38 protein-coding genes and 8 pseudogenes (1 of these 46 only partly in view) are annotated in these 45,208 nt (G+C 68.2%); 22 read left to right on the forward strand and 24 right to left on the reverse strand.

Going from position 1 to position 45,208, the window contains the following annotated elements; genetic code table 11:
• From ACFWWR_RS02570 to ACFWWR_RS02590, 5 genes are all read right to left on the reverse strand, one after another.
• Positions 1-537, reverse strand: partial view of an MBL fold metallo-hydrolase gene (locus ACFWWR_RS02570; RefSeq protein ID WP_384301556.1) — the 5' portion only. 315 nt of this gene lie to the left of the window's left edge; 537 of the gene's 852 nt are visible here — the first part of the coding sequence; it begins with the start codon at positions 535-537; the stop codon falls past the left edge of the window.
• A gap of 637 nt (positions 538-1,174) precedes the next feature.
• Complete coding sequence (locus ACFWWR_RS02575) at positions 1,175-2,239, reverse strand: alkene reductase (RefSeq protein ID WP_383861633.1); 1,065 nt, start codon at positions 2,237-2,239, stop codon at positions 1,175-1,177.
• Between the two features lie 464 nt (positions 2,240-2,703).
• A complete protein-coding gene (locus tag ACFWWR_RS02580; RefSeq protein WP_384301558.1) occupies positions 2,704-3,309 on the reverse strand; it encodes a winged helix-turn-helix transcriptional regulator in 606 nt (201 codons plus the stop codon).
• A gap of 49 nt (positions 3,310-3,358) precedes the next feature.
• A complete protein-coding gene (locus ACFWWR_RS02585) occupies positions 3,359-3,916 on the reverse strand; it encodes an SRPBCC family protein (RefSeq protein WP_383861639.1) in 558 nt (185 codons plus the stop codon).
• A 133-nt stretch (positions 3,917-4,049) separates the two neighbouring features.
• Complete coding sequence (locus ACFWWR_RS02590) at positions 4,050-4,685, reverse strand: isochorismatase family cysteine hydrolase (protein WP_383861642.1); 636 nt, start codon at positions 4,683-4,685, stop codon at positions 4,050-4,052.
• Positions 4,686-4,902: 217 nt separating this feature from the next.
• Between ACFWWR_RS02590 and ACFWWR_RS02595 the strand changes: the two are divergent.
• Positions 4,903-5,055, forward strand: a pseudogene (locus ACFWWR_RS02595) (winged helix-turn-helix transcriptional regulator); the annotation flags it as partial.
• Positions 5,056-5,177: 122 nt separating this feature from the next.
• Here ACFWWR_RS02595 and ACFWWR_RS02600 read toward each other — a convergent pair.
• A pseudogene (locus ACFWWR_RS02600) lies at positions 5,178-5,299 on the reverse strand (winged helix-turn-helix transcriptional regulator); the annotation flags it as partial.
• A gap of 105 nt (positions 5,300-5,404) precedes the next feature.
• Between ACFWWR_RS02600 and ACFWWR_RS02605 the strand changes: the two are divergent.
• Positions 5,405-5,905 carry a PaaI family thioesterase gene (locus tag ACFWWR_RS02605; protein WP_384301560.1) on the forward strand — a complete coding sequence of 167 codons (501 nt, stop codon included), beginning with the start codon at positions 5,405-5,407 and terminating at the stop codon, positions 5,903-5,905.
• A gap of 281 nt (positions 5,906-6,186) precedes the next feature.
• Here the strand turns inward: ACFWWR_RS02605 and ACFWWR_RS02610 are convergent.
• The 3 genes and pseudogenes from ACFWWR_RS02610 to ACFWWR_RS02620 all read right to left on the reverse strand — a co-directional run.
• Positions 6,187-6,529: pseudogene (locus tag ACFWWR_RS02610) on the reverse strand (MFS transporter); the annotation flags it as partial.
• 139 nt (positions 6,530-6,668) lie between these two features.
• The gene (locus ACFWWR_RS02615) at positions 6,669-7,517 is read right to left on the reverse strand and encodes an alpha/beta fold hydrolase (protein ID WP_383861648.1); all 849 of its coding nucleotides are present in this window, start codon (positions 7,515-7,517) and stop codon (positions 6,669-6,671) included.
• Between the two features lie 660 nt (positions 7,518-8,177).
• Entirely contained in the window at positions 8,178-9,137 is a 960-nt protein-coding gene (locus tag ACFWWR_RS02620; RefSeq protein WP_383861651.1) for a GlxA family transcriptional regulator, read from the reverse strand.
• A gap of 192 nt (positions 9,138-9,329) precedes the next feature.
• On the opposite strand from ACFWWR_RS02620, the gene ACFWWR_RS02625 reads away from it, so the two are divergent.
• The 4 genes and pseudogenes from ACFWWR_RS02625 (at position 9,330) to ACFWWR_RS02640 (ending at position 13,552) form a co-directional block, all read left to right on the forward strand.
• Positions 9,330-10,241 carry a nuclear transport factor 2 family protein gene (locus tag ACFWWR_RS02625; RefSeq protein ID WP_384301596.1) on the forward strand — a complete coding sequence of 304 codons (912 nt, stop codon included), beginning with the start codon at positions 9,330-9,332 and terminating at the stop codon, positions 10,239-10,241.
• A 399-nt stretch (positions 10,242-10,640) separates the two neighbouring features.
• Positions 10,641-11,579: pseudogene (locus ACFWWR_RS02630) on the forward strand (NADP-dependent oxidoreductase); the annotation flags it as partial.
• A gap of 30 nt (positions 11,580-11,609) precedes the next feature.
• A pseudogene (locus ACFWWR_RS02635) lies at positions 11,610-12,368 on the forward strand (nuclear transport factor 2 family protein); the annotation flags it as partial.
• Positions 12,369-12,628: 260 nt separating this feature from the next.
• Complete coding sequence (locus ACFWWR_RS02640; protein ID WP_383861657.1) at positions 12,629-13,552, forward strand: class I adenylate-forming enzyme family protein; 924 nt, start codon at positions 12,629-12,631, stop codon at positions 13,550-13,552.
• Between the two features lie 221 nt (positions 13,553-13,773).
• On the opposite strand, the gene ACFWWR_RS02645 is transcribed toward ACFWWR_RS02640, so the two are convergent.
• Positions 13,774-14,628 carry an MBL fold metallo-hydrolase gene (locus tag ACFWWR_RS02645; RefSeq protein ID WP_383861660.1) on the reverse strand — a complete coding sequence of 285 codons (855 nt, stop codon included), beginning with the start codon at positions 14,626-14,628 and terminating at the stop codon, positions 13,774-13,776.
• Positions 14,629-14,934: 306 nt separating this feature from the next.
• On the opposite strand from ACFWWR_RS02645, the gene ACFWWR_RS02650 reads away from it, so the two are divergent.
• Entirely contained in the window at positions 14,935-15,561 is a 627-nt protein-coding gene (locus ACFWWR_RS02650) for a CGNR zinc finger domain-containing protein (protein WP_383861663.1), read from the forward strand.
• A 351-nt stretch (positions 15,562-15,912) separates the two neighbouring features.
• On the opposite strand, the gene ACFWWR_RS02655 is transcribed toward ACFWWR_RS02650, so the two are convergent.
• Positions 15,913-16,719 carry a DeoR/GlpR family DNA-binding transcription regulator gene (locus ACFWWR_RS02655; RefSeq protein WP_383861666.1) on the reverse strand — a complete coding sequence of 269 codons (807 nt, stop codon included), beginning with the start codon at positions 16,717-16,719 and terminating at the stop codon, positions 15,913-15,915.
• 308 nt (positions 16,720-17,027) lie between these two features.
• Between ACFWWR_RS02655 and ACFWWR_RS02660 the strand changes: the two genes are divergently transcribed.
• The 8 genes from ACFWWR_RS02660 (at position 17,028) to ACFWWR_RS02695 (ending at position 25,377) form a co-directional block, all read left to right on the forward strand.
• Positions 17,028-18,104, forward strand: a complete 1,077-nt coding sequence (locus ACFWWR_RS02660) for a sugar ABC transporter substrate-binding protein (RefSeq protein WP_383861669.1) — start codon at positions 17,028-17,030, stop codon at positions 18,102-18,104.
• 33 nt (positions 18,105-18,137) lie between these two features.
• Positions 18,138-18,965: an ATP-binding cassette domain-containing protein gene (locus ACFWWR_RS02665; protein ID WP_383861672.1), complete on the forward strand. Its 828-nt coding sequence runs from the start codon at positions 18,138-18,140 to the stop codon at positions 18,963-18,965.
• Between the two features lie 122 nt (positions 18,966-19,087).
• Positions 19,088-20,212, forward strand: a complete 1,125-nt coding sequence (locus ACFWWR_RS02670) for a sugar ABC transporter permease (RefSeq protein WP_383861742.1) — start codon at positions 19,088-19,090, stop codon at positions 20,210-20,212.
• 5 nt (positions 20,213-20,217) lie between these two features.
• A complete protein-coding gene (locus tag ACFWWR_RS02675) occupies positions 20,218-21,726 on the forward strand; it encodes an FGGY family carbohydrate kinase (RefSeq protein WP_384301562.1) in 1,509 nt (502 codons plus the stop codon).
• Entirely contained in the window at positions 21,723-23,210 is a 1,488-nt protein-coding gene (locus tag ACFWWR_RS02680) for an FGGY-family carbohydrate kinase (RefSeq protein ID WP_384301564.1), read from the forward strand. Before ACFWWR_RS02675 ends, ACFWWR_RS02680 begins: the two co-directional genes overlap by 4 nt.
• Entirely contained in the window at positions 23,207-23,830 is a 624-nt protein-coding gene (locus ACFWWR_RS02685) for a histidine phosphatase family protein (protein WP_383861681.1), read from the forward strand. The genes ACFWWR_RS02680 and ACFWWR_RS02685 overlap by 4 nt, the downstream gene beginning before the upstream one ends.
• Positions 23,827-24,861, forward strand: coding sequence for a 2-hydroxyacid dehydrogenase (locus tag ACFWWR_RS02690; protein ID WP_383861684.1), 1,035 nt, complete (start codon positions 23,827-23,829; stop codon positions 24,859-24,861). The genes ACFWWR_RS02685 and ACFWWR_RS02690 overlap by 4 nt, the downstream gene beginning before the upstream one ends.
• A gap of 177 nt (positions 24,862-25,038) precedes the next feature.
• Positions 25,039-25,377 carry a helix-turn-helix domain-containing protein gene (locus ACFWWR_RS02695; protein WP_383861687.1) on the forward strand — a complete coding sequence of 113 codons (339 nt, stop codon included), beginning with the start codon at positions 25,039-25,041 and terminating at the stop codon, positions 25,375-25,377.
• Positions 25,378-25,476: 99 nt separating this feature from the next.
• Here the strand turns inward: ACFWWR_RS02695 and ACFWWR_RS02700 are convergent, their stop codons facing one another.
• Together ACFWWR_RS02700 and ACFWWR_RS02705 are read right to left on the reverse strand one after the other, a co-directional pair.
• Positions 25,477-25,617, reverse strand: a complete 141-nt coding sequence (locus ACFWWR_RS02700; RefSeq protein WP_383861690.1) for a hypothetical protein — start codon at positions 25,615-25,617, stop codon at positions 25,477-25,479.
• 98 nt (positions 25,618-25,715) lie between these two features.
• Positions 25,716-26,300, reverse strand: a complete 585-nt coding sequence (locus tag ACFWWR_RS02705) for a TetR/AcrR family transcriptional regulator (protein WP_383861693.1) — start codon at positions 26,298-26,300, stop codon at positions 25,716-25,718.
• Between the two features lie 255 nt (positions 26,301-26,555).
• Here ACFWWR_RS02705 and ACFWWR_RS02710 point away from each other — a divergent pair, with 255 nt between their 5' ends.
• The 4 genes from ACFWWR_RS02710 (at position 26,556) to ACFWWR_RS02725 (ending at position 31,568) form a co-directional block, all read left to right on the forward strand.
• A complete protein-coding gene (locus tag ACFWWR_RS02710; RefSeq protein ID WP_266451056.1) occupies positions 26,556-27,080 on the forward strand; it encodes a 2Fe-2S iron-sulfur cluster-binding protein in 525 nt (174 codons plus the stop codon).
• Entirely contained in the window at positions 27,077-28,072 is a 996-nt protein-coding gene (locus ACFWWR_RS02715; RefSeq protein ID WP_384301566.1) for an FAD binding domain-containing protein, read from the forward strand. The genes ACFWWR_RS02710 and ACFWWR_RS02715 overlap by 4 nt, the downstream gene beginning before the upstream one ends.
• On the forward strand, positions 28,069-30,315 hold the full coding sequence (locus tag ACFWWR_RS02720; protein ID WP_384301568.1) for a xanthine dehydrogenase family protein molybdopterin-binding subunit: 2,247 nt from the start codon (positions 28,069-28,071) through the stop codon (positions 30,313-30,315). Before ACFWWR_RS02715 ends, ACFWWR_RS02720 begins: the two co-directional genes overlap by 4 nt.
• 98 nt (positions 30,316-30,413) lie before the next feature.
• On the forward strand, positions 30,414-31,568 hold the full coding sequence (locus tag ACFWWR_RS02725) for an XdhC family protein (protein ID WP_384301570.1): 1,155 nt from the start codon (positions 30,414-30,416) through the stop codon (positions 31,566-31,568).
• A gap of 528 nt (positions 31,569-32,096) precedes the next feature.
• Here ACFWWR_RS02725 and ACFWWR_RS02730 read toward each other — a convergent pair.
• Entirely contained in the window at positions 32,097-32,783 is a 687-nt protein-coding gene (locus ACFWWR_RS02730; protein ID WP_266451060.1) for an SDR family oxidoreductase, read from the reverse strand.
• 235 nt (positions 32,784-33,018) lie between these two features.
• Here ACFWWR_RS02730 and ACFWWR_RS02735 point away from each other — a divergent pair, with 235 nt between their 5' ends.
• Positions 33,019-33,156, forward strand: coding sequence for a hypothetical protein (locus tag ACFWWR_RS02735; protein ID WP_383861706.1), 138 nt, complete (start codon positions 33,019-33,021; stop codon positions 33,154-33,156).
• Positions 33,157-33,238: 82 nt separating this feature from the next.
• On the opposite strand, the gene ACFWWR_RS02740 is transcribed toward ACFWWR_RS02735, so the two are convergent.
• The 5 genes and pseudogenes from ACFWWR_RS02740 to ACFWWR_RS02760 all read right to left on the reverse strand — a co-directional run.
• Complete coding sequence (locus ACFWWR_RS02740) at positions 33,239-34,069, reverse strand: enoyl-CoA hydratase/isomerase family protein (RefSeq protein ID WP_383861710.1); 831 nt, start codon at positions 34,067-34,069, stop codon at positions 33,239-33,241.
• A gap of 128 nt (positions 34,070-34,197) precedes the next feature.
• Complete coding sequence (locus tag ACFWWR_RS02745) at positions 34,198-35,763, reverse strand: long-chain fatty acid--CoA ligase (protein ID WP_383861713.1); 1,566 nt, start codon at positions 35,761-35,763, stop codon at positions 34,198-34,200.
• An 88-nt stretch (positions 35,764-35,851) separates the two neighbouring features.
• A complete protein-coding gene (locus ACFWWR_RS02750) occupies positions 35,852-36,706 on the reverse strand; it encodes an alpha/beta fold hydrolase (protein ID WP_383861716.1) in 855 nt (284 codons plus the stop codon).
• A 95-nt stretch (positions 36,707-36,801) separates the two neighbouring features.
• Positions 36,802-37,617 (reverse strand): oxidoreductase, encoded by an 816-nt coding sequence (locus ACFWWR_RS02755; protein ID WP_383861719.1) that lies wholly within the window; start codon positions 37,615-37,617, stop codon positions 36,802-36,804.
• A gap of 282 nt (positions 37,618-37,899) precedes the next feature.
• Positions 37,900-38,356: pseudogene (locus ACFWWR_RS02760) on the reverse strand (transposase); the annotation flags it as partial.
• 330 nt (positions 38,357-38,686) lie between these two features.
• Here ACFWWR_RS02760 and ACFWWR_RS02765 point away from each other — a divergent pair.
• Both ACFWWR_RS02765 and ACFWWR_RS02770 read left to right on the forward strand, forming a co-directional pair.
• Positions 38,687-38,973: pseudogene (locus ACFWWR_RS02765) on the forward strand (Pycsar system effector family protein).
• Positions 38,974-38,996: 23 nt separating this feature from the next.
• Positions 38,997-39,794: a Crp/Fnr family transcriptional regulator gene (locus ACFWWR_RS02770; protein WP_384301572.1), complete on the forward strand. Its 798-nt coding sequence runs from the start codon at positions 38,997-38,999 to the stop codon at positions 39,792-39,794.
• A 244-nt stretch (positions 39,795-40,038) separates the two neighbouring features.
• On the opposite strand, the gene egtD is transcribed toward ACFWWR_RS02770, so the two are convergent.
• The 5 genes and pseudogenes from egtD to egtA all read right to left on the reverse strand — a co-directional run bounded on the left by egtD (position 40,039) and on the right by egtA (position 44,891).
• A complete protein-coding gene (egtD, locus tag ACFWWR_RS02775) occupies positions 40,039-41,010 on the reverse strand; it encodes an L-histidine N(alpha)-methyltransferase (RefSeq protein WP_383861745.1) in 972 nt (323 codons plus the stop codon).
• Positions 41,011-41,147: 137 nt separating this feature from the next.
• A pseudogene (locus ACFWWR_RS02780) lies at positions 41,148-41,423 on the reverse strand (L-histidine N(alpha)-methyltransferase); the annotation flags it as partial.
• On the reverse strand, positions 41,420-42,211 hold the full coding sequence (gene egtC / locus ACFWWR_RS02785) for an ergothioneine biosynthesis protein EgtC (RefSeq protein ID WP_383861724.1): 792 nt from the start codon (positions 42,209-42,211) through the stop codon (positions 41,420-41,422). The pseudogene ACFWWR_RS02780 and the gene egtC, both read right to left, overlap by 4 nt.
• On the reverse strand, positions 42,211-43,557 hold the full coding sequence (gene egtB / locus ACFWWR_RS02790; protein WP_384301574.1) for an ergothioneine biosynthesis protein EgtB: 1,347 nt from the start codon (positions 43,555-43,557) through the stop codon (positions 42,211-42,213). Before egtB ends, egtC begins: the two co-directional genes overlap by 1 nt.
• On the reverse strand, positions 43,554-44,891 hold the full coding sequence (gene egtA / locus ACFWWR_RS02795) for an ergothioneine biosynthesis glutamate--cysteine ligase EgtA (protein ID WP_383861730.1): 1,338 nt from the start codon (positions 44,889-44,891) through the stop codon (positions 43,554-43,556). Before egtA ends, egtB begins: the two co-directional genes overlap by 4 nt.
• Positions 44,892-45,208: the final 317 nt, after the last annotated feature.

Raw genomic sequence — 45,208 nt, forward strand, 5'->3', positions numbered from 1 at the left:
CACGATGGCAGCAGCCAGTTCGGGCACCCAGAGGTAGGACGACTCGCTCAGGTCGGACTGTCCCGCCGGTACGGCGATCAGCTCGTGGCCCTCGAGGTCGATGCGATGGTCGGCCAGCGGTTCGGGGACGATCACCTTCGAGCCGATCTCGTCGATGAAGAACGCGGCGTACGTCGCGCGATCACGACCGGTGGCCTTCTCCTCGGCGATGAAGCGAGCCGTCGCCTCGGTGGACACCACCTTCGCGTCGGGGAAACGCTCAAGCAGAGTCGCGGTGCCGAAATAGTGGTCGATGTGGCCGTGGGTGATGTAGATCGCGGTGAGCCGCTTGCCGGTCCGCTCGATCCAGTCGGCGAGCCTCTTGGAGTCCTCGATCGTGGGCACGGTGTCAACCAGGACGGCGTCATGCTCGCCCGCGATCAACGTGACCGAGGTGGGCGGCCACGTCCACCCGCCTTCGGGGGCGTCGACCGGCAGCGGGATCTTCAGGGGACGCGCTGGCGCGGTGAACGTGCTCAGGGTCAGTGCGGTGCTCATGCTGGGTTCTCCATCTCTATGGAAGAAATGGAAGAAGGTGCCTCGACAGGGCCCGGCGGGCGGTCGCTCCCGTGATACGGGATCGGCCTCCGGGCCTGTCTCATGGGCCGAGCCCGTCCCGACAGGTTGACCCGCGGGGCCGTCCTTCTTCGCATACGCCCCCAGTGACGGGGTGTCAGGTACAGGGTGGCGGCGTCTGGCCCGAACTGGTCAAGTTCGTGACGGGCCCGGGTGGTTCGTCGCCTGGAACGGCGTCCTTCCCCGCGCGTGCACTGGTCGCGCCCGACGTTACGGAGGCGGGGCTGGAAGCGGATCCGTCACCGTAGGGGTTACGGAGTTGCCGAAGGTCTGTGCACATGTGGTGCCGTTGGGTGACCCCGGGGGCTACTGGGGCTCGCTGCGCAACGCTGGGAAGACACCGCCGCCTACGGCACGGAGTCCCACCATGGAGATGACCCCAGGAGGCGCCGCAACCTGCTGCACGGCGCGCTGGCTGCCGACCTCACCGCTCCGGCGCTCGCGGCCCTCACCGCAGCCCGGACCGACGTAACGGGTACGGCTAGCACGGACACGTGGCACCTCCATGGGGCCAGTTGGCCATACCGCCTCACCAGGACCGGCATCACCAGGCCATTTGTCAGGCGGTGTGGGTGGGGTAGTCGGTGTAGCCGGCCGCGCCGCCGCCGTAGAAGGTGGCGGGGTCGGGGGTGTTCAGCGGCGCGCCGGCGCGTACGCGCTCGACCAGGTCGGGGTTGGCGAGTGCCATCGAGCCGACGGTGATGACGTCGGCGAGGCCGTCCTCGATGTCCTTGGCGCGGGTGGCGATGTCGGTGCCGGCCCGGTTGAGGATCAGTGTGGTCGGCCAGAGCTTGCGAAGAGTGTGGAGGAGTTCTTCGTCGCCGGCGCCGGTGTGCAGGTAGGCGAGGTTGAGGGGGGCGAGGGCGCGCAGGAGGTGCGGGTAGAGCTCGTGGGAGTCGCTCTCCGAGAGGTCGTTGAGGTTCAAAGGGTTGCCGGGGCCGATCCGGAAGCCGGTGCGGCCGGCGCCGATCTCGTCGGCCACGGCGGTGGCGACTTCGACGGCGAAGCGGATGCGGTTGTCGAGGGAGCCGCCGTACTGGTCGGTGCGCTGGTTGGCGCTGGGGAAGAGGAACTGGTGCACGAGGTAGCCGTTGGCGCCGTGGATTTCGACGCCGTCGGCGCCGGCCTCGATGGCGGCCGCGGCGGCGCGGCGGAAGTCGTCGACCGTGGCGGCGACCTCCTCGGTGGACAGCGCGCGCGGTACCGGCATCTCCTGGGGCCCGGACGCGGTGAACGTGGTGCCCGTCGGCTTGATCGCGGAGGGGGCGACCGGTTGCCGGTGGTGGGGGGTGTTGTCGGGGTGGGAGATCCGTCCGGCGTGCATGAGCTGGATGACGATGCGTCCGTCGGCCTTGTGTACGGCGTCGGTGACCTTGCGCCAGCCGGCGATGTGCTCGTCGGTGTAGATGCCCGGGGTCACCGGATAGCCCTGGCCGTCGGCGGAAGGCTGGGTGCCCTCCGTGATGATCAGCGCCTGCGAGGCGCGCTGGGCGTAGTACTCGGCGTTCAGTTCGGTCGGCACGCCGTCCGGGGTGGCCCTGCTGCGGGTCATGGGGGACATCGCCAGCCGGTGCGGCAGGGGGATGTCTCCGACGGTGGTCGGGTTCCACAGGGCGTTCAACATGAGTGTCTCCTCAAATCAAGGGTGAGAGAGGTCTGCCGGGATGGCGGGCTGCCGCGAGTGGCGCGTACGCGGTGACCGGCCGGACGGATCCGGTGAAAACTGCAATCGTGAAAGGCAAGCTGCGTGGAGGGGCGGTCAACGGGGCGGACGGGTTTGCCGCGCACATGACCGCCACCATGCGGTGCTGGGCGCCGGCTGTTTACACAAAGAGGGGGGAAGCCGAGCGCCTCGGTCGTCTACCACGCCGGAGGACGCATCGGTCCTGTGCAGCAGATGCAGCAGCGGCTGTGCCGTTGTCGCGAAGGGATTCCCACACGGAGGTCGGAGCTGCGGTCAGCCGCGGCAGCGATCGGCCGGGACCTGCTGCGACAGGTTCGGGACGAGCGCCTGACGCGCCTTCTGTCGGAACCCGCTTGCGGTTCGGAAGCGGGCGCACGAGCTCCTCGCCTTGCGAAACGGGGAGGTCAGGTTGGGCGGGTTTCGACAGCCCGGCTGGCGGCTGTGCTCCTGTCCTCGCGTTCCTGTGCGAAGGCCGCGCTGAGTTCACCCGTCACGTCGTTCATGGTGAACGGCTTGCCGCACCCTTCACACACGGTGCCGCTCAGGCCCACCTCGCGACCGCATGCCGTGTGGATCTGGCGGACGGCGACTTCTTCCCCGGGCTCTTTGCACCAGGTCTCGCCCCATGCACGTAGGGCGAGCAGCACCGGGGCGAAGGCTTCGCCCTTGTCGGTGAGGTGGTACTCGTAGCGGCGGGGCCTTTCGCTGTAGGCGCGGCGTTCGAGCATGCCATCAGCCTCCAGCCGCTTGAGACGGTTGGTCAGCATCTGCGGGGACGCCAGGGTCTGGGCCTGAAGAGAGTCGAAGCGGCGGTTGCCCATCGACAGCTCCCGCATGATCACCAGTGTCCAGCGGTCCCCGATCACCGCGCTCGAACGCGCGATGGGACACACCGTGCTCGTGATCTCCGACCAGCCGCCCACACCAACACCCTCCTCCTGAACTCGTTCCGCCCTCCCATCATCGCAGAGATCGAGCGAGTAGCTATGAAAAATCGAGTCGGTGATCATCCAGGGTCTGCCGCGCCAGGGGTGCTGGGCGTCGTGCCGGCGCAGCAGATCAGTTCGCGGCCAGCCTGGTGAGGGCCTTGCGTCCCATGCTGGCCGCATAGAGCGGAGTCTCACGCTGGTTGTGGGCGTGGGTCGCGGCCTGCTGTTGCGCGGCGGCGTCGTCAAAGCTCACGCCACCCTGAGCGAGAAGGTCCAGGAAGCCTTGGGTGGGGCGGACGGTCACGGTGTTGATGAAACGGCAGGTTTTGTCATCGATCGGCTCCACCCGCAGGTCCCAGGTGACGTGGGCTTTGGTCCAGACGCCTGCTGTCTGTGCATCGGACAGCGACACCATGTGGCAGTGGTGCGGCTCGTGCACCTCGGCCACGTAGTGCTGGATGACGAGGCTGCCACCGACGTTCTCCACATTGATGGACATCGGGCGCCCGTCATCCGTGGTGGTCCGGCCCGCAGCGATGTGTTCGCCCGGCGCGCAGCGCTGGTACTCCGCGTCGGGCAGGTTCAGCACCCAGTCCGCGATGTCGACCGTCTCGATCGGAGCATCGACCGTAGCCGTCACCTCTGACGCGGTCATCAGCAAGTTGTGTATCACCTGGTCGTTCGACATGATCTGGTCCTTTCTCAGCGCAACGCACTGCATGAGCAGCGAGTACGGGCGCTTCGCGTCACGGTTTCCCAACTGCGGCGTTCACCAGGCAGGGTGACGGCAAGTCAGGTCATCAGTAGTTCTGCGGTGAGCGTCAGGCTGCCTGCGTCCCCTTGAACGCGGTGACGATCTCGTCGGCGGTCACGATGGCGTGGGCGTAGGTCGGGCCGTTCAGTTCGTGGGCCGCGTGGAGCATTTCCCGGGTCCACGCGGCGGTCGCTCCGCGCACCAAGGTCACGTGGTACCCCAGCTCCATGGCGAAGCGGCTGGTCGACTCGATGCAGGTGTTGGCCAGCATGCCGATGCTCACGACATGGGTGATGCCGTGCTTCTTGAGTTGGAAGTCGAGATCGGTATTGGCGAATCCGCTCTGCGCCCAGTGCTCGAGGACGACGACTTCGCTCTCCTGGGGAGCGAAGTCCGGGTGCCATTCGCCGCCCCAGCTTCCCGCCTCGAATATCCGCGCTTCGTTGCCGCCGGCCTGGTCCCGGTTGAGGTAGTTCCAGTTCGCGTAGTTGCCCTCGCGCCAGCGACGGTGCGGGACGACGAAGACCTGGACGCCGGCTGCACGCGCCGCGGCCGTCACCGCGCGCAGGTTGTCGAGCAGACCGACCTCCGTGGCGACCTCTTCGACGTAGGGCCACATCTTCCCCCCTTCGGAGAGGAAGTCGTTGTAGGGGTCCACCAGGAGCAGCCCTGTATGCGCCGGTTCGTACTGCGTATCGGTCATGAGCAGTGCCTCCAGTAGCGCCAAGGAGTCCGTGCCTTGCGCGACGTAACGCTCGCTCGGCTGGTCCCCACAGTAGCTCAGAAAATCATAGTCAGTAACTCTCTTTTTCATATTTAGAGGAGAGGTGTTGGCATGGATGGCTGGTCGGGGATCACGAGCACGGTGTGTCTCATCGCGGGTTCGAGCGCTGTGATCGCAGACCCTGGCGTCCCCGCAGATGCTGACCAACCGTCTCAAGCGGCTGGAGGCTGATGGCATGCTCGAACGCCGCGCCTACAGCGAAAGGCCCCGCCGCTACGCGTACCACCTCACCGACAAGGGCGAAGCCTTCGCCCCGGTGCTGCTCGCCCTACGTGCATGGGGCGAGACCTGGTGCAAAGAGCCCGGGGAAGAAGTCGCCGTCCGCCAGATCCACACGGCATGCGGTCGCGAGGTGGGCCTGAGCGGCACCGTGTGTGAAGGGTGCGGCAAGCCGTTCACCACGAACGACGCGTCGTCGAAGCGGCGTACGCCGTTGACGGCGTCACGCAGGATCAGCACGTCCATTTCTCCCCGATCACGTCGAGCGTGCGCTGGACTGGGCAGTTCTCGGTGCTCGCCTCGAGCCACTCCATCCCGCCATCGCATGGGACCTGACTCAATGATTGACAGTCAGGTTTGCGGAAGCTAGCTTCACTTGGGAAAGTCAGCTGACAGTTCAGAGGGAAGGGCGCTGGACCGTGGGGCGAACGCGTACGTATCAATGGGAAGACCCCGAGGCACTGGCACAGGCCGCCGGGAGCATGGCCGGCATCGACTTTTTGCGCGAGTTGCGTGCGGGGCGACTGCCAGGCCCGCCCATCAACTACACCATCGACTTCGCCCTGGACGAGGTGGAGCCCGGCAGAGTGGTCTTCTCGTTGACGCCGGGGGAGGAGCACTACAACCCGATCGGCAGCGTTCACGGCGGCATCTTCGCCACCCTGCTCGACTCGGCGGCTAGTAGCGCTGTCCAGTCGACCCTCCCGCAGGGCATGGCGACCACCTCGCTCGACCTGACGGTGAAGTTCCTGCGACGGGTCACCGTGGACACCGGCCCGGTGCGAGCCATCGGCACGGTCATCAGTAAGGGCTGGCAAACCGCCCTCGCTCAGGCCCAGTTGGTCGACGCCGAGGACCGTCTCCTCGCCCACGCCACCAGCAGCTGCATGCTCTTCCCGGTACCTCCCTCTCAAGCGTGATCCTCGGCGGCGACCGGCGCCGACGAGAGTTCGGCCCGGCACCGATGTACCGATGTCTCCTCTCTCCTCCCTCTCATCGCTCCTCACTGTCGACGTACACAGAGCGATGCTTGTGCGGCGGCCAACTCCCTTGAACTCGGCGCAGAACGTCGGGGTACGAGGTGGTGCAGCTGCGGCGCACGTTGGCGGCGGCCCGTAACTCCTCGGGTGGCCGGGCCGTCGAGCGCCGCAGCCGTATTGAGGGGGCCGAAGCCGGTGGCCCTTCGGGCGCTGGGGCTCTTCGAGGCGTTGATGGCGCTGAAGGAGGGGTGACGGAACAGGCGCATCGGCAGCATCGGGTGCTTGGTGCACAGTTCCCAGGCGACGAAGGCGGCGAGCAGGAGGGCGCCGCCGACAGGCCGCCGAGTACCGGGGTGCTGGTTCAGCCCTTGGCATTGCCGCGGACCAGGGCGTAGACGATGCCGAACAGGCCGCCGCTGGCCAGCACGGTTCCAGTCAGGTCCAGGCTCGGGTGGGGCCGTGGCCCTCGTTCAGGCGCAGCAGGGCCAGAGGAATCAGGGCCAGGCTGATCGGGACGTTCACCCAGAAGATCCACTGCCAGGAGAAATGTTCGGTAAGCACGCCGCGGTTCTTGGACCGGGGGGCGCTCGGCGGTGATGATCGGCAGTCGGATCAGGCGGCACTTCGCACGGCCAGTAGGTGTCCCTGATCCGATGTCATCGGTCTGCCGCCCGAGTCGCGTGGCGACGTTTCGGTCGGCGTGTCAGCCGGCGAGGAAGTTGGCCACTTCGGTGGTGAAGGCCTTGACGTGTTGGAACAGGAAGGCGTGGCCGGCGTCGCTGTAAAGGACCAGGGTGGCCGAGTCGAGGTGCTGGACGGCGACGTAGGAGGCAAGGGCGGGGGCTATCACGTCGCGGACGCCGTTGGCGTACAGGACGGGCTGCTTGATGGCCTCCAGGTTCGCCTGTACCTGCTCGAACGGAACCGCCATGTACTTGGCGATGGCCTCGCGTTGACGCATCGCCGCCGTCTCGGACACCGCAGGGCCCCCGGCGGCCAGTCGTGTCGAGACCTTGGTGAGGTGCTCGACCCCGGCGGCGCGGCCCGCGTCGGTCTCGGGGAAGAACAGGTAGAGCATGTCGTCCGCGCCGGCGTCGGGCTTGGCCATGATGCCCTGCACCTTCTCCGGCAAGGGCTGCGCCCCGGGCACCCGGCCGGGACTGCTGCCCGCCACGACCAGTCTGCGGACGAGGTCGGGCCGCCGCAGCACCACGTGCTGGGCTACGAAGCCGCCCATGGACCATCCGACCAGATCGACCTGCGCCAGGCCGAGGGCCTCGATGAATTCGATGGCGCCGTCGGCGAATCCTTCGACGGAGTCGCGCGGTTCGCCGGGCGTGTAGCCGATCCCGACGTTGTCGAAGAGGATCACGTCGTGGTCGGCGGCCAGGAGATCCAGGAACTCCGGGTCCCAAGAGTCGATGGTCCCGCGGAAGCCGCTCACCAGGACCAGGGGGACGCCGCCCGGTGGCCCCATCCGCCGGTAGGTGAACGTCGCGGAAGCGCCTTCCACGGACAGGTCCTCGGCCTTGTCCGCCAGATAGGTACTCATGATGTTGTTCTCCTCTGTGCCCGATGTGCCTGTGAAATCTGGTCTGTTGGGGCGCGCGTCAGTCGGCTGTCTTTTTGGTTTGCGGATCTCGTGCCGAAGGCCCGGTTGTGGAAAGGCGGGGCGCCTCGTGCGGACGCGTGAGGCCCACGGGTCGACGGTCGGCGCGGTCACGGCTTGGGGGCCTGACGACGGTTGAGTGGTCCTCGGCGTCCTGCCGCGCCGCTGCCCTCGCGTCGATGGCGCGACGGCGCGGGCGTGGGGCACCGAGCATCGGCATCGACGGGGATGCCTTCGGCGGTGAGGGCGAGTGAGGCGCGCTGTGTGTGGTGGCCGATGTTCGCCTCGTCGGCAGGACTTCGGGGTGCCTACCTTGCGCCTTGATGCAGTCGGCAGTCGGTGTGATCAGCGTAGGGCTGAAGGCCGATTAGATTACGTGCGTAATATTAAATGGTCGATCCGTGGATGGCAAGTAGGCCGTCATTTCTGGGGTCCATCGTTGCCGTCGGCGGACTCAGTCCATCAACAAGAAGTGGCCGGGTAGCGGGGCTGTCGCCTTTGCGGCCTCGCGGCAGCGGGCTATGGCCAGGCATGTGTGCGGCGTGGGTTCAAGCGGTGCGCCGTTTCATCGCCGCGCTCGCGGATCGGCACGTGTAGTGGCGCTCAGTGCGTGGGGGACAGGGCGCCGCGGAAGGTGCGCCGGTAGGCGAGCGGTGAGACGCCGATGGCGGCATGCAGGTGCTCCCGTAGCGATGTGCCGCCGGCGAAGCCGACTTGGCCGGCGATCTCGTCCACCGGCAGATCGGTGGTCTCCAGGAGGTGCCGTGCCCGGTCGACGCGCTGCTGGATCAGCCAGCGTCCCGGGCTCATGCCCACCTCTTCGGTGAATCGGCGGGCAAAGGTGCGCAGGCTCATGTGGGAGTGCTCGGCGAGGTCCGTCAGAGTCATGGGCTCATGGAGGTTCTCCAGGGCCCACTGGCGGGCGGTGGCCGTTCCGCTGCCGGTGGCCTCGGGCACCGGGTGCTGGATGTACTGCGCCTGCCCTCCCTCACGCCACGGCGGGACGACACACATACGGGCCACCTGGTTGGCGACCGCACTGCCGTGATCCTTGCGGATGATGTGCAGGCAGACGTCGAGCCCGGAGGCGGCACCGGCCGAGGTCAGCACATCTCCGTCGTCGACGAAAAGGACGTCGGGGTCCAGTGCGACCTGGGGGAAGCTGGCGCGGAAGAGGTCCGCGACCACCCAGTGAGTGGTGGCCGGCCGACCTTCGAGGAGACCGGCTGCGGCGAGGACGAAGGCGCCGGAGCAGATCGATACGAGGCGGGTGCCCGGAGCCACGGATGCAAGCGCCTGGACCACGGCTTGCGGCACTTCCCGGGGCAGGGGGTTGGTCACGAAGGGCGGGATGACGACGGTGTCGGCGGTGCGCAGCACCTCAGGGCCGTGCTCGACGGCGATCGAGAAGTCGGAGTTGGTGCGGACCGGGCGGCCGTCGACGCTGCAGGTGAGGACCTCGTAGCGGCCGCCTGCGGCCCCGAAGACCCGGCTGGGAATGCCCAGTTCGAAGGGGTACACCCCGTCGATGGCCAGAACGACGACTCGGTGAGCAGATGTCATGGCGTGATCCCGTCGAAAGTTGGCATTCGTGCCATTGTAGCGTGCGGCGGCGGCAGCCAGGCTCGACACATGACCAACACCACCACCAGGCGGCCCGCTGATCAACCCGCCTACGGTCCCGCCGAGTTCGGAAAAGAGAGCCCCGTGAACACCACCGCATCCGCCCGCCGCCGTACCCTCGCCGCCGCACTCATGGCCGTCGCTCTTACCGGTGCCGCCGCCGTGCCCGCCGTTGCTTCCGCCGCCCCTCCGAAGGTTCCCGGCCACGGTCGAGCGGCGGAGACCCCCGGCGTCCGATATGGCGAGAGCGCCCGGCTCGACTACCAGAAGGCGGTCGCCGTCCAGGTCCTCAAGGGTGTGTTCGAACGAGGGGACATGACTGTCATTGACCGTTACGTGCGACCGGACTACATCCAGCACAACCCGCTGGCCCCCGATGGCGCCGAGACATTCAAGGCGTTCGGTGCCGCCTGGCGCCAGCAGTACCCGGAAACCGCGTTCAACGTCAAGCGGGTCATCTCCGAGGGTGACCTGGTGTTCGTGCACTCCAACGTCGTCCCGAGTCCTGGTACCCGCGGGATCGCCGAAGGCCACATCTTCCGTTTCCAGGGCGGGAAGATCGCCGAGCACTGGGACGTGCTGCAGGCTGTGCCGGCGACCACTGCCAACGGCAACGACATGTTCTCCACCATCAGCCGACCGCAGACCGAGGCTCCGGGTCCCGCGCGGCTCACCGCGTACAACAAGAAGCTGGTCACGGCATTCGTCGACCGGCTCCTGGTGAGGAAGGACCTGTCCGCCATTGACGCGTACGTGGGCTCCGAGTACCACCAGCACAGCCCGAATGTCCCCGACGGCGTGGCAGGTGTGAAGGCCGGGCTGGGCGCCTACTTCGCACAGTTCCCGCAGCTGAGCATCACTCCGAAGCGGGTCATCGCCGAGGGCGACCTGGTGGCCATCCACAGCCACTACGTCAACACGCCGGGCGAGCGCGGCCGGGCCATCGTGGACATCTTCCGGGTGCGGGGCGGAAAGATCGTCGAGCACTGGGATTCCACGCAGGAAGTGCCGGAGACCTCCGCCAACGACAACACCATGTTCTGATGACGACGTGCTCAGGGTTCCGGGGACTGGCGCCGGAACTCTGAGCACTGCTTTTCACGCGTCCGCTCCCTCCAGAAGCCCGATGGCTCAGATGATCAGGTGGGACCGAAGGCGGGACGTCGTCAGGCAAGGCGGGAGCCGGCCAGTCGACCTTGGAGTGCCAGCCCCACCAGTTCGCCTGCATGCACGTTCTGCCAGGCTCTTCAGTCATTGCCACCGCTTCCTCGTGGGCTGGTCAACCGGAAGTCGCCGAACGCGGCGAGCCTGGGTTGCGACCGACCCTATGGATCGACGACGTACGCCCTGGCAGGATCCCGTTGAAAGTTGGCATTCATGCCATGGCGCCTGAGGGTGGCGGGCGGCGACGCTGGACGCATGACGAATCCCGGTACCGCCACGATGCGCGCCATCCGCCAGGACTCCCACGGTTCCCCCGAGGTGCTCAAGGAGGTCGAACTGCCCCGGCCAGAACCGGGGTTGAGTGAGATCCTGATCGCCGTCCGTGCGGCCGGCGTCAACCCGACCGACTGGTGGAACCGGGCCCAGCCCATGACCGCCAGCGGGCTGCCCCTCATCCTGGGCTGGGACGTCTCCGGAGTCGTCGAGGCCGTCGGCACCGGCGTCACCCTGTTCAAGCCGGGCGACGAGGTCTTCGGCATGCTGCCCTACCCCCACGGCGTCGGCTCCCACGCCGAGTACGTGACCGGCCCCGCCCGCGCCTTCGTGCACAAGCCCGCCGATATCGACCACGTCCAAGCCGGCGCTCTGCCGCTCGCGGCCCTGACCGCCTATCAGGCCCTCGTCGACACCGCCGACGTCCAGCCCGGGCAGCGCGTCTTCATCCACGCGGCGGCCGGCGGCGTCGGCCATCTCGCCGTCCAGATCGCCAAGTCCCGCGGCGCGTACGTCATCGGCACCGCGAGTGCCGCCAAGCACGACTTTCTGCGGTCCCTGGGGGTGGACGAGGCCATCGACTACCACGCGGTCGACTTCACCGAGGCCGTAAAGGACGTCGACGTGGTCCTCGACTCGGTCTCGCTGGACACCGCGGCCCGCGCCCGCTCCCTCGCCGTGCTGCGTCCGGGCGGCACCCTCGTCTCGATCCTGCCGGTGCCCGTCGACCCCGATGAACTGGTCGGCATGGCCGAGCGGGGCATCCGCTACGAGGTCCTCCTCGTCGAGGCCGACCGCGTGGGCATGCGAGCCATCGCGGATCTCGTCGAAGCCGGTGCCCTGCGCGCGCATGTCGCGGCGACGTTCCCGCTCGCCGAGGCGGCCAAGGCCCACGCCCTCGGCGAGACCGGCCGCACCACCGGCAAGATCGTGCTGACCGTGGAAGGGACGGTGAAGACGCAGGTCGCCGCCCAAGTCCTCAGGACTGTGTTCGACGGGGGCGACACGACTGTCGTCGAGCGCCACGTGCGGCCGGACTACATCCAGCACAACCCTCTTGCCCCTGACGGCCCCGAGGCCATGAAGGCCTTCGGCGCCGGCATGCGAGAGCAGTTCCCGGACGCCACGTTCGACGTGCTGCGAGTCATCTCCGAGGGCGACCTGGTGCTCCTGCACTCCCGCGGCGTCCTGGTTCCCGGCACCCCCGGGATGGCCGTCTTTGACATCTTCCGCTTCCAGGACGGGAAGATCGCCGAGCACTGGGACATCCTCCAGGAGGTGCCGGAGGCCACGGCCAACGGCAACGACATGTTCTCGACCCTCTCCCGGCCGCAGGTCGAGGGGCCAGGGGAGCGGTGGTTCACCGCCTACAACAAGAAGCTGGTCACCGCGTTCGTCGACCAGCTCCTGGTCCGAAAGGACCTGACCGCCATCGACACCTACGTGGGCCCCGAGTACCACCAGCACAGCCCGAACTTCCCTGACGGCGTGGCCGGTGTGAAGGCCGGAGCGGGCGCGTACTTCGAGCAGTTCCCGCAGCTGACGATCACCCCGAAGCGGATCATCGCCGAGGGCGACCTGGTGGCCGTCCACAGCCACTACGTCGAGACCCCGGGCGAGCGCGGCCGGGCGGTCATCGACCTCTTCCGGGTCAGGGACGGAAAGATCGTCGAACACTGGGACGCCGTGCAGGACGTGCCGGAGACCGCCGCCAACGACAACACGATGTTCTGACGGCCTCAGGGGTCGTAGCGGTCGCGCTACGGCCCCTGGTCAGCGCCTGCAACTGATCTCCACCTCCAGTTCCTCAGTACACATCGCACGTGCCGTGCCGTGCCGTGCCGTTTCGGATACACGCGTCCGTCCTTGCAACGTCATTACACGCTGAACTGGTGCGCGACCAGACCGAGTTCCTCGTCCGCCGGCTGCACCCGGCGCCCGCCGTGCAGACTCCCTGACCGGATCGCATCACACCGAGACAGGTACGCCCTCTAATGAATTTCGCTTCCCTGCCCGACCGTCGCGCCGAGCTCGACCCCCATGGGGCCGCGGTCTCCGACGGGTACCGGTCCCTCACCAACACGCAACTGCTGAACCGGGTCCGCATGGCGGCGCGTCAGCTCCAGGACCTCGGGATCGGTCCCGGTGACGTCGTCGCCCTCCAGCTGACGAACCGCGTCGAGTTCGTGGTGCTGCTGTTCGCTGCCTGGCGGCTCGGCGCCAGCGTCACACCGGTCAACCCGAGCATGACCGACGTCGAAGTGGTCCGGCAGCTCCAGGACTCCGGTGCGCGCCTGCTGGTGGTCGAGGACGGTACGGCCGTGATGGCGCACGATGTCGCCGTGCTCGCGATCGGTGAACTGTACGAAGGAACAACGGAGCCGGATCAACCCCCGCTTCTGGACCCGGCCACGCTGGCCCTGCTCATCTACACCAGCGGTACGACCGGGGTGCCCAAGGGCGTGATGCTCGACCACGCCACCATCGACGCCATGGTGGAGATGGGGCGCCGGGCGCTGGAGGTCGGGCCGGCCGACCGGTGCCTGCTGATCCTGCCGCTCTTCCATGTCAACGGCATCGTGGTCAGCGTCCTTCTGCCGCTGCTCGTGGGCGCGAGCGTCGTCATCGCGGGCCGCTTCGATCCCCGCACCTTCTTCGACCTCGTCGAGCAGGAGCGCCCCACCTTCTTCAGCGCGTTCCCGACGATCTACAGCATGCTCGCGGCATTCCCGGACGACGTCCGGCCCGACACCTCGTCGCTGCGGTTCGCAGTCTGCGGCGCCGCACCCACCTCCGCCGAGGTGCTGACCCGGTTCGAGGCCCGGTACGGGTTCCCGCTGGTCGAGGGGTACGGCCTGTCCGAAGGAGGAATCTTTCAGAACCACAAGGACTTCGTCGCAAGGGCCCTCGAGTCCTGAGCTTGATCGGATGCCGTTGGAACGGCCTGACGTTCGTTGTACTGATGCCCGGCCCAGTGGCGTGAGGGGATCTCCGGCCGATCTGACGCGCCTCCGCAGTGTTTGGTAACTCCGACATCTACTGGTAAGGCCCAGCCAGTTGCCGCGTTTCACTACCGTGCCGTGAGCAGGGAAGACGCCGCCTGCCGCCTTCCCCGCCGTGCACAGGCCGGTGTTGGCGGTCAGTTGCCGAACAGTTGAAGGGCACTGAGCCAGATTGCCCACGGGTTCACACGCTCGGGATAGCGCTGCTTCATCGCGTCGAAGTATTCCGCGGGAGTCGTGGCCTGCTTGAGGACGACAGCGGCGACGTCGAGATAGCGCCGCGTTTCTTCAATGTCCGACGCTGGATTTCCGCGTTGGATGTCCTTGTGACTGGCCACCACGAACCGCGGCTTCAGGGCGGCGACCTTGTCGAGGGCCTGATGCCACGCGTCCACGCCGCCGTCTCGGCCTTCTCCGAGGTACTGGTGCACGTTGTTGTAGACGACATCACCGGCTATGACCAGGTCCAGTGAGGGGACGTGCAGCACGCTGGTGTCGTCGGTGTCGGAGTGGCCGACCTCGTGCGCGAGGAGCTCGTGCCCGTCGAGGAGCAGCCCGCCGGCGGGGAACACGGAACCCTGGACAGTCACCGGAGGCTCGGGAAGGACGTCGCCGAAGATGTTCCTGAGCGTGTCGGGAAACACCCCGCCAGGTGTCTCGCGGGTGATGCGGGCAAGCACTGCGTCGCTCGCGACAACCGTCACGTCCGGGAACCGGCGGAGCAGGTAATTCGTGGTCGCGAAGTGGTCGAAGTGAGCGTGGGTGAGGTAGATGTAGCGCAGAACCACATCGTGGCTTTCCACCCATTTGATGAGCGTGTCGGCCTGCTCGCGGGTGAGCGGCGGGTCGGTCAGCAGCGCCTCGTTCTTCCCGTAGATGAGCGCGTGGGACAGCGATGACCAGAGCGACGGCCCGTCGTCCGGTCGTGGTGGAGTCGCAACCGGCACCATGTCCGAGACGAAGACCTCATAGCGAAGATCGGTGCTGCTCATCGGGTTTCCGCCTGTCCGCCGGCCGCAGCGAGATTCTCCCGCCGCGGGACATGCTTTTGGTAGTCGGTGCCCGCGAAGTGCGTCGCGGCCGGGCCCTCGACCATGCCGCTCGCTGCGGATGCGGGCGCATTGTCCGTCCGCCGTAGGCCGGGGTTCCCTCTGTCCGGATAGGTGATCACAGTCGATCCTTTCCGTTGAAGTGACATAACCGTACGGTTTTTGCTTGCGTCATTACAAGGCTTGGGCGTTCGCAGCTTCACGTCACGTGCCCCGACGTGGCACATACAAAGCGTGTACGCTTCTGTCATGGAGAAAGGCGGGCAAGACGATGCAGACATCGGTGCCACGCATGCGGGCACCGACGGCAACGACCGGTTTGGCGTCGCGATGGCGCCTGGTGAGCTGCGGATCGTTCAGGACCTGCTGAACACCGCTTCCATCCCGAAGGCCGGTGGCGATGTTCCGGACCTTCTGGACGCGCCGGATACCGCGGCGCGGTGGCTGGGCGCCTACGGGATCGCGGGCGACAGCCCAGGCGTGGGCGATCTCCGGGCGCTGCGTGACGCCATACGGCGGTCGTTGGTCGACCGCGACCACGACCCGGATCACAACGAGGGCACCAGGCCGGCAGCCGTCGAATCAGCCGTCAGGGTTCGATTCGAAGCCGACGGGACCGTGAGATTCGTACCGGGCTCAGTGGGCATTCCCGCTCTCGGTCAACGGGTACTTCTGGCGATCTACGACGCCCAACTCGCCGGAACGTGGCGCCGCTTGAAGCTGTGCCGTAATCCGCTGTGTGCGGTGGCCTTCTGGGACAGCTCCCGCAACACCAGCGGTGTGTGGCACGACGTGCGCACCTGCGGCAACGCCGCCAACCTGCGGAAGTCGCGTGCGCGGCGCGGGCGACCGGGCCGGAACCTCCCGACAAGTTGACCGACTAGGAGCTCTCCGGCCGGATCATGGCTGGAGCCGTAAGCGGACCGACGCGGTGGTCACGGTGCCGTGGAAGACGTAAGCCTTGTTGTCGTAGCGTCTGTTGGCCGAGGGGGCGGCTTCGCATGGCCGCAGTCCGGCGCCGAGGTCGTCCGGGAGCCGACCGTGTGGCCCTACGGCGTTCGCGACTGCGCCGTCCATGATCCGCCGGCGACCTGACCCGCATCCAGGAGCTGCGCTGAGACGTCGGGAGTTCGCAGCCATGACCATGCACAGACGGCATCGTGACGGCACCCGCGCACGACGCCGGTGGCGGTCGCGGCCCGGTCCACGCCGCACGCGAGCCGGATTTCACCCCGTGTCGACAACGAGGACTTCCACACCGCTGGCCTGCAGTGTGTCGAGCTCTGACGCCGAGATGCCGGCGTCGACAATGACGAGGTCGAACGCGGTGACGGGTGCGAGCTGGTAAAGGCCGCGGCGTTGGAACTTGGTGTGGTCGACCAGAAGGATTTTGCGGTCGCAGGCTTCCATCAGGGCGCGCTTCACTCCCACCGTCTCCTGGGACTGGTGGTAGCAGTGGCCGCGGGTGATCGCGGTCGTCGAGGCGAACAGCGTGTCGGCACGCAGACTGTTGACCGCGTCGATGGTCCGGATGCCGAGGAATGCGTCGTAGGCGGGGTAGTACGCGCCGCCAAGTGAGATGAGCTCGATTCCCGGACTGCCGGCGAGAACCTGGATGACGGGTACGAAGTTGGTGATGACCGTCAGTGGTGCGCGCTGCGAGAGCAGTCCGGCGAGCGCGAGGGCGGTGGTGCTGTCGTCGACGATGAGGGACTGCCCGGGTTTGACTAGGCCAAGTGCGGCACGGGCGAGTGCGCTCTTCGCCGGCGCCATGGATTGGGTGCGGTGCCGTATGTCGCCGTGGAACGCCGTCGACGGTTGTGCGGTCGCCCCGCCGCGGACTTTCCTCAGCCACCCCTTGCCCTGCAGGTAGTCGAGATCCCGGCGGATGGTCATCGGTGTCACGCCCAGCTCGTCGGCGAGCCGCTCGATGCGGACGAAGCCTTCGTCGACGACGCGGCTCTTGATCCGCTCCCGCCTCTCGCGCGGCCCTCGCCCGCCCTCGCCGGTGGCCGGATCTTTGTCTTCCTCCATGAAGTCCCTCTGTTCCCTTTCTGTTAACAGAACACATACGCGTTGTGTCGTGCTTTCATCTCGTGCACTGCGCGCTCCACACCTGCGACGAGCGTGTTACAGCAGGGTTTGTGGCGCGCTCCCCGAGGGAGCATGGCATACCGATGTTCACCCACGCCAGGAGAACGAACAGCCATGCTGATCAAAGGATCAAACATCGGTGTTCAGTTCTCAGGATGTGTTGACACCCGCAGGAGCCACGCGTTTCTTGTGCGTTACGTCATTGCGGCCAACCGGCAGCTACACGTTCCTGGATCAAGGAGTCGAACATGAGAAACCTGGCCATTGGTGCTCTCGCCGGCATCCTCGCCCTGGGCGCTCTCACCGCATGCGCTCAGGAACCGAGTGGCGGGAACTCCGGGACCGCCAAGGCGGACGGAGAGTCGGGCAAGGTCGCGTTCCTCATGCCCGACCTGGCCTCCACCCGCTACGAGCAGTACGACGCTCCGCTGTTCAAGAAGCGTATGGCCGAGCTGTGCCCGGACTGCAGCGTGCTTTACCAGAACGCCAACGCCGACGCCTCGCTTCAGCAGCAGCAGGCGAACTCCGCGATGGCCCAAGGCGCCAAGGTGATCGTGATCGACCCGGTGGACTCGGCCGCGGCGGCCACGATCGTGCAGACGGCACAGTCCCAGGGCGTCAAGGTGATCGCCTACGACCGACCCATCCCCGACAAGCCCGCGGACTTCTATGTGTCGTTCGACAACGAGGCGATCGGCAAGGCCATCGCCCAGTCTCTGGTCGATCAGCTGAAGGAGACCAAGGCCACGGGCGGTGTGCTCCAGATCAACGGGTCCCCCACCGACGCTGCCGCCGCACTGATCAAGAAGGGCATCCACAGCGGACTCGACGGCAGCGGGTTCAAGCTGCTCGCCGAGTACGACACGCCGGGATGGGCGCCGGAGAAGGCCCAGCAGTGGGCGAGCGGGCAGATCTCCCAGTACCGCGGCAAGATCGCCGGCGTGGTGGCGGCCAACGACGGCACCGGCAGCGGAGCGATCGCGGCCTTCAAGGCCGCGGATGTGAAGGTTCCGCCGGTCACCGGCAACGACGCGGAGCTGGCAGCGATCCAGCGCATCATCGCGGGGGATCAGTACAACACCATCTCCAAGCCGATCAAGATCGTCGCCGAGGCGGCCGCAGACGTGGCCCACCAGTTGCTGCAGGGCAAGGAGCCCAAGGCGGACACCAAGCTGTTCAACACCCCGTCGCAGCTGTTCAAGCCGACCGTCGTGACACAGAAGAACCTCAAGGAGGTCATCTTCGGCTCCGATGCAGTGCTCAAGGCGAAGGACGTGTGCACCGCGCAGTACGCCGCCGACTGCGGACGCCTGGGCATCCAGTAGCGGTCTGAAGTCTCCGAGGGAAAGAGGGTCACGATGACAGGCACCGCGGTCACCGGTGCGGGCACGGACACCGTGTTGTCGCTGAGCGGAATCTGCAAGAACTTCGGTGCGGTCGCCGCGCTGACCGATATCGAGCTCGATGTCGCGGCCGGTGAGGTGGTCGCCGTCGTCGGGGACAACGGCGCCGGCAAGTCCACCCTGGTGAAGATCCTGTCCGGGGTGTACACCCCGGACGCGGGGGAGATCTTCGTACACGGCAAGAATGTGTCTCTCGGCTCACCGGCCCTTGCCCATGCGATGGGCATAGCCACCGTTTTCCAGGACCTCGCCCTGTGCGAGAACCTCGACGTCAAGGCGAACCTGTTCCTGGGCCAGGAACTTCGGCCCTGGATGCTGGACGACGTCGCCATGGAGAAGCGCTCCTGGGAGTTGCTGCGACAGTTGTCGGCGAAGATCCCCACACTCAGTGTCCCGGTGGCCGCCCTCTCGGGCGGCCAGCGGCAGACGGTCGCGATCGCCCGATCCCTGCTGAGCAATCCGAAGATCGTCCTGCTCGACGAGCCGACGGCCGCCCTGGGCGTCGCGCAAACGGCCGAGGTCCTCAACCTGGTCGAGCGGCTCAAGGGCAACGGACTCGGCGTGGTGATGATCAGCCACAACATGGAGGACGTCCGGGCGGTGGCCGACCGGGTCGCGGTGCTGAGGCTGGGCCGCAACAACGGTGTGTACGACGCCAAGGACGTCTCCTCCGAAGAGATCATCGCCGCGATCACCGGAGCGACCGACAACGTGGTCTCGCGGCGAGCCGCAGGCCGGCTGACTTCCCCCGAGGAAAAGCAGGAAGAGAAGGAAGAGCTGTGACCATCACCGAAGACTCGGTGGCAACGGCCGCCGACCTACAGGATGAGCGTCTTGTAACGCCGCAAGGCATCACCGACAGCATCAGGGCCACGATCCGCCGCGTTCGGGGCGGAGACCTGGGCATGCTGCCCGTCGTCGGCGGCATCGTGGTGATCTGGACGATCTTCCAGCTACTGAATCCGACGTTCCTGTCCAGCACCAACCTGGTGAACCTGTCCTTCGACATGGTCCCGGTGGGCGTCCTCGCGCTGGGAATCGTGTGCGTCCTGCTGGTCGGCCAGATCGACCTCTCCGTGGGATCGGTGAGCGGTGTGTCGGCCGCGATCACGGCCGTCGTCATGGTCAAGAACGAGCAGCCGATGTGGCTGGCGGTCCTCGCGGCCGTGGTCGGCGGCTGCCTGATCGGATGGCTCTACGGCCAGGTACTCAACCGTGTGGGCGTGCCCAGCTTCGTGGTCACCCTGGGCGGGCTGCTGGCGTTCCTCGGCGTACAACTGTGGCTGCTGCGCGGGCAGAACGCGATCAACCTCCCCTACGACTCCACCCTGGTGAAGTTCGCCCAACTGTGGTTCGTCCCCGCCTGGCTGGCCTACGCACTGGCGGTGGCGGCCGCGGGCGGATTCCTGGCCACCGGGTGGGTACGTGCCCGGACCCGCCGCAACGCCGGGCTGTCGTCCTCGTCGCCGCAGTGGCTGGTTATGCAGTCCCTTCTGCTGCTGGCCGGGCTGCTGCTCGCGGTCTTCTACCTGAACCGCACGCGCGGTGTCGCCTGGATGTTCGTCTTCTTCGTCGCGCTGGTGCTGGTGATGAACTACGTCCTGACCCGCACCAAGTTCGGACGATCGCTTTACGCGGTCGGCGGCAATGCCGAGGCGTCCCGCAGGGCCGGCATCAACGTGCGGCGGGTATACACCTCGGCGTTCGTCATGTGTTCCGCGCTGGCCGCGGTCGGCGGCATCCTGGCCGCCTCGCGACTGGCCGCGGCCAACCAGAGCACAGGTAGCGGAGACGTCAACCTCAACGCCATCGCCGCGGCGGTGATCGGCGGGACCAGCCTGTTCGGCGGCCGGGGCTCGGCCATCGCCGCCCTGCTCGGGGTCCTGGTCATCCAGTCGATCTCCAGCGGTCTGACTCTGCTGAACCTCGACTCCTCCTACCGGTTCATCATCACCGGCGTGGTCCTGCTCATCGCCGTCGGCCTGGACTCCGTCGCCCGGCGCTCGCGCCAGGCACACGGTCGGGGGTGAAGCAGGTGACTGCGATCGCCATCGACGCGGGCACCACCACCATCAAGGTGGTCGGATACGCCGACGACGGGAAGGAGCTGGCGGTCAGCCGGCGGCCGACCCAGGTGACGCGACCCCGGCCCGGGTGGGCCGAGCAGGACATGTCCGAGGTCTGGGCCGCGGTTGCCGCCGCCGTCCGGGAGGTCGTCGCCGCGCTTCCCGACGCACCCGACATGGTCGCCGTCACCGCACAGGGCGACGGCGCCTGGCTGGTCGACGGTCAGGGACGTCCCACCGGGCCCGCCGCACTGTGGAACGACGGACGGGCCACCGCCCAGATCACCGCATGGGAGCGCGACGGGGTGGCGCGGGAGGCGTTCCGGATCAGCGGGTCGCGAATGTCTACCGGGATGCCCCACGCCGTGCTGGCCTGGCTGCGCGAGAACGACCCCGACCGGGTGGCCCGATCGAGCCACCTGCTGACCTGCGGTGGCTGGCTTCACCTGAAGCTGACGGGGGAGGCCGCCGTCGACGAGTCGGACGCATCGGCGCCGTTCATGGACATCAGGCGGCGCGACTGGTCCGACCGGCTGTTCGAGCTCTACGGCCTTCAGTGGGCTCGGCGACTCCTGCCCGAGCTGCGCGACGACGACCACCGGGTCACCACGATCAGCACCTCGGCAGCCGTGGAGACCGGCCTGCCCGCAGGTATCCCGGTGGTGATGGCTCCGTACGACATCTGCGCGACCGCCATCGGCGCCGGCGCGGTGAGCGCCGGTCAGGCGTGCTGCATCCTCGGCACCACCTTGGCCACCGAGGTCATCACCGACACGGTGGTCACCGACGAGCCGGTGGGCATCACCGTGACGCTCGGGGTGCCCGGTCGCTATCTTCGCGCCTTCCCCACCATGAGCGGCGGCGATGTCCTGGACTGGGGCGCAGGGTTGCTCGGACTGACCTCGGTCACCGATCTGATGGCTCTGGCAGCACAGGGCAGACGCGATACAGCCGGGGTGCGGTTCATCCCCTACCTCTCCCCTGCCGGAGAGCGGGCCCCGTTCTTCGACACCGCGGCGCGCGGTTCCCTGTCCGGCCTGTCCCTGGAAGCCGGCCGCGAAGACATGGCCCGTGCGCTGGTGGAGGGAGTCACGATGACCATCCGCGACTGCCTGGCCGCGGCCCCGGGTTCCCCGGACAGACTGGCGCTCTGCGGCGGCGGCACCAGAAGCGACTTCTGGATGCGGATGATCGCCGATGTGACCGGCCTTCCCGTGACCATTCCCGCCTCCGCGGAAGTCGGGGCCCGCGGCGCCTGGCTGACCGGTCTGGTCGCCACCGGCCGCGAGCCGGACTTCCCGACCGCCGCCGCCCGGTATGTGGAGGTCGCCGCCACATACCAGCCCGATCCGAAGGCATTCGACAAGTTCAGCGACCGGTACACCGACTTCCTGCAGCTGCGGGAGCTGAACCAGCCGCTGTGGACACGCGACCGCGGGCAGACACTCCCGACCCCGACCGATGGAGTCGGCGCATGACCGCCATCGGAAGCGATGCGTGGCTGGGCATCGACCTGGGGACTCAGGGTGTACGCGTGGTCGTCGTCGCGTCCGACGGCACTGTGCTGGGCGAGGGCTCGTGCCCGCTGACCAGCCGCCGTGAGGACGATCGCCATGAGCAGCACCCCGAGCAGTGGTGGCGCGCCGTCCTCACGGCGATCGACCGGGCACGCGCGGCGGGTGCCGACCTGCGCCGGGTCCAGGGGGTGGCCGTCGACGCGACCTCCGGCACCATCACCATGCTGGACCGCCGTGGCCTCTGTGTGACACCAGCCCTGATGTACGACGACGGGCGCGCCGCCGCGGAGACGGAACAGGTCAACGCCGCCGGGGAGCAGCAGTGGGCCAAGGCCGGCTACCAGCGGATGCAGCGATCCTGGGCACTGCCCAAGCTCCGATGGCTGCTCGACCACTATCCCCACGCCGCTGAGAACGGCTGGCGACTGGCGCACCAGAACGACGTCGTCAACCGCAGGCTCGTCGGGCACGAGGTACCCACCGACACCAGCAACGCGCTCAAGACCGGCGCCGACGCCGCACAGGTGACCTGGCCCGAGCCCGTTCTCGACGCCTTGGAGATCCCCCGCGCGATGCTGCCCGACCTGGTGCTGCCCGGCACGGTCATCGGTCAAATCTGCGCCGCGGCCGCTGCCGAGACCGGGCTCAGCGAAGGCACCGCCGTCGTCGCCGGGATGACCGACGGCTGCGCGGCACAACTGGGCTCCGGCGCGACCGAGGTAGGAAGCTGGAACTCGGTCATGGGCACCACCCTGGTACTCAAGGGCGTCACCAAAGACCTCGTCCATGATCCGCACGGAGTCGTCTACTCCCACCGGTCGCCCTCCGGCAACTGGCTGCCCGGCGGGGCCTCCAGTGTGGGAGCCGGCCTGGTCGCACGAGAATTCGCGGACGCCGACCTGGACATGCTCACCCGCGAGGCCGCGGCACTGCTGCCCACCGACCTGTTGCGCTACCCGCTGGTCTCCCCAGGCGAACGGTTCCCCTTCGTCGCCGCGGACGCCCGCGCGTTCGGCAGCCGCGAGCCGGCCACCCGGGCCGAGTCCTTTGCCGCACTGCTGCAGGGCGCCGCCTACGTCGAACGGCTCTGCTTCGACTACCTGGACCTGCTCGGCGCCCCGACCGACGGAGCGATCGTCCTCACCGGCGGAGCCACCCGCAACCCCTTGTGGAACCAGTTGCGCGCCGACGTCCTGCAACGCCCGGTGAGCCTTCCGCGCAACGCACAACCCGCGCTCGGCATGGCGGTGCTGGCCGCATCGAGCCGTGACGCTCTGGACAGCGTCGCCGCCGCGATGGTGCGACTCGACCGGACCCTCGAACCACGCCGTTCAGAGAAAAACCCGCACGACGAGGGTTACTTCCGACTGCTCGATCTGCTTGTCCAACGCGGCTGGCTCCCCGGCGTCGTCGCGACCCACGCACGAGAAAGGACGGCACATTGAGCCTCCATGTCATCTTCGTCCGACACGGGGAGACCCTGTGGCACGCCGAGAACCGGTATGCCGGCAGCACCGACATCGCACTCACCGAGCGCGGCCACGCACAATCACGCGCGCTCGCGGACTGGGCGGAACAGGCGGACCTGACCGCGATCTTCGCCTCCCCACTCACGCGAGCGCAAGAAACCGCACGCGACAGCGCGGTGAGCACCGGGCTGCCAGTGAGCGTGGACGAACGGCTGCGCGAACTCGACTTCGGAATCGCCGAGGGCCTCACCCGCGCGGAGATGCAACAGCGGTTTCCCGACCACCTCGCAGCCTTCAAGACCGACCCGGTGACGAACCACTTCCCCAAGGGAGAGAACCCCCTGGCCGCCGGCGACCGCTATCTGGAGTTCCTCACCGACCTCCAGGCCGATCACCGCGAAGGCCGCGTCCTCGTCGTGGGCCACTCCACCGCGATCCGGCTCGTGCTCTGCCGTCTGCTCGGCCTGCCTCTGCGCGAGTACCGCCGGATCTTCCCGTTCCTGGCCAACTGCGCCCTGAACGAAGTCGTGCTCGACGACGGCGTGCCCTCGCTGCTGACACTGAACCGCCCCGTGACCCCAGGAGCACTCAAGTGACCACCATCCTCGCCGCCGGTGACCACTTCGTCCTCAACTCCCTGCTCATCGACAGGCTCCAACCGGCCGTACCCACCGCGACCTTCCGCGAACTCACCCTGCCCTGGCCGGTCGAGCCCTTCGGGGAAGTGGCCGAGGTACGGGAGGCATCGGGCACCGAGGAGCAGCTCATCGAGGCCCTCAGCGGAGTCGACATCTGCGTCACCCAGATGGCTCCGCTCACCGAACGGATCCTGGAAGCCTGCCCCGATCTGCGCCTGTTCTGCGTCAGCCGCGGCGGCCCCGTCAACGCCAACCTCGAAGCAGCCACCCGGCACGGCGTCGCGGTCTCCTTCGCCCCCGGGCGCAACGCCACCGCCACCGCCGAGCACACGGTCGCCCTCATGATGGCCGCGGCCCGACGCGTCCCCGCCACCCACGCGGACCTCGCCGCAGGCACCTGGCGAGGTGACTACTACATGTTCGACAAGGTCGGGCCGGAGCTCGAGGGCAGCACCGTCGGCATCGTGGGATATGGCGCCATCGGCTCCCGGGTCGCCCGCATCCTGCGCGGCTTCGGCGCCCACGTGCTCGTCGCCGACCCCTTTGTCCGTCCGGACGACGTGTCACCGGCCGAGGTCACCGACCTGGCAGACCTCATGCGGCGCTCCACGTTCGTCACCGTCCACGCTCGCGCGACTCCGGAAACCGAGGGCTTGATCTCCCGGCAGATGATCGACCTGATGCCGGCCGGCGGCGTGCTGGTCAACTGTGCCCGCGGGTCTCTCGTCGACTACGACGCCGTGTGCGACGCCCTGGACGCCGGAAAGCTCTTCGGCGCGGCCTTCGACGTCTTCCCCCGCGAGCCGATCCCCGCCAACTCACGCCTGCTGACGACCCCCAACATCGTCATGACGCCCCATTTGGCCGGCGCCAGCAAGCAGACCGCCTTCAACGCCGCCTCCATCGTGGCCTCGGAAGTAGAAAGATTCCTGCAAGGCCAGCCACTCGCACACTGCGCAAATCCAGACGTCCTCGCCCGACTTCACTGAGCTGCCTGGAAGCGGAGGCTGGCAGCGCGAAGTGCTGAAGTCCTCGGCGGTGAGTCCCGGAGTCGTCCGCTTGGCGGTGTTGGTGGTCTGCTTGCACTGCCCTGGTGGTTACTGACCTTTTTCGGCGTGGTGTCGTTGGGGGCTGACGATGCATGATCGTCGCGGTATGCCGGTTGTGTGAGATATCCGCAGGGTGGTGGGCTGACGCCTGAACGGCAGGCGTTTCGCGAGCGGATCCGGCTGGAGGCCGCGGAGCGATTTGCTGCCGGTGCCTCCAACGCCGAGGTGGCCAAGGACTTACGGGTGAGTGTTCGCTCGGTGCAGCGCTGGCGCCGGACCTGGCACGACGCCGGCACCGAGGGGCTGCGGTCTGCCGGGCCGAGGGCGACGAGGGTGATGAACCGGCGCTGGATTTCGTTGCAGGACAGCGGGACCCGGCCGTCGGAAACAGGTCGGCGCGCTGTTCGTCGACACGGACCACGGTCGGGAAGGCATGGGCGAGTATCGCCAAGGTGACCAGCGACTCCAGGAGGGCGCCCCGCGGACTGCGTGCTCATCGAGTCGTCCAGCGGCAGCGGTGGTGGGCGAGTTCAGCGGTGGCACGGTTGCGGCGAATCAGCAGGTGGCGGTGGTCTGGCACCGGGTCGGCAACTCGATGACCGCGCAGTCGTAGAACCTTTTGGTCACGGACTCGACGGCGTGGGCCTTGTCCGGCTGCTGTGCGCGTCGGCCGGGCGGCCCGTCGGTGCGAGGCATGGCGCACCCGGCCCTTCTGCCCTTGTGCCCGGGCACTGTCCACGATGGTACGGCTGGCGGCGGAGGGCAAGACGGGACGGGGCCGCAGGCCCGGCTGTTCAGCCGTGGGGTCCCATGCCGCGCAGGAACGTGTCGACGACGAGCGTGGCCAGTGCGTCGGCGTTCTGCCGGACCTGGTCCGGGTCGAGATCCGCGCCGCCTCCGTGCAGAGCCTCGTCGACGAGGGCGTAGTAGACCCGCCGGGCCCACATGAGGTCCGCTTCCGGGGCGAGGAGCCCTTCGCGCTGGGCCCGGGCGAGGAATTCCAGGGTGCCGGCGTTGATCTCGGACCAGATCACTGCGGTGAGGGGTGTGTCGGCGAGAGGGTGACCGAGGGTGAACCGCCAGACGCTCTTGATCCGCAGTGCGTTCGCCGTGGCGCGGTGCAGTGCCACGAGCGGTGGGGCGGTGTCCAGGTGGGCGTCCTCTATGGACTCCATGAGCTGCTGCTTCGCCGAGGCGGCGAGTGCTTCGATGAGGGCCTGGCGGTTGGCGAACCGCCGGTGCACGGTTGTTCTGGCCACGCCCGCCTGCTCGGCGATCTGCTCCATGGAGGCGCCGGGGTCTTCGGCGAGCACGTGCTCGGCCGCCTCCAGAATCGCGCGCACACTGCGCGCGGCATCGGCCCGCAGGGGTCGACCCATGCTTCTTCACTCCCGTTGTTGATTCGTGATGCACCGAAGACCATACGCCTGGCCTGCGGATTTACGATGATTTGCATCAGTGCTGTTGCATGGGAATGTAAAATCGAGACTTCGGAGATGCGGTAGCTGGTCAAAGTGCTACGTTCTTGTTTTACATTATGGACGTACTCTCGTGATTCGGTTCCCCGGTCGGCGGCGTCGCAGTCCGCGGAGCGGAGTCCCTCTTGTCCCGGCCTATGTGCCTGGTGGCCCCCCATGAGAACGAGCCCACGGGCGAACCGGAGGAATGACACGGTGGAGATCGAGCTGCGGATCAATGGATCCGCCCAACGGCTGGACGTCTCACCACAGGTGAGCCTGCTGGACGCGCTGCGCGAGTACCTGGGCCTGACGGGCACCAAGAAGGGCTGTGACCAGGGCGCATGCGGCGCCTGCACGGTGCTGGCCGACGGTCGGCGGATCAACGCCTGCCTCGCACTGGCGGTGCAGTACCAGGGCCGCGAGATCACGACCATCGAAGGGGTCGACCACCCGCTCCAGGAGGCGTTCGTCCGCACGGACGGATTCCAGTGCGGCTACTGCACGCCGGGCCAGATCTGTTCGGCGATCGGCATGCTCGCCGAGCACAAGGAGGGTGCGCCCAGCGCGGCGACCGAGCACCTCGCCGACACGGGCGGGGAGCTGGACGAGGCGGAGATCCGGGAGCGGATGAGCGGCAACCTGTGCCGCTGCGGCGCCTACAACGGCATCGTCTCGGCGATCAAGGAGGTCGCGAAGTGAAGTCGTTCTCCTACCTCAGTGCACCGGACACGGCCACGGCGCTGCATGCGATCACCGGCAGCGAAGGCGTGAAGTTCCTCGCGGGCGGGACGAACCTCGTCGACCTCATGCGGGAGGGCATCGAAGAGCCGGCGACGGTCGTGGACATCACCCGCCTGCCGATGACCGGGATCGAGGAACTTGCCGACGGCAGCCTCCGCGTCGGCGCCCTGGTGACCAACAGCCGGCTCGCGGCGGACCCCCTCATCCGGACCCGCTATCCGGTGCTGGCGCAGGCGGTCCTGCTGGGGGCGTCCGCCCAGTTGCGGAACATGGCGACGGTAGGAGGCAACCTGCTGCAGCGCACCCGTTGCATGTACTTCTACGACGAGGCGTCGGCGTGCAACAAGCGTGTGCCCGGCAGCGGTTGTGACGCGATCGGCGGGTTCTCCCGCGGCAGTGCGGTGCTGGGGGCGAGCGAGCACTGCGTCGCGACGCATCCCTCGGACATGGCGGTGGCGCTGGTGATGCTCGACGCGGTCGTCGAGGTGGAGAGCGTACGCGGCGTGCGGCGTATCCCGGTCGGCGAGTTCCACCGGCTGCCCGGCGACACGCCGCACATCGAGACGGTGCTGGCCGCCGACGAGCTGATCACGGCCGTCGAACTGCCTGCGGTGCCGGTCGCGACCCACTCGCGGTACCGCAAGGTCCGCGACCGCGCGTCCTACGCGTTCGCCCTCGTCTCCGTCGCCGCCGCGCTGGCCGTCGAGGACGGCGTGGTCACCGACGTCCGCCTCGCACTCGGCGGCGTCGCGACCAAGCCGTGGCGGGCACACATCGCGGAACAGCACCTGCTCGGCGCCGAAGCCACCGACGAGAGCTTCGCCCACGCCGCCGCCGCCGAACTCGCCCCCGCTCTGCCCCTGCCCGACAACGCCTTCAAGATTGACCTGGCCCAGCGGACGGTCGTGGCCGTGCTGCGGAAACTCAACGCCGAGCGGAGCGCATCGTGACCACACGCACCAGGACAGGCTCCGAGCCCGGCGCGGACACCTCCGTACCCGTCGGGGGCGCGGTCGGCCGGCCGGTGGACCGCCGGGACGGCCACGCGAAGGTGACCGGGGCGGTGCGGTTCTCCGCCGAGCACCACTACCCGAACCTCACGTACGCGACACTGGTCCATGCCACCGTCGCCCGTGGCACGATCACCGGCATCGACACGGCCGCGGCGGCCGCGGTGCCCGGCGTCGTGGCGGTCCTCACCCACCTCAACGCGCCAAGGATCAAACCACCTCGCAAACTCAACATCGTGCGGAACCTGGGACCCGACGTCTCGGGAACCGACGTCGACTACCTCAACACCGATCAGGTCGTCTGGGACGGCCAGCCGATCGCCGTCGTGGTCGCGGAGACCTCGGCCGCGGCGAACGAAGCCGCGTCGCTCGTCGAAGCGACCTACGACCGGCTGCCCGCGCGGGTGGACTTCGCCGCCGAGCAGAAGAACGCCACCCCGGCGAAGGGCGACCCCTTCTCCTTCGCCGGCCTGAAGAAGAAGGGCGACGCGGAGACGGCGCTGGCCGCTGCGGAGGTGTCGGTCGACCTGCGCTACACCACGCCCGGCCTGCAGCACAACGCGATCGAACCGCACGCGACGATCGCCGTCTGGGACGGTGACCACCTCACCGTGCACGACACCACCCAGTCCATCAACCAGACCGGCCACTACCTGGCCTGGCGGTTCGGTGTGCCGGCGTCCCACGTCCGTGTCCGTGCCGAGTTCCTGGGAGGCGGCTTCGGCGGGAAGTTCGCCGTCTGGCCCGGCACGGTCATCGCGGCGATGGCGGCCAAGGCTGTCGGACGGCCCGTGCGCCTGGCGCTGAGCCGCACGGCCGTCAGCCGCGCCACCGGTGGGCGCACCGCCTCGACCAACCGGATCGCACTCGGTGCGACCCGTGACGGCCGGCTCACCTCGCTGATCCAGGACAGCATCACCCGCACGGGCTCGGTCGGGGGCCTGCTCGAGGCGACCACCTCGCCGGCCCGGCACCTCTACGGTGCCGAGAACATGCTGACCCGGCAGAACCTCGTCCCGATGGATCTGGTGCCCAACACCTGGCTGCGCGCCCCTGGCGAGGCGATCGGCAGCTTCGTACTGGAATCGGCGCTGGACGAACTCGCCTACGAGCTGTCCATGGACCCGATCGACCTGCGGCTGCGCAACGAGCCCGCAACGGATCCGACGGATGGCAAGAAGTTCTCCCAGCGGATGCAGCGTGAAGCCTTCGAGAGGGGCGCCGAACGCTTCGGCTGGGCGGACCGCAACCCCGAACCCCGCTCCATGCGGGACGGCGAGTGGCTCGTCGGCATGGGCACGGCCACGGCCTACCACCCGACCCTGCGCCTGGTCGCCGACGTCAAGGTACGGCTGAGCGACGACGGCAGCGCGCTCGTGCAGTGCGGTTTCCACGAGATGGGCATGGGTGCCGCGACCGTACAGGCACAGATCGCCGCGGACGCGCTCGGCATCGCGTACGAGAAGGTCCGGGTCGAGTACGGCGATTCGGCCCTGCCGTCCGGACCGATGGCCGGCAACTCGAACCAGACGGCGACGGTGGCCACCAGCCTCCTCGCCGCGTGCGCCGAGCTGACCCGGAAGGTGAGTGCCCTGGCCCGGCGTACGGGCACGACCGGTCAGGAACCAGCGTCCGCCCTGCGCGCGGCGGGGCGCCCGTTCATCGAGGCCTCGGTCGGATCGGACACACGGTTGGGTGCGCTGGGCGGTCAGGGCCGCTTGCTGTCCAACTTCCTGAAGGACCAGCGCTGGTCCAAGGCCGCCCGTGGCGCGCAGTTCTGTGAGGTGCGGGTGAACGCCGACACCGGCGAACTGCGGATCTCGCGCTGGCTCGGCATGTTCGACGTCGGCCGGATCATCAACCCCAAGACCGCGGCCAGCCAGCTGCGCGGGGCTGTGGTCATGGGCATCGGCATGGCGATGTCGGAGCAGAGCCTGATCGACCCCCGCAACGGGCGCACCATGAGCGCCGGGCTCGACTCCTACTACGTGCCGGTGCACGCCGACATCCCCCCGATCGACGTCGACTGGCTCGACGAACCGGACAAGACGATGCCCCTGGGCATCATCGGGCTGGGCGAGGTCGGCATGACCGGCGTGGCGGCCGCGATCGCGAACGCCGTCTATCACGCGACCGGCAAGCGGATCCGGGACCTGCCGATCACGCTGGACAAGCTGCTCTGAGACGACGGCGGTCACGGGTCGTCGTCGTGCAGGGCCTTTCGGGTGCCACACGCACGACGACGGCCCGATCTGCGTACGACGACAAGAAAGAAACTCCCATGCTGGACATCGCGGACGAGCTGAGCCGGTGGCTCGAGGAAGGCCGGGACTTCGCCGTGGCCACGGTCGTGGCCGTCAGCGGCAGCGCACCGCGCGGGCCGGGCGCCGCGCTCGCCGTCGACGCCGACGGCACGGCCATCGGCTCGGTCTCCGGCGGCTGTGTCGAAGGCGCGGTCTACGACCTGTGCGCCCAGGCGCTCGCCGACGGCGTGGCGGTGCGCGAGCGGTTCGGGTACAGCGACGAGGACGCCTTCGCCGTGGGCCTGACCTGCGGCGGCGTCCTCGACATCCTGGTCACCCCCATAACCGCCGGCGGACCGGACAGGAAGACATTCCAGACGGCGCTGACGGCTGCCGCCCGGGGCGAGGCGGTGGCACTCGCCCGCGTGGTCCGTGGCCCGGCTTGGCTCCTCGGGCGGGCGCTGGCGGTCCGTCACGACGGATCCTACGAAGGTGAAGTCGGCGGACATCCCGACCTGGACAGCGCCGTCGTCGACGAAACCCGCTCGCTGCTGAACGCCGGCCGCACCGGCACCTTCGACATCGCGCAGGACGGATCCCACTGCGAACCGGACCTGACCCTGCTCGTCGAGTCGATCGTGCCGCCGCCGCGCATGCTCGTCTTCGGTGCCATCGACTTCGCCGCGGCGCTGGTGCGCGTGGGCAAGTTCCTCGGTTACCACGTCACGGTGTGCGATGCCCGGCCCGTCTTCGCCACCCGGTCACGCTTTCCCGAGGCCGACGACATCGTGGTCGACTGGCCGCACCGCTACCTGCACCGCGCCCGGACCGACGACCGCACGGTGGTGTGCGTCCTCACCCACGACGCCAAGTTCGACGTACCCCTCCTGGAGACGGCACTGCGGCTGCCGGCCGCCTACATCGGCGCGATGGGCTCACGCCGCACCCACGAAGACCGCGACCGCAGACTCCGCGAAACGGGCCTCACCGAAGCCGAACTGACGCGCCTGCACTCACCGATCGGCCTCGACCTCGGCGCCCGCACACCCGAGGAGACGGCCCTGTCCATCGCGGCTGAGATCGTCGCCGCCCGCCACGGCGGAACAGGCCTGCCCTTGAGCGACTCACACACACCGATCCACCACGACACTGACGGGCGCCGACCGGGACGATCGGGGCGAGTGGCCGCGTGACGCGACCGCCAGCCATCCGTCAGGACGACCGGGACAGGCGCTGTCACGTTGGCCGAGCGGGTGGGACGATCTCCGGGTTGAGCCGATGCTTGAGCACGGCGTGATCGTCTCCTACGAGACCGGCCGCCGCTGGTGTGTGAAGTTCGGGCAGCGGTACGCCGATTCGCTGCGGCAGTATCTGTGGCGGGCCGTCGACCCGGACGGGAAGGTCCTCGGCATCCTCGTGCAGAAGCGGCGGGAGAGGGCCGTGGGCAGGTGGTCTTCCGCCGCTTCTCTCCTTTACGCCGTGACGCCGGGCACGCGAGCAGGTGTCGCGGGCCCGGCCGGCTTGCGGAAGTGGAGGGAAGGGCGGGGGGAAACCGAGGAGCGGTACGGAGCGGTGGCCGGCTCTCGTCGGCATGTGAAACGGCCACGTAGGGAGGCCTTGGCGCCACACCACTCCGCCACGAAAGCCCCGATCACCGTCTCCGTTCTGGTCCGAAACCGGATGGGAGCTCTGTTCGTCCCGCTACCTTCCCGGATACGGCCTCATGCCGAGGCAGGTGCTGCGGCCAGGCCCTGCTTGACGTGCCGTGTGGTCTCATCGGCGAGGATTTCGGGCAGACCCTTCTCGATGCCCGCCAGGGCCTGGGCCGCGACGTCGGCGGGGTCGGCCTTCTGCTCGCCGGTGATGACGGCGGCCATGTCGGTGTCCATGTAGCCGACGTGCAGCGCCGATACGGTGATGCCGCGAGGCGCCAGCTCCTCCCGGGTCGCATTGGTCAGCGCCCATGCGGCTGACTTGGCCGCCGAATACGACCCGTGGTCGGCGACGTGCAGCCAGGAGAGCACGGACAGGACGTTCAGTATCGCGCCACCGCCGTTGTCCCCGATGACCGGGGCGAAGGCCCGAGTCACGGCGAGCGGGCCGAAGAAGTTCGTCTCCATCTCCAGTCGCACCGCGTCCTGGCCGCCGGCGATCAGAGGTGTGCCCGTGGAGATGCCGGCATTGTTCACCAGCAGTGTCGCGTCGGATGCGATACGGGCTGCGGCCCGGATCGACTCCTCGTCCGTCACGTCCAGACGGAGCGGGGTCACGCCCTCCAGATCGACAGTCTCCGGGCGGCGCGCCGCCGCGTACACCTTCGCGCCGCGCTCCAGGAGTTGGGCGGCCAGGTGGCGTCCGAGCCCGCGGTTGGCGCCGGTTACCACTGCGACGGCGTCCTTGAGTTCCATGTCTGCTCCCGGTTGTGGGGGTCGTGCGATCGGACCCGACTTTAGATTATGATCATAATCTAAAGTCGAGCATAGGTTGGATTCCAACTGGCATCAAACTGGGGAGGGTTGATGGGGCGCGTGTCACAGACGCAGGCCCAGGGGAACTCGAGCAGTGAGCCGGTCAATGCGACGCCGCCCAGCAGGCATTGATCGACACCTGCCTCTCCGTCGAGCACCGCGACATACCGACGGGGTGAGCGACTTCGCCGACTGGCTTGCCGCGGAGGACCGGGACGGCATCACCCGGCTCTGCACGGTGCTCGGCGCACTCGTCGCGGCCGCCGCCACGCCGGGCCGTGCGACCGCGGTCACCGGACCGAAGGCGCACTGACCGCCGCCCCCCGGCAGCGACGTCCCTCTGTCGGCGTGGCCGATCGCCACAGCACGGGACGTCGCAGCCGACGAGACATGGATCAGAGCGTCTGGTTGACCAGGCCGATGTACTCGCCGAGCCGGTACTCGACGTCGAGCCCCTTGTCGGCGGCTACTGCGCCGATTCCGGCCGCGCGCGAGAGGAACCCGGGCTGTGTCAGGGTGTTCCCGAACGCGGCGAAGGAGGCGACGAGATCGGCTTCCGGCGGCAGTGTCGCTCGGTTGACCTGGGACTTCGCGGTCGCCAGTGCCTGCCGGTCGAAGGAGGCGAGGCGGGCGGCCGTCGCGTCGACGAAGGCGTCGAGTTCGGCGTCGGGCAGGGTGCGGGTGACCCATCCCCAGCGCTCGGCCAGGTCGGCGTCGTAGTCGGCACCGCCGAGGATGGCCTCGAGCGCCCGGTCGCGGCCGATCAAACGGGGCAGTCGCTCGGCTCCGCCCCCGCCGGGGACAAGGCCGATGCCTACCTCGGGCTGGGAGAAGAACGCCTTCTCACGGCTGGCGTAGCGCAGGTCGCAGGCCAGGGCCAGTTCGTTGCCGCCGCCGCGGGTGCGGCCACGGATGGAGGCGATGCTGACGTACGGGGCCTTGCTCAGGCTCAGGACTATGTCGGTCCAGACCGGGTTGCCGCCCTCGTGTTCGGGTGCGGGGATTCCGGCGGCCTGGGAGGCGTCGAAGTGGTTGAGGAAGAAGTCGGGGACCTCACTGGTGAAGACGACGACCTGGAGGTCGGGGTCCTTCTCGAACCCCGTGACGATCTCGTGCAACCGGACGAGGGTCTCGGGAACCACCAGGTTCACAGGCGGGTTCGCGAACGTGATCTTGGCGATCTGCGGGGTCGTCCGCTCGAGGCGGACAGTGCTGGGCTGGCTCATGGGATGTTGCCGTTCTCTTGGTAGTGGTTGGGGTATGGGTGGCGGCGGCAGCCGTGTTCGTTCGGCAGCCGAGGCTGGGGTGAGGTGCTGAAGGCGTTGCGGGCGCACGCGTTGCGTGTCGCCCGGTGTCACTGCCGGGCGCCCTCGCGGGTCAGCTCGCGCTTGAGGATCTTGCCCGTGGCGGTCATGGGCAGGGTGTCCGCGAATTCGATGATGCGCGGATATTTGTGTGCTGCCATGGTCTGGCGGCACCAGGCGATGAGTTCGTCCTCCGTCAGCTCGGAGCCGGGCTTGAGGATGACGAACGCCTTGACTTCCTCTCCATGACGGGGATGCGGGACGCCGACCACAGCGGAGAGACTGACCGCGGGGTGGGTGAGCAGCACCTCTTCCAGCTCTCGCGGGTAGACGTTGAAGCCGCCGCGGATGATCATGTCCTTCTTGCGGTCGACGATGTAGAGGTAGCCGTCGGCGTCCCTGGTGCCGATGTCGCCGGTGCGCAACCAGCCCTGGGCGTCCAGTACCTCGGCGGTCGCTTCCGGACGGCCGAGGTAGCCCTTCATGACGTTGTGTCCGCGTACCCACAGCTCGCCGGGTGCGTCGACCGGGGCCTCGGTGCCGTCCTCGCGCACCACGCGCACCTGGACACCCCAGACCGGGAGACCGATCGAGCCGGGCTTGCGAGGCCGGTCCAGGTGGTTGAAGGTGGCCACCGGGCTGGTCTCCGACATGCCGAAGCCCTCCAGGACCGGGACGCCGAAACGCTCCTCGAACGCGGTCAGTACTTCGACGGGCAGCGCTGACCCGCCGGACACCGCGATCCGCAGAGTGTCGGCGATCTTCACGAGGTCGTGCCGGTCCGCATCCGGGTGGTTGAGCAGAGCCCAGTACATGGTGGGCACGCCTGCGAAGACGGTGATGTTCTCCCGTTCCATCAGGGCCAGGGTGTCCGCCGGAGTGAACCGGGGCAGCAGAACAAGCGTCGAGCCCACGGCAAAGCCGGCGTTCATCAGGACGCTCTGGCCGAAGCTGTGGAACAGCGGCAGGGTCACCAGCTGCACGTCGTGCGGCCGGGTGTCGAAAAGCCGGACGCACAGCAGGGCGTTGTGTACCAGGTTGCTGTGGGTCAGCTCGGCGCCCTTGGGCTGCCCGGTGGTACCGCTGGTGTACAGCACCACCGCCGTGTCCGTCTCCGCCGCCGGCTGCGTGGCCCACTCGTCCGAGTGGCCCTGGGTGAACTGGGCCAGCGTCTCTCCGGCCGTCGATCCGCTCGTCACCCCGGGATCCTCGGTGAGCAGGACGAAGGCTTCGCAGTCGGGTGTGGCCTCGAAGGCGGCCCGTCCGCGTTCGCCCATCGGCAATTCGGCGCCGCCCTCGAAGCAGAAATACGCCTTCGCCCGGGAGTCACGCAGGTGGTAGGCCACTTCCCGCTCGGTCAGGAGAGTGTTGAGCGGAACGACGGAGGCGCCCGCCTTGAGGATCCCGTAGTAGACCACCGGGAAGTACGGCAGGTTGGGACAGCTCAGTGCGATCCGGTCGCCGTCCCCGATGCCACGGGCCACCAAGGCGGCGGCCACGCGGTTCGCCGCCGCGTTGAGTTCCCCGTACGTCCACCGTTCCTTGCCCAGCACCAGCGCGGTGTGGTCGGGGCGTGCCCGCGCGGTGTCCTCCAGCAGGACAGCCAGGTTGAGCATGTGCGTACCTCCACGAGGTCACGTCTTCGGGACACACCCACTGGCCGGGGCGCGTGTTGGTGAGTGTCGACGCCCGTTTGCGGCGTCTTCAGGCAGCGAGGAAGTCGGCTACCTGCTTGGTGAAGGCCCTGGCGTGCTGGAAGAGGAACGCATGGCCCGCGTCGCTGTAGAGCACCAGGGTGGCGTTCTCGAGGTGCTGGACGGCGGCGAAGGAAGCGAAGGCCGGAAGCATCACGTCGTGGACACCGTTGGCGTACAGAACGGGCTGTTTGATGGTCTCCAGTTCGGCTGCCACCTGCTCGAAGGGAGTCTCCAGGAGTGCGCTGACCGCGGTGAACTGGCCGCCCGCCGCCGCGGCGGAGATGCCGGGAACGCCGGCGGCGAGCCGGGTGGAGACGTGGTCGAGGTGGCTGAGTCCGGAGGCACGGGCCGCGTCGGTCTCCGGGTAGAACAGGTAGAGCATGTCCTCCGTGTCGCCGCCGTCGGGCTTGGACATGATGCCCATGACCCTCTCGCTCATGGGCGGCGCGCCGGGCGCCCAGGCGGTCGGGCTGCTGCCCGCCACGATGAACTTGCGCACCAGCTCGGGACGGTGAAGGGCCACGCGCTGCGCCACAAAGCCGCCCAGCGACCAGCCGAGCAGGTCGACCTGGGCGAGCCCGAGGGCCTCGATGAACTCGATGACTCCCTCGGCGAAACCGTCGAGGGAGTCGCGCGCCTCGCCGGTGGTGTAGCCGACGCCGACGTTGTCGAAGACGATCACGTCGTGGTCGGCGGCCAGGTAGTCCAGGAACTCCGGGTCCCACCAGTCGATGGTTGCCCGGAAGCGGTGCAGCAGGACCAAGGGGACTCCGCCCTGCGGACCCATGCGCCGGTAGGTGAAGGTCGCGGAGGGCCCCTCCACCGTGAGGGTTTCGGCCTTGTCTGCCAGATATGTGCTCATGACGTCCTTCTCTTGCTGTCGGGGGTCTGAGGTCGTGCTGGTCGAGGAGCGCTGACGAGGCGGATGCCTCGTTGCTGGTGCATGCTCGGCGGGTGTCAGCCGGCCAGCTTGTTGATCTTGCGGATCTGCTGGTCGAAGGCCCGGGCGGGCAGGAGCCGACGTGCGGTGCTGATGCGTCGGGCGTTGGGGCCGGCGGCGTACCGCAGCTTCGCCTTGGAGTCGGTGGCCGCCGTGACGATCGCCTTGGCGACGACGTCGGGCGAGTCCCCGTCGTCGTTGAACGACACCGCCACCTGGTCGGCGACGCGCCGCCGCTCCGCGTAGAACTCCATCGGCACGTCGGGCGCCACGGCGTTCGCCTCGAAGGCGGTGTTGGTGCCGGCGGGCTGGACGAGCAGCACCCGCACGCCGTACTCGCGGACCTCGTGGTCCAGCGACTCGGAGTACCCCTCTACCGCGTGCTTGGAGGCCGCGTAGGCGGCCATGAAGGGCTGGGGGATGAAGCCGAGGATGGAGGAGACGTTGATGACGCGTCCGAAGCCCTGGGCGCGCATCTGTGGCAGGACGGCCTTGGTCATGCGCATCACACCGAAGACGTTGATGTCGAAGACGCGCTGGGCCTGGGCGACGGAGTTCTCCTCGTCGGCGCCCGAAGAGCCGATGCCTGCGTTGTTGACCAGGACGTCGATCCGCCCGTAGCGGTCGATCACCTCCGCGACCGCGGCGGTGACCGAATCGTTACTGGTCACATCCAGGCCGAGGAAGGTCACGCCGTCGCGGCGGGTGACTCCGGACGCCTTCCTGCTTGTGCCGATCACCTCGAAGCCCGCCGTGACGAGCGCCAGGGCGGTTGTCTTTCCGATGCCGGAGGACGCGCCCGTCACGAGGGCTACCGGCCGTGTTGTCGTCATGATCTCTCTCCTGGCTCATTGAAGTACGCTCGTAATCTCAAGAGGGAGCGTAACAGCCTTCCAGGCAATATGCATCAGTGGAGTTCCTTTTATTGAGAATCTTGCGATAGAGCTGGCACAGTTATCGCTAGGAGCGTGGGTCAGTAACAGGTGACTGGTCGGGTGGCCGTGAGCGGTGGGATCAGTCGCGGTCGTCCGGTCGGCGCCTGTGAGGCCGGGGTGGGGTTCTGCCCGTGAGGTGTGCGGCCTGGTCGGACCGTGACGGGGCTGGGGCCCGGCTGATCAGCCGACCATGGCGGCGAGTCCGGCGGTTCCGGCGTGTCGGAAGATCTTGCGGAGGTTGTGGCAGGCGGCCAGCAGGCGCCACTCGCCGCGGGCGCCGTCTTCGCCGCGTAGGAGGAGCTGGCGGCCGTTCTGGCAGGTCATGATCTGGCCGAAGACGGGTTCGACGATGGCCTTGCGGCGACTGTAAGCGGCCTTGCCGGGCTTGGTCCGCAGCTTGCGGGCCATCCGCTCCTTCAGGGTGGCGTTCGCTGGTATCCGTCCGCGCGGTGCGGGCGGGACCTGCTCGTCGTGTGCCAGGCGTCCGGTTGCCATGAACGTGTCGGTGCCGCAGACCAGTTGACGGTCCCTCGCGGCGTCGAGATTTGGCCTCGGAGCAGTATCCGGTGTCGACAAGCGCTTGCTTGGGGTGGCGGCCGGTGTTCCGGGCCGACTGGTCGAGCATGGTGGTGTAGTTCCTGCTGCGTACCCAGGGGTGTCCATTCTTAGCCCCAAGTGAGGTTTTCGGGAGAGCTGCACTGCCCATGCTTCTGCCCGGGCTGGCAGGTGGGTGCCCTGCCTGACAAAAGGGGGAAGGCTGATGGCGGTCGAGCCGACAGAGACTGCGTGGCGGATTCAGGCGGCTGTTGCCGATTTGACAGCCAAGGCTGATTCGAAGGCCTCGTTTGCACTGACCATGCAATCCACGGCCTTGGCTGTCTTCGGACTGCTTGCGAGCTCCCAACGGGCGGCGGGCGAACTCGACTCGGGCGCCTCACGGCTGCTGCTGTGGTGCGGAGTCTTACTCATGGTGGGCGGCGCCAGCTGCGCCGCCTGGGCCGTCTCGCCGAACCTCCGAAAGGAGCGGCGAGGGCCGGAACGTGACGACGATTTCCTGTACTTCGGGCATGTTCGGCACTGGAACCGGCGGCGCTCGAAGAGGTCCTCCGGAACAAAGATCCGTTGCCACCGCTGTCCCGGCAACTGGTGGTGATGAGCGAGATCGCCTGGACCAAGCACCGTCGCGTGCAGTGGTCGCTCACGCTGGCAGTTGCAGGCTGCACCGCCTTCGCTCTCGCGACCATAGTCGGCTGACCTACCAGGAAGACAGGACGCTGATGAACTTCTGCTCCCTGGTATCCGCCGACGTATGGCGCGACCTTGTGGAACGCGGGCGCCGGCGAACGTTCCGACGTGGATCCGTGCTGCTGCGAGAAGGGGAGTCGCCGGACTCCGTCATCGCACTGGTCGAAGGCCTGGTGAAGGTGACGCAGATCAATGAGTGCGGGGACGAACTGACGCTGACACTGCGCGGACCAGGCGAAGTGCTCGGGGAAATGGGCGCCTTACTCGGGCGACCACTCTCGGCCACCGTCACCGCGGTCCGCCCCTGTACCGGGTTTGTTCTGCCAGCCCACGCCTTCCGCGGCTACATAGAGCGCCGTAGCCTGGAGACGGTGGTGTACCAGCTGACCGTAGAACGGCTCAACACCCACGAACGCCTGCGAGACACCGCATGGAACAGCGTCGTACCGAACTGCAAGCGTTCCTGGCAGCCAACAAGCCCTGCACTACCAAGAGCAGGTAGTACCACGATGGCAGCCCCGACGCTGAGCGAAAGCGCGGTCCGAGCAGTCATTGAGACAGTACTCCGGGATGCCCGGGAGACCGGGCACCGTCCCACCATTGCTGCGGTAGAGCGGCACCTGGGCGTCACCCATGCCACCTTCTATCGCAACTTCAGCCACCTGATTTCCTGGTTCAAGCAGCAGGCCAAACCCACCGACGGCTCTGCCCCGGGCGAGGCTGAACTTGCGCACAAGAAATCACCACAGAGTGTCATTGCCGACCTTCGGCGGGAAACGTTCAACTCCGCCGCACTGTGGCGATCTACGCCGAAACCATCCGTCAATTGACCCTGAGCTACGAGGAGATCAGAACTCGGGTCGAAAGTCAGGCCGGGGTCACGGATATCTCGAGCCGTCGCACGTCTCGTGAGTAGAAGTATCTGATGGTGCAAGCCGTCGGATCCGTTCAGGCAGATGCGTGCCATGCTGGGTGGTAGCTCCTGGTACTCCAGGTCACGAATGGAGTACCAGAAGCCGCAGCGAAACGCGCTAACACCACATTCCGTGCCGTGTCATGGCAGCGCGAGTGAGTCTAGTGGGCAGTCGCGAGAATGACGGCGAAGCCTGCGTCGGAATCCGCCCAGAGCTGGTCGGTTTCCAGGCCCGCGGCGGCCATTTCTTCTCGCAGCTCATCCGCGGTGAACTTCGCGCTGCGTTCTGTGATCCATTCCTCTCCACGGTCGAAGTGCACCGTGAGACCGAGTCGCTCGATCGTCACGTCCTGATCGGCGAGGCTGCGCAGCCTCATCTCGATGTGTTGTTCGTCCCGGTTCCACACCGCCCGGTGCTCGAAGGCGTCGGGTTTGAAATTGGCGTCCAGTTCGCGGTTGAGGACGTATAGGAGATTCTTGTTGAAAGCGGCGGTGACGCCTTCGCTGTCGTCGTAGGCCGCAATCATCTCCTCCGTGTCCTTGACCAGGTCGGCTCCGATCAGAAGGAAGTCCTCGGGGCGCATGATGCTGCGGATTTCTCGCAGGAAGGGAACACGGACGGGCCGACGGAAGTTCCCCAGCGTACTGCCGATGAAGGCGATCAACCGAGGCGCGCCCGTCGGCAGCTCGGGTAGTACCAGAGGGGCCGTGAAATCCGCGCGAAGAGCATGGAGTACGAGCTGCGGATACTCCTGGACGAGTTGAGCGCTGGCTTGGTGCAGGGCGTCCTCGCTGACGTCGACGGGGACGTAGTGGAGGCCTGCCGGGTCGAGGGCTTCCAGGATCAACTTTGTCTTCGTGCTGCTGCCTGAGCCGAGTTCCACGAGGCTGCGGGCCTTGGTCCGCTCAGCGATGTCGCGGGCATGGAGCAGAAACAATCCGAGCTCCGCGCGCCACAGCGGGTACTCCTTGAGCTGGGTGATCTCCTCGAACAGCTCGCTGCCCCGGGCATCGTAGAACCAGGTGGGCGCCGTTGACTTCGGAGTGTGTGTCAGGCCGTCTCGGATGTCGGCGCGCAGTGCCCTGGCGTAGTGCTCGGCGTCCAGGGTGTCGGTGTAGCCGTAGGTGCGGATGCCGGTCACTGGTGCCTCGCTTCGGTCGACAGCAGACTGTGGGGGCTCTGGGAGTTCGGTCCGGTGTTGCCCAGCGGCTGAGACCTGAAGGTGGTCCTCGGGGAATGGACAACGGACGGAATGAACGACCCCCATATCTCCGAGGATCCGGAGCCCAGCTCGATCGGGGTGCGGGCGCCGGTCGCCGCGGCGATCTCTCCGGAGCGGGCGACCAGGATCTCCCGTTCGGCGCGGGTCGGGTAGTACTCGGGCAGTTCGGTGATCTGCTCGAACAGCTCGCTGCCGTGGGCGTCGTAGAACCACTTCGGCGGCAGGGTCTTCGGGGTGCGGGTCAGACCCTGGAGGACGTCGGCACGCAGGGCGGCCTCGGTGGCGTCCTCCGGCAGGGTGCGAGTGAGAAGGAACGGACTCACGTGCGGGGCTCCTTCGCGGGTGCGGGTGGCAGGGCGTCGCTCGGTTCCTTCAGCGGGGTGAGCAGCACGTCCGTGCGGCTCGCCGCGAGCAGGGTGCGGTCGGGGACCTCCCGCCAGTGCGGGTCGTCGTCGCAGGGCTCGGAGGCCACGACCGTGCGGCGGCCGGGCTCCGAGAGATACCAGAGGGTGTCGCCCCAGGCCGTCGCGGTGATGCTCTCCCCGTTGGTCAGCAGCAGGTTGAGCCGGGAGTCGGGGGCCGCCGCGGCGACCTCCAGGACCGTGTCGGCCAGCGCCTGGCCCTCCTCGTCGCCGCCGTGCAGGCGGGCGAGGACGAGGGCCCACACGAGCGCCGAGTCGTTGCGTGCCTCCAGGGACAGCAGGTCGGCGGCGGGCAGGGTCTGCGTGAGGGGCGCGAGGGAGTGCGGCCAGCCCTTGACCGCGCCGTTGTGGCTGAACAGCCAGCAACCCGCGGCGAACGGCGCCGCCGCGGCCTCCGCGTCCGCGCCCGCCAGGGTCGCGTCCCGTACGGCGGCCAGCACGGCCCCCGAGCGGACCACCCGGGCCAGGTCGGCGAGGGACTGGTCCGCCCAGATGGGCCCGGCCCGCCGGTACCGGGCCGGTGCCGGATCCCCCTCGGCGTACCAACCGACGCCGAAGCCATCGGCGTTGACCGTGCCGTACCGCTGCCGCCTCGGCGCCCACGACTGCCGGTACAGACTGTGCGGCGGCTCGACGAGGATCCGGCCGAGTGGCTCCGCGGGGCCCAGATAGGCCAGGTGACGGCACATCAGACCGCCTCCGAGCGGGCCGTGCGGAACCCGGAGAAGATCTGCCGCCGGATCGGATAGTCCCAGTTGCGGAACGTGCCCCGGCAGGCCACCGCGTCCACGGCGAACGCACCGCCGCGCAGCACCTTGTGGTCGGGGCCGAAGAAGACCTCCGAGTACTCCTTGTACGGGAACGCCTCGAACCCCGGGTACGGCAGGAAGTCGCTGGCCGTCCACTCCCACACGTCACCGATCAACTGCCGTACGCCGAGCGGGGATTCGCCCTCCGGGTAGCTGCCGGCCGGCGCCGGGCGCAGGTGCCGCTGGCCCAGGTTGGCGTGCTCGGGGGCCGGGTCGGCGTCGCCCCACGGGTAACGCATCGAGCGGTCGCCGGCGGGGTCGTGCCGTGCGGCCTTCTCCCACTCGGCCTCGGTGGGCAGCCGGCGCCCGGCCCAGCGGGCGTACGCGTCGGCCTCGTACCAGCACACGTGCAGCACCGGCTCGTCCGGCGGCACGACCTCTGTCACGCCGAAGCGGCGCCGCAGCCACTGCCTGCCGTCGCGGCTCCAGTACAGCGGCGCGTGGATGGAGTTCCGGCGGATGTGTGCCCAGCCCGCCGCCGTCCACCAGCGCTCGTCGTCGTAGCCGCCGTCCTCGATGAACGCCTGGTACGCGCCGTTCGTCACCGGAGTCGTGTCGATGGAGAACGACGCCACCTCGCGCCGGTGCGCCGGGCGTTCGTTGTCCAGTGCCCACGGCTCGGTGGAGGTGCCCATCGTGAACGGGCCGCCTGGAATGAGGACTTCGGCCGGTCCGGTGAACAGCGGTACCGGGTCCGGGTCCGGGGCGGTCAGGGCCTGCGGGCCCCTGCGGAGCTGATGGGTGATCAGCATCGTCTCGTCGTGCTGCTGTTCGTGTTGCGCGATCATCCCGAAGGCGAAGCCCGCCTCCGTCAGCCGCGTTCCGTGGAAGGCGGCGCGCTCCAGCACGTCCATCACCCGGCCGCGCACGTCGGCCGCGTACGAGCGGGCCTCGGCGGGCGCCAGCAGCGGCAGCGAGGGCCGCTCCGAGCGCGGGTGCTCGAAGGCGTCGTAGAGGCTGTCGATCTCGGGACGTATCGCCTCCTGCCCGGCGACGGCCCGCAGCAGCCACTGCTCCTCCTGGCTGCCGATGTGCGCGAGGTCCCACACCAGCGGCGACATCAGCGGGGAGTGCTGTGCGGTCAGGTCCGGGTCCTCCACGCAGCTGGTCAGCAGCGTCGTACGGTCGCGGGCGGTGGTCAGGGTGGTCAGCGCCCGGTCGCGGAGCGCTTCGGCATCGACGGCCTCGTCGACGACGGGTTCGGTGTCGAGGGCGGGGTCGGTCATGTGCGGATGTCCTTCCCGTGGGCGGTGGAGGTCCCTCCGGTCGGGTGAGGCCGGGACTGGGGGAGATCCGTGCCGCGCAGGTGTTCGAGCAGGTCCTCGGCGGGGCAGCGGCCGGGAACGACGTACCGGTCCTGGTACGCCGTGACGGCCGCCGTGACCTCTGCGGTCGCGCCGAGCCGGGGCAGGGCCTCCAGGGCCGCCTCGAAGCACGCGACGGCCGCCTCGTGCAGCTCGGGGTCGGTCAGGCCGTGGCGGGCCGCGTCGATCCACAGCGGATTGTGCGGCGCGGGCAGCGACAGGGCCCGCTCGGCCAGCGGCTTCACGATCCGGTAGGCGGTCTCGGCGGCCTCCGGGTCGTCGAAGAGCGCCGTCGTCACCGCCAGCGGCACGATCCAGCCGTCGTCGCCGGGCTGGGCGTCGATCATGCGCAGTTCGAGATGGCCGCGCGGTCTGACCGGCGGGAACAGCGTGCTGACGTGGTAGTCGAGGTCTTCCCGGGTCGGCGGCCTCGGGGCCCCCGACCTGGTCCACTCCCGGAACGTCAGCTCCTCGGGCACGTCCCACGGGCCCCCGTCCCGCCGTACGCACATCACGGGGGCGTCCAGCACGTGCCGGGCCCAGGCGGTCCGCGGATCGACGTCGAGCGGGGGTGCGCCCGCGCGGCCGGGGCCTATGTCCATCCACAGCAGTTGGCGGCTGGAGAGCCAGCCGGTGGGCTCGTGCCCGGCCGCCGGGGAGTTCGCGAACGCGGCCACCAGGACCGCCCCCAGCTGGTGCGCCAGCCACCAGCGCCGCCCGAGACCGAGCGGCCCGGGCTCCTCGTGACCGGCGTCCAGGCACACCTGGACGGAGGCGGAGGTGCACATCATGGCGCGGCCGGCCGGGCCGGTGCGGTCGAGGCAGGTCTCCATGGCGTCGTAGCGCGGCTCGCGCAGGAACCGGCGGGGCGTGTGCCAGGGGTCCTGGCCGATGCCGACGAGGCCCAGGCCGTCCTCGGCCAGCACCGCGCGGACGGCGGTCAGGTCGGCGGAGACGGTACCGATGCACTCCATCAGGGAGGCGGCGGGCGGTGAGCTCAGTTCCAGCTGGCCGCCGGGCTCTGTGGTGAGCGCCGACCTCAGGGGCACGGTACGCAGTGCGGCGTAGGCCGCTTCGAGTCGTTCGGGTGTCACGGGGAGCTGCGGTGTGCGCAGCTCATGGACGAGCCATTCCACTTCGACCCCGACGGTGCGGGGTGGACCGGTCTTGAAGCAGATGCCCCGGACCAGGGCCTCCACCTCGGCTTCGGTGACAGCGGTACGGGGCTCCGTACAGTCACTCGGCGTATGGGACATGTCGGGATCCTCCTGAGATTCCACCATGTCACCGGCCCGCGGTCTGATGGGGCGGGCCGGTGTCACTCGTCCCACCCAAGACCCTCGCGTCCGATCGCACAAGGGTACACATCGTCGCAATTGGGGCCGGGAATCTCCGTTTCCTGGGTGTTTTCGAGGAGTTTTCCGGGCACGTCCGGCCCGGAAAACTCCGTTGCACGGCAAGACCAGAATCGCTCAGGATGCGTCTGTGAGCATGACGGGGGAGGTGGCCCGGGGCGCCGGGATCCAGGCCGCGCCCGGGACGGGCCGCAGCGGCCGCAGGGACGACGAGAACA

Origin of the sequence: Streptomyces sp. NPDC058678, from assembly GCF_042714835.1 — a bacterium.
Classification (GTDB): Bacteria; Actinomycetota; Actinomycetes; order Streptomycetales; family Streptomycetaceae; genus Streptomyces.

Excerpts from the sequence above, each read along its gene's own strand:
- egtB (WP_384301574.1), bottom strand. The coding sequence starts at position 43,557 with ATGACCGACCCCGCCCTCGACACCGAACCCGTCGTCGACGAGGCCGTC.
- ACFWWR_RS02750 (WP_383861716.1), bottom strand. The coding sequence starts at position 36,706 with ATGAGCACATATCTGGCAGACAAGGCCGAAACCCTCACGGTGGAGGGG.
- ACFWWR_RS02745 (WP_383861713.1), bottom strand. The coding sequence starts at position 35,763 with ATGCTCAACCTGGCTGTCCTGCTGGAGGACACCGCGCGGGCACGCCCC.
- egtA (WP_383861730.1), bottom strand. The coding sequence starts at position 44,891 with ATGTCCCATACGCCGAGTGACTGTACGGAGCCCCGTACCGCTGTCACC.
- ACFWWR_RS02645 (WP_383861660.1), bottom strand. The coding sequence starts at position 14,628 with ATGAGCAGCACCGATCTTCGCTATGAGGTCTTCGTCTCGGACATGGTG.
- ACFWWR_RS02725 (WP_384301570.1), top strand. The coding sequence starts at position 30,414 with ATGCTGGACATCGCGGACGAGCTGAGCCGGTGGCTCGAGGAAGGCCGG.
- ACFWWR_RS02740 (WP_383861710.1), bottom strand. The coding sequence starts at position 34,069 with ATGAGCCAGCCCAGCACTGTCCGCCTCGAGCGGACGACCCCGCAGATC.
- ACFWWR_RS02755 (WP_383861719.1), bottom strand. The coding sequence starts at position 37,617 with ATGACGACAACACGGCCGGTAGCCCTCGTGACGGGCGCGTCCTCCGGC.
- ACFWWR_RS02700 (WP_383861690.1), bottom strand. The coding sequence starts at position 25,617 with ATGCCTCGCACCGACGGGCCGCCCGGCCGACGCGCACAGCAGCCGGAC.
- ACFWWR_RS02650 (WP_383861663.1), top strand. The coding sequence starts at position 14,935 with ATGGAGAAAGGCGGGCAAGACGATGCAGACATCGGTGCCACGCATGCG.
- ACFWWR_RS02580 (WP_384301558.1), bottom strand. The coding sequence starts at position 3,309 with ATGATCACCGACTCGATTTTTCATAGCTACTCGCTCGATCTCTGCGAT.
- ACFWWR_RS02660 (WP_383861669.1), top strand. The coding sequence starts at position 17,028 with ATGAGAAACCTGGCCATTGGTGCTCTCGCCGGCATCCTCGCCCTGGGC.
- ACFWWR_RS02620 (WP_383861651.1), bottom strand. The coding sequence starts at position 9,137 with ATGACATCTGCTCACCGAGTCGTCGTTCTGGCCATCGACGGGGTGTAC.
- ACFWWR_RS02665 (WP_383861672.1), top strand. The coding sequence starts at position 18,138 with ATGACAGGCACCGCGGTCACCGGTGCGGGCACGGACACCGTGTTGTCG.
- ACFWWR_RS02670 (WP_383861742.1), top strand. The coding sequence starts at position 19,088 with ATGCTGCCCGTCGTCGGCGGCATCGTGGTGATCTGGACGATCTTCCAG.
- ACFWWR_RS02575 (WP_383861633.1), bottom strand. The coding sequence starts at position 2,239 with ATGTTGAACGCCCTGTGGAACCCGACCACCGTCGGAGACATCCCCCTG.
- ACFWWR_RS02680 (WP_384301564.1), top strand. The coding sequence starts at position 21,723 with ATGACCGCCATCGGAAGCGATGCGTGGCTGGGCATCGACCTGGGGACT.
- ACFWWR_RS02710 (WP_266451056.1), top strand. The coding sequence starts at position 26,556 with ATGAGAACGAGCCCACGGGCGAACCGGAGGAATGACACGGTGGAGATC.
- egtC (WP_383861724.1), bottom strand. The coding sequence starts at position 42,211 with ATGTGCCGTCACCTGGCCTATCTGGGCCCCGCGGAGCCACTCGGCCGG.
- ACFWWR_RS02585 (WP_383861639.1), bottom strand. The coding sequence starts at position 3,916 with ATGTCGAACGACCAGGTGATACACAACTTGCTGATGACCGCGTCAGAG.
- ACFWWR_RS02705 (WP_383861693.1), bottom strand. The coding sequence starts at position 26,300 with ATGGGTCGACCCCTGCGGGCCGATGCCGCGCGCAGTGTGCGCGCGATT.
- ACFWWR_RS02590 (WP_383861642.1), bottom strand. The coding sequence starts at position 4,685 with ATGACCGATACGCAGTACGAACCGGCGCATACAGGGCTGCTCCTGGTG.
- ACFWWR_RS02770 (WP_384301572.1), top strand. The coding sequence starts at position 38,997 with ATGAACTTCTGCTCCCTGGTATCCGCCGACGTATGGCGCGACCTTGTG.
- ACFWWR_RS02655 (WP_383861666.1), bottom strand. The coding sequence starts at position 16,719 with ATGGAGGAAGACAAAGATCCGGCCACCGGCGAGGGCGGGCGAGGGCCG.
- ACFWWR_RS02640 (WP_383861657.1), top strand. The coding sequence starts at position 12,629 with ATGAATTTCGCTTCCCTGCCCGACCGTCGCGCCGAGCTCGACCCCCAT.
- ACFWWR_RS02730 (WP_266451060.1), bottom strand. The coding sequence starts at position 32,783 with ATGGAACTCAAGGACGCCGTCGCAGTGGTAACCGGCGCCAACCGCGGG.
- ACFWWR_RS02615 (WP_383861648.1), bottom strand. The coding sequence starts at position 7,517 with ATGAGTACCTATCTGGCGGACAAGGCCGAGGACCTGTCCGTGGAAGGC.
- ACFWWR_RS02625 (WP_384301596.1), top strand. The coding sequence starts at position 9,330 with ATGGCCGTCGCTCTTACCGGTGCCGCCGCCGTGCCCGCCGTTGCTTCC.